The 46,038-nt window shown below is 45.5% G+C and carries 44 protein-coding genes (1 of these 44 only partly in view); 26 read left to right on the top strand and 18 right to left on the bottom strand.

The genetic code is table 11. The annotated features are described in order from the left end of the window. Positions 1–163, top strand: a 163-nt coding sequence (locus QTP81_RS06500; protein WP_289364519.1) for an integrase core domain-containing protein, incomplete at its 5' end; no start/stop codon positions are given. A gap of 264 nt (positions 164–427) precedes the next feature. On the opposite strand, the gene QTP81_RS06495 is transcribed toward QTP81_RS06500, so the two are convergent. From QTP81_RS06495 to wecA, 4 genes are all read right to left on the bottom strand, one after another. Continuing rightward, positions 428–874 (bottom strand): serine O-acetyltransferase, encoded by a 447-nt coding sequence (locus tag QTP81_RS06495; RefSeq protein WP_289364498.1) that lies wholly within the window; start codon positions 872–874, stop codon positions 428–430. A 63-nt stretch (positions 875–937) separates the two neighbouring features. After that, positions 938–2,185 (bottom strand): UDP-N-acetyl-D-mannosamine dehydrogenase, encoded by a 1,248-nt coding sequence (gene wecC / locus QTP81_RS06490; RefSeq protein WP_289364496.1) that lies wholly within the window; start codon positions 2,183–2,185, stop codon positions 938–940. A 6-nt stretch (positions 2,186–2,191) separates the two neighbouring features. Beyond that, a complete protein-coding gene (gene wecB / locus QTP81_RS06485; RefSeq protein WP_289364495.1) occupies positions 2,192–3,313 on the bottom strand; it encodes a non-hydrolyzing UDP-N-acetylglucosamine 2-epimerase in 1,122 nt (373 codons plus the stop codon). Between the two features lie 78 nt (positions 3,314–3,391). Continuing rightward, on the bottom strand, positions 3,392–4,450 hold the full coding sequence (wecA, locus tag QTP81_RS06480) for a UDP-N-acetylglucosamine--undecaprenyl-phosphate N-acetylglucosaminephosphotransferase (RefSeq protein WP_289364494.1): 1,059 nt from the start codon (positions 4,448–4,450) through the stop codon (positions 3,392–3,394). 483 nt (positions 4,451–4,933) lie between these two features. Between wecA and galU the strand changes: the two genes are divergently transcribed. Continuing rightward, positions 4,934–5,827, top strand: coding sequence for a UTP--glucose-1-phosphate uridylyltransferase GalU (gene galU, locus QTP81_RS06475; RefSeq protein WP_289364493.1), 894 nt, complete (start codon positions 4,934–4,936; stop codon positions 5,825–5,827). A gap of 45 nt (positions 5,828–5,872) precedes the next feature. Here the strand turns inward: galU and QTP81_RS06470 are convergent, their stop codons facing one another. The 7 genes from QTP81_RS06470 to queF form a co-directional block, all read right to left on the bottom strand. Then, positions 5,873–6,181, bottom strand: coding sequence for a ComEA family DNA-binding protein (locus QTP81_RS06470; protein ID WP_289364492.1), 309 nt, complete (start codon positions 6,179–6,181; stop codon positions 5,873–5,875). Between the two features lie 189 nt (positions 6,182–6,370). Beyond that, positions 6,371–7,378, bottom strand: coding sequence for an isocitrate dehydrogenase (locus QTP81_RS06465; RefSeq protein ID WP_289364490.1), 1,008 nt, complete (start codon positions 7,376–7,378; stop codon positions 6,371–6,373). Positions 7,379–7,494: 116 nt separating this feature from the next. Next, entirely contained in the window at positions 7,495–9,117 is a 1,623-nt protein-coding gene (locus tag QTP81_RS06460; protein ID WP_289364489.1) for an HDOD domain-containing protein, read from the bottom strand. Between the two features lie 23 nt (positions 9,118–9,140). Beyond that, a complete protein-coding gene (locus QTP81_RS06455; protein ID WP_289364488.1) occupies positions 9,141–9,515 on the bottom strand; it encodes a DUF3192 domain-containing protein in 375 nt (124 codons plus the stop codon). 63 nt (positions 9,516–9,578) lie between these two features. Further along, the gene (gene ppnN / locus QTP81_RS06450; protein ID WP_289364518.1) at positions 9,579–10,961 is read right to left on the bottom strand and encodes a nucleotide 5'-monophosphate nucleosidase PpnN; all 1,383 of its coding nucleotides are present in this window, start codon (positions 10,959–10,961) and stop codon (positions 9,579–9,581) included. 5 nt (positions 10,962–10,966) lie between these two features. Then, entirely contained in the window at positions 10,967–12,514 is a 1,548-nt protein-coding gene (locus QTP81_RS06445; protein WP_289364486.1) for a GGDEF domain-containing protein, read from the bottom strand. 90 nt (positions 12,515–12,604) lie between these two features. Next, positions 12,605–13,450 (bottom strand): NADPH-dependent 7-cyano-7-deazaguanine reductase QueF, encoded by an 846-nt coding sequence (gene queF, locus QTP81_RS06440; RefSeq protein WP_289364484.1) that lies wholly within the window; start codon positions 13,448–13,450, stop codon positions 12,605–12,607. A 72-nt stretch (positions 13,451–13,522) separates the two neighbouring features. Here queF and syd point away from each other — a divergent pair, with 72 nt between their 5' ends. Next, on the top strand, positions 13,523–14,074 hold the full coding sequence (gene syd, locus QTP81_RS06435; protein WP_289364483.1) for a SecY-interacting protein: 552 nt from the start codon (positions 13,523–13,525) through the stop codon (positions 14,072–14,074). A 10-nt stretch (positions 14,075–14,084) separates the two neighbouring features. On the opposite strand, the gene QTP81_RS06430 is transcribed toward syd, so the two are convergent. Next, positions 14,085–14,390 (bottom strand): hypothetical protein, encoded by a 306-nt coding sequence (locus QTP81_RS06430; protein ID WP_289364481.1) that lies wholly within the window; start codon positions 14,388–14,390, stop codon positions 14,085–14,087. A 185-nt stretch (positions 14,391–14,575) separates the two neighbouring features. On the opposite strand from QTP81_RS06430, the gene QTP81_RS06425 reads away from it, so the two are divergent. The 3 genes from QTP81_RS06425 (at position 14,576) to QTP81_RS06415 (ending at position 17,068) form a co-directional block, all read left to right on the top strand. After that, positions 14,576–14,947, top strand: coding sequence for a DUF3192 domain-containing protein (locus tag QTP81_RS06425; RefSeq protein WP_289364480.1), 372 nt, complete (start codon positions 14,576–14,578; stop codon positions 14,945–14,947). A gap of 136 nt (positions 14,948–15,083) precedes the next feature. Beyond that, positions 15,084–15,734: a GNAT family N-acetyltransferase gene (locus QTP81_RS06420; protein ID WP_289364479.1), complete on the top strand. Its 651-nt coding sequence runs from the start codon at positions 15,084–15,086 to the stop codon at positions 15,732–15,734. A 698-nt stretch (positions 15,735–16,432) separates the two neighbouring features. Beyond that, complete coding sequence (locus QTP81_RS06415; protein ID WP_289364478.1) at positions 16,433–17,068, top strand: hypothetical protein; 636 nt, start codon at positions 16,433–16,435, stop codon at positions 17,066–17,068. Positions 17,069–17,099: 31 nt separating this feature from the next. On the opposite strand, the gene QTP81_RS06410 is transcribed toward QTP81_RS06415, so the two are convergent. Both QTP81_RS06410 and QTP81_RS06405 read right to left on the bottom strand, forming a co-directional pair. Next, positions 17,100–17,405 (bottom strand): DUF3301 domain-containing protein, encoded by a 306-nt coding sequence (locus QTP81_RS06410; RefSeq protein WP_289364476.1) that lies wholly within the window; start codon positions 17,403–17,405, stop codon positions 17,100–17,102. A 7-nt stretch (positions 17,406–17,412) separates the two neighbouring features. Beyond that, the gene (locus tag QTP81_RS06405; protein WP_289364475.1) at positions 17,413–18,450 is read right to left on the bottom strand and encodes a DUF3549 family protein; all 1,038 of its coding nucleotides are present in this window, start codon (positions 18,448–18,450) and stop codon (positions 17,413–17,415) included. A gap of 103 nt (positions 18,451–18,553) precedes the next feature. Between QTP81_RS06405 and QTP81_RS06400 the strand changes: the two genes are divergently transcribed. Together QTP81_RS06400 and QTP81_RS06395 are read left to right on the top strand one after the other, a co-directional pair. Beyond that, positions 18,554–19,321 (top strand): pseudouridine synthase, encoded by a 768-nt coding sequence (locus QTP81_RS06400; RefSeq protein WP_289364474.1) that lies wholly within the window; start codon positions 18,554–18,556, stop codon positions 19,319–19,321. Continuing rightward, on the top strand, positions 19,318–19,764 hold the full coding sequence (locus QTP81_RS06395) for a flavodoxin (RefSeq protein WP_289364473.1): 447 nt from the start codon (positions 19,318–19,320) through the stop codon (positions 19,762–19,764). The genes QTP81_RS06400 and QTP81_RS06395 overlap by 4 nt, the downstream gene beginning before the upstream one ends. A gap of 50 nt (positions 19,765–19,814) precedes the next feature. On the opposite strand, the gene dapD is transcribed toward QTP81_RS06395, so the two are convergent. From dapD to map, 3 genes are read right to left on the bottom strand one after another with little or no spacing between them, the layout of a single operon-like run. Next, the gene (dapD, locus tag QTP81_RS06390; RefSeq protein WP_289364472.1) at positions 19,815–20,642 is read right to left on the bottom strand and encodes a 2,3,4,5-tetrahydropyridine-2,6-dicarboxylate N-succinyltransferase; all 828 of its coding nucleotides are present in this window, start codon (positions 20,640–20,642) and stop codon (positions 19,815–19,817) included. Further along, on the bottom strand, positions 20,632–23,301 hold the full coding sequence (gene glnD, locus QTP81_RS06385) for a [protein-PII] uridylyltransferase (protein WP_289364471.1): 2,670 nt from the start codon (positions 23,299–23,301) through the stop codon (positions 20,632–20,634). The genes dapD and glnD overlap by 11 nt, the downstream gene beginning before the upstream one ends. Before the next feature lie 11 nt (positions 23,302–23,312). Beyond that, positions 23,313–24,104 carry a type I methionyl aminopeptidase gene (gene map, locus QTP81_RS06380; protein ID WP_289364470.1) on the bottom strand — a complete coding sequence of 264 codons (792 nt, stop codon included), beginning with the start codon at positions 24,102–24,104 and terminating at the stop codon, positions 23,313–23,315. Positions 24,105–24,401: 297 nt separating this feature from the next. Here map and rpsB point away from each other — a divergent pair, with 297 nt between their 5' ends. The 17 genes from rpsB to tilS all read left to right on the top strand — a co-directional run bounded on the left by rpsB (position 24,402) and on the right by tilS (position 43,862). Next, entirely contained in the window at positions 24,402–25,130 is a 729-nt protein-coding gene (rpsB, locus tag QTP81_RS06375) for a 30S ribosomal protein S2 (protein ID WP_289364469.1), read from the top strand. Between the two features lie 94 nt (positions 25,131–25,224). Further along, complete coding sequence (gene tsf / locus QTP81_RS06370) at positions 25,225–26,097, top strand: translation elongation factor Ts (protein ID WP_289364467.1); 873 nt, start codon at positions 25,225–25,227, stop codon at positions 26,095–26,097. A 160-nt stretch (positions 26,098–26,257) separates the two neighbouring features. Further along, complete coding sequence (gene pyrH / locus QTP81_RS06365) at positions 26,258–26,983, top strand: UMP kinase (protein WP_289364466.1); 726 nt, start codon at positions 26,258–26,260, stop codon at positions 26,981–26,983. Positions 26,984–27,012: 29 nt separating this feature from the next. Next, positions 27,013–27,570 (top strand): ribosome recycling factor, encoded by a 558-nt coding sequence (gene frr, locus QTP81_RS06360; RefSeq protein ID WP_289364464.1) that lies wholly within the window; start codon positions 27,013–27,015, stop codon positions 27,568–27,570. Positions 27,571–27,592: 22 nt separating this feature from the next. Further along, positions 27,593–28,357, top strand: coding sequence for a polyprenyl diphosphate synthase (gene uppS / locus QTP81_RS06355; protein WP_289364463.1), 765 nt, complete (start codon positions 27,593–27,595; stop codon positions 28,355–28,357). Beyond that, positions 28,351–29,214, top strand: a complete 864-nt coding sequence (locus QTP81_RS06350) for a phosphatidate cytidylyltransferase (RefSeq protein WP_289364462.1) — start codon at positions 28,351–28,353, stop codon at positions 29,212–29,214. The genes uppS and QTP81_RS06350 overlap by 7 nt, the downstream gene beginning before the upstream one ends. Then, the gene (ispC, locus tag QTP81_RS06345; protein WP_289364461.1) at positions 29,214–30,401 is read left to right on the top strand and encodes a 1-deoxy-D-xylulose-5-phosphate reductoisomerase; all 1,188 of its coding nucleotides are present in this window, start codon (positions 29,214–29,216) and stop codon (positions 30,399–30,401) included. The genes QTP81_RS06350 and ispC overlap by 1 nt, the downstream gene beginning before the upstream one ends. Continuing rightward, on the top strand, positions 30,394–31,746 hold the full coding sequence (gene rseP / locus QTP81_RS06340; protein WP_289364459.1) for a sigma E protease regulator RseP: 1,353 nt from the start codon (positions 30,394–30,396) through the stop codon (positions 31,744–31,746). Before ispC ends, rseP begins: the two co-directional genes overlap by 8 nt. A gap of 43 nt (positions 31,747–31,789) precedes the next feature. Continuing rightward, entirely contained in the window at positions 31,790–34,270 is a 2,481-nt protein-coding gene (gene bamA, locus QTP81_RS06335) for an outer membrane protein assembly factor BamA (RefSeq protein WP_289364458.1), read from the top strand. Positions 34,271–34,332: 62 nt separating this feature from the next. Continuing rightward, positions 34,333–34,848 carry an OmpH/Skp family outer membrane protein gene (locus QTP81_RS06330; protein ID WP_289364457.1) on the top strand — a complete coding sequence of 172 codons (516 nt, stop codon included), beginning with the start codon at positions 34,333–34,335 and terminating at the stop codon, positions 34,846–34,848. 109 nt (positions 34,849–34,957) lie between these two features. Then, on the top strand, positions 34,958–35,404 hold the full coding sequence (gene fabZ, locus QTP81_RS06325) for a 3-hydroxyacyl-ACP dehydratase FabZ (RefSeq protein WP_289364456.1): 447 nt from the start codon (positions 34,958–34,960) through the stop codon (positions 35,402–35,404). Continuing rightward, positions 35,405–36,178, top strand: a complete 774-nt coding sequence (lpxA, locus tag QTP81_RS06320) for an acyl-ACP--UDP-N-acetylglucosamine O-acyltransferase (RefSeq protein WP_289364455.1) — start codon at positions 35,405–35,407, stop codon at positions 36,176–36,178. It abuts the gene before it with no gap. 3 nt (positions 36,179–36,181) lie between these two features. Then, positions 36,182–37,351: a lipid-A-disaccharide synthase gene (gene lpxB, locus QTP81_RS06315; RefSeq protein WP_289364454.1), complete on the top strand. Its 1,170-nt coding sequence runs from the start codon at positions 36,182–36,184 to the stop codon at positions 37,349–37,351. A gap of 12 nt (positions 37,352–37,363) precedes the next feature. After that, positions 37,364–37,939: a ribonuclease HII gene (gene rnhB / locus QTP81_RS06310; RefSeq protein ID WP_289364453.1), complete on the top strand. Its 576-nt coding sequence runs from the start codon at positions 37,364–37,366 to the stop codon at positions 37,937–37,939. Between the two features lie 107 nt (positions 37,940–38,046). Then, positions 38,047–41,466, top strand: coding sequence for a DNA polymerase III subunit alpha (gene dnaE / locus QTP81_RS06305; protein ID WP_434532969.1), 3,420 nt, complete (start codon positions 38,047–38,049; stop codon positions 41,464–41,466). Positions 41,467–41,500: 34 nt separating this feature from the next. Beyond that, a complete protein-coding gene (gene accA / locus QTP81_RS06300; protein ID WP_289364450.1) occupies positions 41,501–42,457 on the top strand; it encodes an acetyl-CoA carboxylase carboxyl transferase subunit alpha in 957 nt (318 codons plus the stop codon). A gap of 31 nt (positions 42,458–42,488) precedes the next feature. Beyond that, positions 42,489–43,862 carry a tRNA lysidine(34) synthetase TilS gene (gene tilS / locus QTP81_RS06295; RefSeq protein ID WP_289364449.1) on the top strand — a complete coding sequence of 458 codons (1,374 nt, stop codon included), beginning with the start codon at positions 42,489–42,491 and terminating at the stop codon, positions 43,860–43,862. Here tilS and QTP81_RS06290 read toward each other — a convergent pair. Beyond that, the gene (locus QTP81_RS06290) at positions 43,859–44,788 is read right to left on the bottom strand and encodes a diguanylate cyclase domain-containing protein (protein WP_289364448.1); all 930 of its coding nucleotides are present in this window, start codon (positions 44,786–44,788) and stop codon (positions 43,859–43,861) included. The two genes, tilS and QTP81_RS06290, sit on opposite strands and share 4 nt — an antisense overlap. A 168-nt stretch (positions 44,789–44,956) precedes the next feature. On the opposite strand from QTP81_RS06290, the gene QTP81_RS06285 reads away from it, so the two are divergent. Then, positions 44,957–46,038, top strand: the 5' portion of a protein-coding gene (locus tag QTP81_RS06285; protein WP_289364447.1) for a monovalent cation:proton antiporter family protein. 895 nt of this gene lie beyond the right edge of the window; only the first 1,082 of its 1,977 coding nucleotides appear in the window; it begins with the start codon at positions 44,957–44,959; its stop codon lies beyond the right edge, outside the window.

Raw genomic sequence — 46,038 nt, 5'->3', positions numbered from 1 at the left:
GTTTAACCGGACTTACCGTGACGATGTATTGGACTGTTACATATTCAATAATTTAAACGAAGTGAAGCGCCTAACCCGAGATTGGATTGAGCTTTACAACAACGAACGGCCACATGATTCACTCAACGACATGACGCCAATTGAGTATAGAAATGCGGCCTAGATATTCTACGAAGTAACTGTGTTAGATATGGGGTTTTTACACGTTTACCGCTCATAAGCACCTCTCTTTCAATTAGTTTATCTAGCTAAGAGGTGTCTAGGAAATTATTGGCGATTCAGATAGTTACAATACAGAAAGGCTACTTCACAATTTATCGAAGCATCTATGACTTTTGCTAAGTAGCTATGAAATAGGATTGATGTAGATATCATTTCAATTGTCGCCAATAACAAAACAAAGAAGCTTAAACAGATGTTTTGTGCGTTACTTGTACTCGTCAACATTGATGTTTGATTTAATGATTTTGGCAGGAATACCCACAGCAACCGAGTTATCTGGTATGTCGGTAAGAACCACTGCATTTGCTCCTACAACCGAATTGCTTCCGATTGTGACTGGGCCTATGATCTTGGCTCCTGTAGAAATTTGAGTGTTGTTGCCAATCATTGGAACCTGCTCAATTTTATTCGTTCCACCCAATGTTACACCAGTACCAATATTACAATTCTCTCCAATCACAACTCTATGATGAATCACAACGCCTAGACCGCCATATCCTAGTACTGTACCTTTGCCTATTTGAGCACCTAGCCCTATTTTGCAGGAGAATACCACTCGTACGAATGCGCAAATCAGTTGAGGTAAAAAAGGGAGTCCTGATAAATACAACCTGTAAGCAAAATGATATAGGAATAAAACGACCTTACTCATTTGTACTCTCCAAAAATATTCAGGCCACAATACAGTTAGCTAAGAAAAGTGGCCTAGAGCTTTTTACTGGACTGAGAAAATACCTTTCGTATCGACAACTACTTTTGTATTGATGTCTGATGTAGCCATATTTTTAAACTGAGCATGATCTACTAAAACGAGTAAAACGTTTGCTTTAGTAAGAGCTTTCTCAAGCGGTTGAAGAGAAACTCCTTCATCCGACAGGCTATCAGGCAACTCAGATATATTGGGTTCGACTGCTATCACTTCACCAACTTTTTCAACGGCTAATTTTCTAGTAATCTCTAATGCTGGACTTTCTCTTAAGTCGTCTATATCAGCCTTAAATGATAGCCCTAAACAGGCAATGACAGGTTTCTTGAATTGATCAGCCGCCTCTTGTACTTGCCTTACTACGTAATCAGGCTTGCTATCGTTGATCTCTCGCGCTTTTCTTATCATTTTTGCTTCATCAGGTGAAGAATGCACAATAAACCAAGGGTCAACGGCAATACAGTGCCCACCCACACCTGGACCAGGTGATAAAATATTTACTCGAGGGTGTCTGTTTGCTAATTTTATTAGTTCCCAAACATTTATTTTTAATTGGTCACAAATTAATGATAATTCATTAGCGAAAGCAATGTTTACATCTCTAAACGAATTCTCAGTAAGTTTTGCCATCTCTGCAGTTCTGCTATTCGTTGTAATACAATCACCGCGAACAAATGTTTGATATAGTTCAATGGCACGAGCACTGCATCTGGGAGTCATTCCACCAATGATGCGGTCGTTCGACACAAGCTCTTCAAGGACCTTTCCTGGTAAAACACGTTCGGGGCAATGAGCAACTTGAATATCGGCGTTTTCACCGTCTGTATTAGGAAAAGTCAAATCTGGCCTTTCGTGTGCCAGCCAATCTGTCATTTTCTCAGTAGCTCCTACAGGTGACGTTGATTCCAAAATCACTATGTTTCCTCGTTCAAGCACGGGAGCAATAGCCTTAGCGGCACTTTGAATATACGTTAAGTCAGGTTCATAGTTATCTTTGAATGGTGTAGGAACGGCGATAAGAAATGCATCGGCGGGCTCTGGAGTGAGCGTTGCTCGAAGCTTACCGACGTTTACTGCAGCTTGAACAACCATATCCAGATCAGGCTCAACTATATGCACCTTTCCACTATTAATCGTGTTAACGGTGTTTTCGCTAATATCAACGCCTATAACCTCTATGCCTCTCGAGGCGATAACTGCTGCCGTGGGTAAGCCAATGTAACCTAATCCGATAACGGAGACTTTCTCAAATTTCATAAATCGTTAACCTAATATACTTTCAACAATTCTTTTACAAGCATGGCCATCACCGTAAGGGTTATGAGCGTATGACATTCTCTGATACGCTTCATCGATATCCAAAAGTTCTTCGCAATTCTGAACAATAGCATTAATACTTGTACCAACTAGTTTGACAGTTCCCGCGGACACAGCTTCAGGGCGCTCTGTAGTGTCTCTCATGACTAATACCGGTTTACCCAAAGAGGGGGCTTCCTCTTGTATGCCGCCAGAATCTGTCAGAATAATATAAGATTTATTCATTAAATAAACGAAAGGTAGGTAATCTAGTGGCTCAATCAGGTGAACGTTTTTTATCCCGGACAAAATTCGATTAACTGGTTCTTGAACATTCGGATTTAAGTGAACTGGATATACAATTTGAACATTCTCTCGTGATGAGAGTAGTTTGAGTGATTCACAAATATTTTCAAATCCTTCGCCAAAGCTTTCTCGCCTATGGCCAGTCACTAGAATTAACTTTTTTGAATCATCCAAGAAATGGAATTTTTTGGAGAGTTCTGAGGACAAATCTGTATCGTTTTCAATCTTATTGACAACTTGTAAAAGTGCATCGATGACAGTGTTACCAGTCACAATGATACTGGATTCGTCGATACCTTCTTTAATTAAATTTTGACGAGATTTATCTGTAGGAGCGAAATGAATTGAAGCGAGGCGGCCAGTCAGGCTTCGATTACATTCTTCGGGCCAAGGGCTATAAATGTTTCCGGTTCTTAAACCGGCTTCTACGTGACCAATATCAATTTGTTGATAAAAGGATGCCAATGAGGACGCAAAAGTAGTAGTCGTATCACCATGTACTAATACTAAATCGGGTTTTACCTCTTTAAGAATGTCTCTTAATCCAACCAATGCTCTAGCCGTTATGTCATACAAGTCTTGACCAGGCCTCATCAAATTTAAATCGTAATCGGGTTTTAAGTCAAAGAGCTTTAAAACCTGATCTAACATTTCTCGGTGCTGCCCAGTAACACATACTTCAACAGAGATATCAGGCTTTTCTTGCAATGCTTTTGCAAGTGGAGCCATTTTGATAGCTTCTGGTCGCGTGCCAAATATCATAAGGACTTTCTTAGTGGTCACTACTTTTCCTCTATGGTTTGTGTGAAATTAAAACTGAACAATAAAGTTATACAAGCGGGAAGAAAACTAAAAAACAGGTTACTTTCTAAGCAATTTCGAGAATCTCCATATATGAATGAAAAAATAATCGTACACGAGAAATATTCCGACAAACAAAAGTAACATTACGCTGTCTAGTATGTTGAGCCACTCTCCGACTAAACCGACAAAAGCAAACAACGTAGAGATAAAACCGATGACACACAGTGCTTGTCGAGAAGAGAACCCAAAACGCAGAAAGATATGATGGAGGTGGTCACGGTCGGCAGAAAGAGGTGATTTACCCTTTCTTACTCGTCGGTGCATAACTGCAAACATATCCATCAGAGGGACTGCAATAATCCAGAGCGCAGTTACTGGTCTGAAACTGTTTTCCTCGGCTTGTGTACCTAGAACCAATAACCAAATCACTGACAGCCCGATCATCATACTGCCGGCATCACCCATAAAAATCTTACCGAAAATTCTACGAAGGCCACCTAAATTGAACAACAAAAACGCTGATAAAGCGGACACAAAAATTGCCGAAATAATGAATAAATCAGAGTTGTCATTCCAATAGAAAAGTACGCAAAGGCTTGAGAATGTTACGATGCCTAGCACGCCAACTAAACCATCAATGCCATCAGTCATATTAAATGCATTGATCGCAGTCGCTACAGCAAGGAGTGTTACTGGGATAGCAAGAAAGCCTAAGTTGACTTCACCTAATCCAAATAGATTTCCCATACTATAGAGCGCATGACCAGCCCCCATAACTAAAATTGAAGCAATCAGTAATTGCGCAACTAATCGAGCTTTTGCGCTGATATCGTAGAAATCATCTAAAGCGCCAATAAGCACCATAAAAGAGCATGATATTAAATAAAGGTTCAGTAGTTGTGACTCTCGAATAAACAATTGCGATGCAACTAACATCGTAAAATAAATAGCAATGCCACCGATCAGAGGGACATGACCTAAGTGTCGCTTTCTGGCGTCAGGTTTATCGACTAACCCGATGTTCGCCGCAATAGGCCGCAAGCTTGCAATCGCGAGGCAAGCTACACAAAAAGAAATAAAGAAAATGACGTTAAAACTTAGAGAGGTCAGGTCCATTAAATTAACACTCCATTGAATCCGCTCGGAGTATAGCATGTTGTAATATTTGATGCCTAGTCATGCGGCGGGAACGAGTGAAATTTTTAATGGTTTTTACTCCCAAGGGGAAACGGATGCACAAAAAATGTGCAATTAGTTATAGCAGGTTTGCCAAATCTTGCTAAATTTTGCCTTAATTGTATTGCAAAATTATTTCTAAGAGCCACGAACGCAGATAGTGTGTGCCAATCTTTAAAATGCGGTTTACTGGAGTAAATTTTGAATAGAGTTTGTTTGAAGCTTTTATTTGACTGCATTAAATAAGTATACAGCAAGAGTTAAAGGTTTTACTTATTCACCGCCTATCAATAATTTCACCTCATGATATTATTGCTTGGCTGATTCTCAACTTCCATACTCCATGGAACGCGTTATAAACCTAAAAGTTGGAATGAAGCTTGCGTCAAATAAAGAACTAAATTTGTACAAGGAGCCATTAGTTTGAGTCAAGTCAAAAAAGTCGTAATACCGGTAGCGGGTTTGGGGACGCGCATGTTACCGGCGACAAAAGCGATACCAAAAGAGATGCTTCCAGTCGTCGATAAACCGCTCATTCAATATGTTGTGGCTGAGTGTGTGGCTGCAGGTATAAAAGAGATTATCTTGGTCACCCATGCGAGTAAAAATAGCATTGAAAACCATTTCGATACGTCTTTTGAACTTGAGGCAACTTTAGAGAAACGGGTTAAACGTCAATTACTGGCTGACGTGCAAGCGATTTGCCCAACAGATGTAACTATCATGCACGTTCGCCAAGGCGTAGCTAAAGGCTTAGGGCATGCTATTTTGTGTGCGCGACCAATGGTGGGGGATGCTCCCTTTGCCGTGGTGTTACCCGATGTGATCATTGATGATGCGGCCTCGAACCTTAAGAAGGACAACTTAGCTGATATGGTAGCGAAGTTTAATACCAGCCGGGTTAGTCAAATCATGGTCGAAAAGGTACCTCACGAAGAAGTAAATAAATACGGTGTGGTTGATTTGGAAGGCCTTGAGCTCAATGAGGGGGACTCGGGTAAGATTCACGCAATGGTTGAGAAGCCTCCTGTAGAAGACGCTCCTTCTGATTTGGCCGTAGTGGGTCGTTACGTTTTGTCAGAAGCCATTTGGGATTGTTTAGCCTCAACACCTCCGGGCGCCGGCGATGAGATCCAGTTGACTGATGCGATTGCGATGTTAATGGCGAAAGAGCAAGTTGATGCGTATTACATGAAAGGCAAAAGCCATGACTGTGGCAGTAAGCTGGGCTATATGCAAGCGAGTGTAGAATATGCATTACGCCACCCAGAGTTAGCTAAAGAGTTTAAGCAATTCTTAAAGGCTTTAGTGAAGTAACACGCACAATTCCCACCGCAACACATGCTGCGGTGGGAAACCTCGCTACACTGTGACTTGGGATTTAAGTTTCTCAACCATTTTCTTGCCGATACCCTTTACATCTTCCAACTGCTCTACGGTTTGAAACTGACCAATAGTATTGCGGTATTCAACAATTGCCTCGGCCTTTGCTTTGCCGATACCTTTCAATTGGGTTAATTGCTCCACTGAAGCGGTATTTAGGTTGAGTCTTACAGCTTGTTCAGCATATGGCTTATTAGCAGCCGGTTTTGCACCTGCTGCTGTTGCGGGTTGGGCGGCAATAAATAGTGCCAAGCTCATCATCAAGCCATTCATTAGTAGTTTTTTCATCGTCTTTCTCCATTGCATTTATACTCAAACTTGAGCGGTTCCTTTGGCGCGCAGTTTCCATTAAAGGGGAATATTGCGCAAGAGAGAGTTTAGCGCGTTGTTTTGGTCTGACTAGGGCAGGTTTTGGCCAGTTTTCAGGCGTAAAAAAAGCCACAAACGTGGCTTTTTAGAAAGTGTTAGCGGTTTATTTTATAAACGCTCTAATACCGCTTCAGTAAACTCAGTAGTACCGGATTCACCACCTAGGTCACGAGTGGTGCGGTCACCAGACTCAATCACGTCTTTAAGTGCCGTGCGGATCGCGTTGGCTTTATCGGCCATGTTTAAATATTCAAGCATTTGAATAGCCGCAAGGATTACTGATGTTGGGTTGGCTAAGTTTTTACCTGCAATATCAGGTGCTGAGCCGTGCACTGCTTCGAAAATTGCACAGTCTTCACCAATATTGGCACCTGGAGCCATACCAAGCCCGCCCACAAGACCCGCACAAAGATCAGATAAGATGTCACCAAATAAGTTAGTGGTAACAATCACATCGAACTGGTGGGGATTCATAACCAATTGCATACAGCAGTTATCAACAATCATCTCTGCCGATTCGATGTCCGGATAGCGCTCACCGACTTCACGCGCAACTTTTAAGAACAAGCCAGACGTTGATTTTAAGATATTGGCCTTGTGAACAGCCGTTACCTTTTTACGACCTTCACGACGCGCAAGCTCATAGGCAAAAGTGACAATCTTCTCTGCACCTTCACGGGTGATTTTACTCATTGCTTCAGCTTCTGAACCATCTTCAGATACCACTTGACCCAAGCCTGAATACATACCTTGGGTGTTTTCACGTACCGTGATGATATCGATATCTTCGTAACGTGCTTTGGTGCCTTTAAAAGACAATACCGGGCGTAAATTCGCATACAGTTTAAATTGCTTACGCAGACTGACGTTGATTGATGTGAAACCTTCGCCAACAGGCGTAGTTAATGGGCCTTTTAATGCCACTTTGTTTTTTGCGATTAGCTCTAGTGTTTCTTGTGGTAATAGTTCACCGTGGTTTTCTAGGGCCATCAGACCAGCATCGGCATAGTCATACACAAAATCACAGCCCACTTTGTCAAGGATCTTGATCGTTGCATCAATAATATCTGGGCCGATGCCGTCACCACGGATGACCGTGATACGTTGTTGTGTCATGAAATTTCCTCTTTTGGTTGGTAATTTACGTTGAATGGCGCGCATTTTACTCGATCATGGTGACATCGAACAGTGCTTATCACGCAAAACTATAGGCTTGTTAGACTAAAGTTTAACTATATTGGCTGGTATATGGCTTGACAGTGGCGTTCAACAAGAATGTCAACATAGGCCGGTTGAAATTGAATTCGTTTGCATTGCTGTTGAATTTCGGCCGGGATCACTGATTCCGAATAGATGCCCCGTTGTAACCATTGTCGGCACAGATTTAACGAGATGGCGTGTACATCATTAAAAATTCTGGCGGATTTGGCCATGCCAGTACTCGATTCAAATGGCGCTGTCGCCTCTCTTCCTTGGTGCCAGCTCTTCGCCAACGCAAATGCTTGTTGGTTGAAGTCTATAGCGGCTGCCTCTGATGTTAGAGTGTCAACCTTGCCCAGTTCGGTTGTGGCCATTTGCCATTGGTGTGATAGGCGCAATGACGAGGTCGTAAATAAACCCGACAGCTGTAGTAGGGCGGATAGGCTAAACTGCTGCGGGATCCCCAACTTGCACAACTCGGCGATGCTGGCACAAACTTGACGATGCAATAAGCACAGCTGCTCAAATGGTTTGCTCAATGGAAATTGTGAACGCGATAGGCGTTGCCAAAGAATGTGTTCTGTTAACACAGCCGCAATGCGTTCGGTACCGTGTGTCATAATTGATTGTTTGATATTACTGACATTGATATTCAATCTATTCAGTTCGGTGGCTGAGCGCTGCAAAACAGTCGTAAAAAGTGTGTTTTTGCCAATCAGTTGCGCCAGGGTTGCTGGCTCAATAGTCGGCTTATTCAGCGCATCCAAAATCATCAATAAGTCATTGGGTGGGTATTGCACGCTAAATTGACTTGGCTTGCCAAGCGCGTTGCAATGCTCGCGCTGTTTCGGGGTGGCGAGCGCCATCACCTGCAGTAATACCTTCGGCGGCATACGGCGTTGCAGGGTCAATCGCGGCCACAATTCAACTGCTTTCATGTGTTCAACGGTTAGCAGGCGCTCGCTATTGTCACCTTTACTCAAACTCGCAAGGGCGATACTGTCTGGCGTATGTCCTACGATAAATGCTGTGCCGTTTGCGCTTTTCACCACCAGTCCGGTTAAAAAATCACTGCCGAGTTCAAATAGCGGATTGATCAGGGGCTGGTATTGCGGGTACTGCAGGATAGTTTGATTGATTGCTTTGGCGAGCGCTGGTAGTGACACGTGCTTCATCAGCGCCAAAGACTGGGTCACAACGCCGGTGAGTCTAACGCAATCAAATGCGACGCACTGTTGAGCTGATGTACTCACATCTTTGCGCAGCGAGTGGATAAGACTCCATCGCAATGTATCGAAGTGTTGGCCATTGATACGCCGGTTTACGGCCTTAAAACTTGAGTGTCGCTCTGACTCGCTAGAACAGCCTTTTATACTGTTGCCGATAAGTATCCCAGCAACCGCGTGCTGTACGAACGTATCGCTGACTTGGTTGATGCGGCAAATTAACAGTAACAGCCCAATATTGAATAATGGCTGGGTGGATGGCTTTTGTTGCCATAGTGTTTCTAATTGAATGTAGGTTAGAGCCGGGGATTTGTTGAATGTTTTTATCAGCAGTTGGCTACACTGCAATGATGCCGTTATGAAGGCCTTGGGGTCGGTGTGCGTATCATACTGGCTTTGGAAACGGAGGTAATGTTTGACGCTCGTCATCACCTCCGCTAAGTCTTGTGGGGTCATCCCTCGAGGAAATTCAGATATACACCATCACCCCAAGCCACTAACACATCATCTTCAAATAGCAACGGCGTACATTCGTTTTGCGTTGTAATGCCATCAGATTTCATGTGTTGAGTGCGATAAAACATCACTTGCAGCATGCCTTCGCGAGTCTTTTTAGCCTCAGTGATATCCGGCGAACCCAACAGCGCAAGGATTTCGGCTTTAGATGTACCTAGGTTGAGTTTTGCGATCTGCACTTTATTGAATTGTTCACGGTCTTCCCAATCCATATCTTCTGGACGATCAGGGAAGAAAGACACTACCGAATAAACGAAAATAGCGTACAGAGCGAACCCTGCTATCACCATTTTAACGACTTTATTACCCATTTTTACCGCGCTCTCCTCGCCACTTGCTGCTATGTGTAAAGCTTAATCCTATCGTCAAAAAAATTAAACATTAATAATGTAACAAGGTTCGTATTTACTGCCGGGCAGCTTCATGCGCTGTTGCGCGACAAAGGACCGCAGCAAGTCGTCAATGAGTGTCATTAATTCAGGATCGCCTGACAACTCAAATCGGCCATGCTGCTTAATTTGTGCGACCGTCGACGATTTAATGTTACCCGCGACTATACCCGAAAAAGCTTGTCGCAAAGTGGCAGCTAGGCTGGCGATCGGTTGGTCGCGGTGAATCGGGAGTGCCGCCATAGCTTCATGGGTGGGTTCAAATCGGTGTTGAAAGATTGGGTCAACCTTTAGCGACCAATTAAAACTAAACGCATCCCCCACTGCACGACGGTATTGCTCTACTTTCTGGCGGCCAAGGCTCATACTGCGCGCAACTTCACGCGGGTCGTCAATAATAATTTGATACTTTTGCTGAGCTTTGGGCCCTAAGGTCGCCGCAACGAACCGGTCGATTGCCGCGAAGTAGTCTGCACTGGCTGCAGGCCCCGTCAGGATCAGTGGAAACGGATGCTGGGCATTATTCTCATGCATGAGAATGCCGAGAATGTAGAGCAACTCTTCCGCGGTACCTACACCACCTGGAAACACGACGATGCCATGCGCGGCTCGAACAAAGGCTTCTAAGCGCTTTTCGATATCGGGCATGATGATCAGTTCATTGACAATCGCATTGGGCGGTTCAGCGGCAATAATACTTGGCTCTGAAATACCGATATAACGCCCTTTGCGGAAGCGCTGTTTGGCGTGTCCGATGGCAGCGCCTTTCATTGGCCCTTTCATTGCGCCAGGTCCACAGCCAGTACAGATATTCATTTCTCGCAGGCCTAATTGATAGCCAACTTCCTTGGTGTATCTGTACTCTTCTGTGCCTATCGAATGTCCGCCCCAGCAAACGACAGTGTTTAGATCGTCATTGCCTACTAGGGCATCGGCATGGCGCAGCATATCAAATACCATGTCGGTAATGCAGGTTGCCGTGACATCAGATAGTCGCCGAACCTCGCTGGGTTCGCATTCAGCGATACCGTTGTATTTGACGTGCATGTAGAGCAAATCGCGTAATACCGAGAACAGATGCTCATGCACACCTGCGATCAACTTGCCATCGACAAAGGCGACTTCCGGCGGATTGATCAGTTCCATTTTTACGCCGCGTTCGCGCCGCACCAATTTCACTTCAAAGGATTCGTACGGCGCGAATAATGCTTCGGCATCATCTTCGTCTACGCCGCTATTGAGAACGGCTAGACAGCAATTGCGAAAGGTTTGATAGAGTTCGCTGTTAGCAGTATCGGTTAGTAAGGTAACTTCACCTTGCGAGAGCTGGCTAATCCAGCCAACAGGGTTTAGCTGTACGCGTGTCATGGTATTCAAGATTGATCACTTACAATTTGATTGCGGCCATTGTTCTTGGCTGAATAAAGGTGCTTGTCGGCGCGGTCAAACACACTCTCAACGGTGTCTTCGTTGGCAAACTTAGCGAGTCCGAATGACGCAGTGATAGTTACTGGCTCTTGTTTAAACTTAAAGGGTAGGGATTCCATTTTTTTGCGGATCTCTTCAAGCGGCGCTAAGAGGTCTTTTAGCTCGCTATCGGGGAATAATATCACAAATTCTTCGCCGCCCCAGCGGGCCAGAAAGTCGGTCTTGCGCAGCTTACCTTTTAGCTGCTTGGCGATGACTTGTAATGTTTTATCGCCCGCCGCATGACCGTATTTGTCGTTGATTGACTTGAAGTGGTCAATATCTACAACGGCCATACACAGTGGCGCTTTGGTACGCAGCCAGCGTTGATACTCTTGCTCAATACGCTCGTTGTACGCAATTCGGTTGGGGATCTTGGTAAGTGGATCCATATGCGTCTGCGAGCGCTGCTCGAGTAACTTCTTGCGGTATTGTTGCGTTTTCTTTTCCATTGACGTCAATTCGCGCTGCATGTTTTGCAACAACAGAATTAACTTCTCTTCTTCCTCTTTATCGGCTTCTTGGTGCTGGCTAATACTGTCTTGCATCTTCTCCAAATATTGCTGCGCTTCAGATTTGAGCTTGTCTAGATCATCGGACTGATTGACCACTTCGCCCATGTCGGAAATTTGAGTTTGCAAGTTTTGGTGATGTTTGGCTTTATTCTCAAACTGTGACTGCGTTATTTCGATGGTTTGCGAAACATCTTGATTGATACTAATGATCGATCGGTGTAACCCATCGATCACTTGCCCATTAACGCCCGCTTCTCTAACAACGTCTTTGACGATCAATCGAATCAATACCAGACAACATTCAAGCAATTCATGCTGGGTTAGACCGTCGAGTAGCTTCTTGCGTACTTCACTGAGCTGTTTATCTGACTTGTTCTTTTGATAGTAAGGTTCAATCAGTCCTTGTAGTTCAGCCGTAATATTCGCATGTAAGCGCTCGTCGATTGGCTGCGAGAGTGCATCCTGTGTTTGTGCTTCTGCGACAGTTTGGCCGTTAGTTGATTGACCATTTGTATTTTTAGGCTCGTTATCTAACGCTTGCTGATACAGAATCAGCGCGCGCTCAAACTGCGGCAACGAGCTAAATAACGACCCTGATTGCATGCTCAAGGACGACAAAAAACGCGCGGTTTCACTTTTGAGCTCTGAGGTAATTGAGTCAGAGCGTTGCAGGCGCTTAATGGCTGATTCTAAGCGGCTTATGGTATCGGTGGTTTGCTTTTTCAGTGACTGCGCATTTTGCATTAACAAATTGTTGAGCTTGCCAATACTGACGGCCGCCAAGGTTATGTTCGGCTTGCCTGACAAGTGGCTGCGCAATGTTTTGAGCTCTTTATCCACTTCCGTGCTGGCACCTTCATAAAAATTCGACAAGCGAATGATGACTTGTGCCAACTGCTCATTGTGTTGTTTGAGTGACTCTAGTTGTTTCTTATCCAAGGGTCGTGCTCGATCTATGTAACGTCCTAGCGTAAAGCATTGCCTGAAATGACTAGTAGGTCAATGTTCGATGTTGATTTTCATTACTTTTTATTGGCGCGCTAAGCGCAAATTAGCATAGGGCTGTTCAAAGTTAGAACGGAACGGGTTGATGTCCAAACCACCGCGGCGTGTATAACGCGCATAGACGGTTAATTTTTGCGCGCCACAGAGCGTCATAAGATCACAGAAAATGCGTTCTACACACTGTTCGTGAAACTCATTATGGGTACGGAACGAAATCAGATATTTGAGCAGTGATTGATGGTCGATTTTAGGTCCGTGATAGTGGATCAGTACACTTCCCCAATCGGGTTGATTGGTGATCAAGCAATTGGATTTTAGTAGGTGACTCACCAATGTCTCGGTGACAATTTCGCTACCGCGTTGTAACAGCGACGGTGAGTAATCGTAGTGACTGATTTCAACGTCTAGATCATCAATACAGTTGCCCACTAAAGAGCGGATGTTAAGTTGTTCAAAACCCGCGGGCGTAACCAAAGTCACATCCACAGGTGCGCCGGCACATTCACTTAAGTCTTGAGTTATGGTTTGTTGTACCTCATCAATCGAATTGAAAACCGATTGATTAAAACTGTTTAGATACAACTTAAAAGATTTGCTTTCGATCAAGTTATTCGAGTCAGCCGGCACACTGCATTGCAGTATTGCAATCTGGGGTTTACCTTTGCTATTGAGCCACGACAGTTCATAACCATTCCATATATCAACGCCGCTAAAGGGAAGGTTATCGCCTGTGATCGCAATCTCATCGCGATTAATTTGCCGTGGCACCGGTTGCAATATGGAGGCATCGTAATGCTCAACATAATCAACGGTTTGGCCCAACGTTAGACTGTCCATGGGATTGTTATTTGTTTGCTTTGACTTGTTCATATTCGCGCTTTTCTATGCACATTTGTTGGTCGTTTTCGGTATGATACCAAGACTTTGATGTGGAGCGTTTACGTGACAGAAAAAAATATAGCTCAATGTTTGGATAATTTTATCGACCAATACATGCAATTGCCTGCAAAACATAAGGTTGAGTTTGACAGTGACTGGTTATCTCCGTGCACTGCACCTGACCATACAGACGGAGAGTACGTTAACTGGCGGCCGGTTGAGCAGGCGGGTGAAAACAGCTTTGCGGGCATGGAAGAAGCGCTTGAGTTAGGGATGAACGAGCAACTCAAATCCTATTATTGCCGCTATTACGCCGATCACTTTGAGGCTATGGCTGCGCGCGGGCCGTTGTCTTTACTACAAGTCTGGAACAAAGATGACTTTGAGCGCTTGCAACAAAACCTGGTTGGTCATGTGTTGATGAAGCGCAAGCTCAAACAGGCGGAAACCCTGTTTTTCGCGCTCACCGATGAAGAGGATTTTATCATTAGCGTGCTAAATAGCACCGGCGAAGTGGTATTGGAGCGCGTAGGCAAAGAGCCACAAGAAGTGTTGGCCACTGATCTCGCTAGTTTTATCGCACAGCTCAAACCGCACATCATTGACGCTGAGTAATCTGTCGGATTTACTGGCCGGCTTTGAGAGCAGCTAACGCTGCTTTTAACTCAGCGACCTCCGCTTCAGCTTTTTCAAGTCTTTGCTCTAATTCTGCTAAATTGTTGATTGCACGAGTTTCGGGCTCCTCCTTAATGGGCAGGGGCAAACTTGTGCGCAACAAGTGCTCTTTGTCTTGTTGTTGCCACCACTGAATGGCTTTAACTGCCTGAGGCAGAGTCAATTTGGGCGACGATTTCGCGCGCAGCAGGCTAGTGGTTGGCTCTAAACCTTGTTGGTATAAGCTAAGACAGAGTTGTTGAATGGCCGGTGTCACAGTAGGCTCTTACGTAGTGAATAATGCCAAATAATAGCTAATTTAACGAACTCAAACGAGCCCTATTTATTGCTGAATGAATATTATTTATTAAAAACAATGAGTTAATAAGTTGGCAAAGTTCTTGATTAAAACAATTAGACCTATTCATTAGGCGTTTCAATTTTTTAAAGGAATCACAAAAAATGCTCAAAAAATCATTCATCGCGTGCGCACTTTGCGCGCCACTATTGCTTTCTGGTTGTGTCGTCTCAGTCGGTGGTGACGGTGATGGGTACTCGTACAGCAGTGACTGGGAAAAGCGAGAAACGAATAACCGCCGTCATATCAGTAAATTAGATGTGGATATGACATTGGAGTCAGTGTCGAGTCGCATGGGCATGGCTGATTTTGATGAGTTTTATCAGCGCGATGGTTCAGATTATCGCGTACTTTATTACCGCACTCAGCGCTCATCAGGTGACGGCGTCACTACCAAGGATGAATGTACGCCGTTGGTATTTAAAAATGGTCGTCTCGTCGGTTGGGGTGAAGCGGCTCTCAACGAATACCTATAAGAACATAGGCACGCGCCAGGCAGTTTTATTGCGCTGGCGCAATTATCCTTAAAAAAATTAAGGTTAAGGCTTTACAAATCTTTAACAAAACCTCAGTGTATTCCTCGAAGTTATTTTGTCTTTTAGGAGTCCGCATATGGGGCAGCAAGCAGTTACTGTTTTACCTGAACAAATTAAGGCCATATTCCTCACCGCCGAAGATTTGAAGGTGGCTGCATCAATCCTCTATAACGCTTACTTTGACGATCCGTTATTTGTCGATATCTTCGACGCGGAAAAGGAAGGCTACGAGAACCGTTTGCGATCTGCTATCCGTGAAGAATTACACGCGTTTTGGATTGCCAAACAACCGATTGTTGGATTGTTTGATGACGGTCGGTTATTAGCTGTTGCTTGTTTAATCAGTCCTGATGCGGCATTCGGTGCCGGCCGTTACTGGCATTGGCGTTTAAAGATGCTGTTAACCGCTGGGTTCTTTGGTACCAAGCAAATGATTGATAAAGAAGAGCGTGTCAGAGAGTGCATGCCTGCTGAAAACTATCACATGTTATCGTTTATCGGCGTACATCCAGATTATCAAGATCAGGGGTTAGGCCATGTATTAATGAATGCGATTGACAGCGTGTTACTTGACGATGAAAAAAGTCAGGGGGTTGGCGTTTACGTAACCTTGCCTAAATGCTTATCGTTTTTCAAAGGCGGCCATTACGATTACATTCAAGAATTAGAGTTTGGCCATATCACCGGTCATATTATGTTCCGACCAAGACCCTCAGATAGCGTGTAAGCGATCTCGTACAAAGGTGTAGGCTTTTCAACGAAATTACTGTTGGTCTACACCTACTGATGATTTTTATGTTGCTGAAATATATGGCTTTTTAATATTTCCCCTGTGTGTGTCATTGATTTCATATCTATTTACTTGTATTCGGTAATGCAACCGTCATAAAACTCAGTAATATTAGCGCTGTCACAAGGAAACACGACAAGTCAGGATGACATCAAGGATTAGCTCAGGACACCTCTAAGGACAGAGGAAGTTGAAGACAAGAAGTCTTCTCGTCATGGAAGCCGTCAGGATGACTTCATGGATGAGCTTGGACCATTTCAGGAAGAAACTACCTTATCGCACGGATGGATAAGTGAAAGGGATAAATGGAAAGGACCTACTTAGGATGAGTAGCTCACTTAGGAAGAGTGAGAAAAGATGGAAAGGGGTGTATAGGGATTTTTATCTGGAAGATTTAAGTTGCAATGGATCGCGGAGATGGAAGCTCGAAATTCCCAAGGCGAAACCGCAAGGTTTCGCCTTTTTTAATTCCCACCTAAGTAGAATATTTGCACTAATATTTTTAGGTACTGCGCAATTGCTAAAACCTGAAGTCTTTTCAACACAGCAACTTAGTTTAATAAATTGGATACACTTTGAACGTTAGTGCTAATTACAGACGTACTTGGTAGGAAAAATAAAAAGGAGTTATCAGCATGCGTGTTTTACTTTTCAGTTTCTTAATTTCAATAAGCGTAAACGTAAAAGCCATCATCGTTGAAGCAGATTCATACGTAGACGGCAAATCTATTGATTTTTCACTTATGTATGAATCATCTGCATACTTCAGCGCCGATCTGACGCCCTTTTTTCCAGGTTATGATCCGGCTCAAGCTGGATACAGCTCAGCTGTACCCTATATGACTTTTCCTATTTATTTAAGAATGGATTTAGTTATTGACCGAGAAAATAGCGACTTAATGGGTGATGTGTTTTTATGGTCAACAGCTAACGGGTTTAATATCATCAATGGTGCCGTTATTAAGATAAATCAGAATAGTCCGAAAACAGTATCATTGTGGGGATTATTAAACGGCGATAGCATTGTAAATTTAGCCGAGTATGGCCAGCTTGATAATTTTATATTTGGTATTTACCCTTTCGTTCACTTAGAGGCATTAGGTTTGAGTACCAATTATTCTATGGAGGGAGCAAGCTTGACCTTTGGGCAGGGTAGCAGACTACGTTTTAGTGACACTTTTGTCGGAGTTGGCGTGGATGAACCACCATTATTTGCTCTTCTCGGTTTAGGATTTCTTATGTTACTTCGTCGTCGCTTGCGAATTATTTGAATGGTCAGAAATATATACGGCTAGCTTCAATTTAGTTAATAGGATATGCCGGTACATCAATATTGGTGACGGTTTTGCCTTGCATTAAAAAGAAGCCTCGATTTAGTGATTCGCGGTTAGCGGAAAACTCAAACATAAACTCTAATTTCCACACCAAGTGTTTGCGATAAAAACCCAATCGCGTGTTGCTGCGGGCGACGCTGACTAATTGCAGATTGTGCTGCTTACAATAGTTGGCTGCAAAACGGTTTGCCATTTCGGTCAATGCGCGAATTTGCCAGAATTGAAAGACAATCAGGCCCAGCAGTAGCAAAACGATTAAGTCATCTAGCTGCACAGCGCACCTATGGGTTATTAAATAATGCGCCAATCGCCTGTGCTAAGGCCACGCTGCGTTCTGGGTTTCGCAGTGCCGCCAAGGCAATATCACGCGTATCAGGAACTTGTGCGAGATCTGCGAAGAAACTGGCGAAAAAGTCAGTGTAGTTGTCGGCGTCAACTTTGGCTGCATGTTCAAGTAGCAGCATCATGTTTTTATCGTCAAGGACCTGCCAATGACGACCAGAAATGATGGTTAGCAAATCAACATCGAGCTTCTTTCGCTTCAACATTTTAGTTAAGACGCGCTGTTTTTCTTTGCTATCGGAGGTTTGAGCAAATGCGCGCAAAGCCCACTTGCTCAATGGCGCGAAACAGTCATGCCAGTTGATATACTTGACTACCTGCGCGGTAACCGCATCACTGATGGAGCGATTTTCCAGCGAACACAAAATGTGCTGTTGAACTGTGGCGGGATACTTCTCGGTCATATCCTTGGTGTAGACCAACAGTTCTTCTTCTTGCGCAAAATGTATGCAGTCCGCTAACCCCTGCATCGAAACTTGCTGCCAATCGAGTAATTTGGGCGCTTCAAGATAACGTTTTGCAGACTCAAAATCGTCAGTCACATCTTGTTTAGTGGTAACGCGCACAAGCGCATTAAAATCAGCCAACTGTTGTTGATTCGGCGTGAAAATATACGGGTTTTGCTGGATTTGACTGGCCTGCTCTAAGTCATTTTCACCCTGATCTTTAGCTTCACTTAATGCGGTGACCACTAATTCTAAAAAATGCTGACGCGCGGCATCAACGAGCAGCCCTTGCTCATCTAACGGTAGTTTTATAAACCAAATATAATGCTGCGTAGAAAGTTGTTTATTCCAATATACAATCCCCAACCACATATGTTGCTGGCGCGGATATGGTGCAGCAATTTGACCATTTTCAATATCGAGAAACTGTTGTTCAGTAAGTGGGCGAATGGCTCGGCCAAAGTCAAATACACGATACTCTGTACCCGCATGTAACAGAAACTCACTAATCGATGCTATTGGCTGCGACAAAATGACTACTCACTCCAGTTAAATTTGATGCATTATACACACTGGTGATGTCGACAGCGACCGATGTCTATTATCAAACCAATACATAGGTATGCGTAGAACTATGCAATTGGACATCTTATATCAAGATGAATTCCTTGTGGCAATTGACAAGCCTGCTGGCTTGTTAGTACATCGCAGTATGATAGCTAAAGATGCACAGCTATTTGCTGTGCAAATGCTCCGCGACCAACTTGGTCAGTACGTTTATCCACTACACCGACTTGACCGCCCAACATCGGGAGTACTGTTGTTCGCGCTAGATAAGGCTGTGGCGACAGCGGTTACTGATTTATTGGTGAACCAGCGGGTCGACAAGCGTTATCAAGCCATTGTACGAGGCCATGTACCAAATAGTTGGTACATTGATTATGGGCTCATTGAAATCCAAGATCGCATGACCGACCGACGCGCACGCAAAGATAAGCCAGCACAGCGGGCCATCACTGAACTGAACTGCGTGCAACGCTTTACCATACCATTGCCGGCCGGCAGGTATCAGAGCGCCCGTTTTTCTCTCGTTAACCTACATCCCGAGACGGGGCGAAAACACCAATTGCGGCGTCACATGGCACATATTCGCCATCCGATTATCGGCGATACGACGCATGGTGACGGCAAACAAAATAAATTTTTGCGTCATCACTTTAATTTTCAGCAACTTGCCCTTACCTGTACATCTATGGCGCTGGTTCACCCAGTGACGAATCAGCCATTAACAATTAGTGCACCACTGAGTTCAGCCATGGCTGCACTTGTGGCAAACTGGCAAGTATTTAATGACGCGGGAGCAGCCGCGTTGAATATTCACAAACAGACGATAGACGAATGAAGAAAATTACAATTTTCGCCGGCTCAGTATACGGCAATGCTCAGCATGTTGCTGAACAGGCACAAGAGGCACTTGCCGCAAAAGGGGTTGAATCAGAAGTGTTGACTGATCCAGCCGTCAGTGACTTCAGCGATGCTGAAGCTATAGTGGTGATTACGTCAACCACAGGGCAGGGCGACATACCACCCAACTTGGAGTTTTTCCATGCGGAGTTGCGTGACCAGTTTCCACTAATGAATGGCAAGCCATTTGCTGTCGCTGCACTGGGTGATAGTAGTTACGGCGAAACCTTCTGCGGCGGTGGACGACAATTCCAAGAATTATTGGAAGAGCTTCAGGGTAAAGCTGTGGTTGACATGCTAGAGGTGGATGCGATTGAAACCCTTGAGCCAGAATCAGAGGTTGTGCCTTGGATAGAAGGCATTGCGGAAAAGTTGCAATAAATAAACTGCAGCAAGACGCGGGACGCCCGCGTCTCAGTATCGCATGGTCGTTATTCAGCAGCGCGAAGTAGGGCGTTGATGCCTACTTTTGCACGTGTTTTAGCATCAACCTTTTTGACGATAATAGCGGCATAAAGGCTGTAAGTACCGTCTTTACTCGGCAGGCTACCCGATACGACTACCGAGCCAGCGGGTACTCGACCATAGTGTGTTTGTCCGGTTTCACGGTCGTAAATCCGAGTGCTTTGACCGATGTATACTCCCATCGAAATCACGCTACCTTCTTCTACCACAACGCCTTCTACGATTTCCGAGCGAGCACCAATAAAGCAGTTGTCTTCAATGATCGTAGGGTTGGCTTGTAATGGTTCTAACACGCCACCAATTCCCACGCCGCCAGACAAATGGACGTTTTTACCGATTTGCGCGCATGAACCAACGGTTGCCCAAGTATCTACCATACTACCTTCGTCAACGTATGCGCCAATATTGACGTATGACGGCATTAACACCACGTTTTTGCCGACGAAACTCCCTGTGCGAACCGTTGCGGGAGGGACTACTCGTGTACCGTCTTGTTGAAACCGAGCGCTGTCGTAATCGCTGTATTTAAGCGGTACTTTATCGAAATATTGACTCACTCCGTCGTTCATTGGCGCATTATCATGCAAGCGAAAATACAACAACACGGCTTTTTTTAGCCACTGGTGAACAACCCATTCTCCCGCTATTTTTTCTGCTACTCGGGCTTGCCCTGAATTCAGCATATCGATTGCTTGTTGAACGGCCTGTTTCACATCATCGTGGCCTGACGTCGGGCTAATGGTGTCGCGCTGTTCAAATGCGTTTTCTATAATCGATTGCAAATCATGCGTCATGTTGTATATCTTCCAGTTGGTCTAGTTTATTTAAAATTGCTTGTTTAAGTTGTACTTGCTGTGCAGGGGATAAAGCAGTGCCTGCTTCGTTTGTGACAATAAAAATGTCTTCAGCGCGTTCACCGATAGTGGAGATCTTCGCCAGTTTCAAGGTGACATTTGTATCGACAAACGCATGCCCGATTTTGGCTAAAATACCCGGTGCATCTAAGGCCTCTAATTCAACTAAAGTGGCATCGTCTTGACGATTGTAAAACCGAATTTTAGTCGGTACGTTAAGCTGCTTGAGCTGACGTGAAATCTTGCGTGCGTTAGTATGCGAACGACCCGGCGCCGATATTTGCGAACGGATGTCGTCAGCGAGTTTGTCGAGTCGCTGAGCTGAATCAATGCGATTGCCGTCATTATCGAGGATGATAATACTGTCGCAAACGTACTCATCATGGGTAATGGTGATGTTGGCATCATGAATAGACAAGTTGCGACTGTCTAACACTGAAGCGACTTGCGCGAACAAAGCGGGGCGGTCTTTACCGTATATGAAGAGCTCTGTTCCAGCTTTCGTTGTTGTGTTGTTGGCTTTCACTAGCAGGGCGTCGGCACTGTCGCATTTGAAATTGAGAATTTCTTGCGTATGCCAAGCAATTTGTGCGGGTTTGTAGCGCGCAAAGTAATCGTGATCTAAACGCGACCACAAACTTTCTATGGCTATTTCTGCATAGCCTGAATCAGCCAATAACATGCGGGCCGCGTGCTTGTTTTCATTGACGCGCTCAAAGATAGTCAACTGGCACTGCAAGCCATTGTCTAATGCTTTTTGGGTGAGCAAATACAGCTCGCGCAACAGTGATGCTTTCCAGTCATTCCAAAGGTTGTCATTGGTAGCGCGAATATCGGCAAGCGTCAGTGCATAGAGCAAATTCAAGTGCACATGGCTCTTCACTTTGTTGGCAAATTCATTGACGACGTCTGGATCGTAGATATCTCGACGCTGAGCAACCACCGACATTAACAGGTGATTTTCAACCAACCAGACGATGATATCGGTATCGGCTTTACTTAAATCGTGGTGTGCGGCAAATTTTTCCACATCGGCCGCGCCGAGCACCGAGTGATCGCCGTTGCGACCTTTCCCAATGTCGTGGAATACCGCCGCTAAGTAGAGCAGTTCGGGCTTATCTAAGTTCCTAACAATGCGTCCACAGCGCGGGAAGCGTTTGTTCTCGGGCGAGAAATAATGATTAACGTGTTTCACCAAACGGTGCGTGTGTTCATCAACGGTATACGCGTGAAACAAGTCGAATTGCATCATTCCGACAATGTGATTCCACTCGGGTAAATAAGCCTGCAAAATGCCGTATTGGTGCATAATGTCCCAGGCAAAATCAAAGAAGTGTGGATGTCGCATTAACTGCATAAATTTTTCACGGCACTGCGCACTCTCGTGCCAGTAGAAATCTTGAAACTGACGTCTGGCATTGCGCACTTGGCGAATACAATCAGTATCAAGCCCAGTAACTGCTGGCGTGTCTGCAATCAAATGAAGAAAATCGAACAGGTCCTCTGGCGCTCTAAAAATGTCGGCTCGCGTCGGAGAAATTAAGCCGTCATGTAACTCAAAGTTTGGCGTAAGCGCATTGCTGCCGTAATCCTTCTCGCCGAGGATGTCGTGCCGAAAGCGTTGCATCAGCATTTGATTCAACTCATTCACGCGGCGCACAGTGCGGAAAAAAGCCTTCATCATGCTTTCTACCGAGGCTTTTCCTTCTGTACCATAGCCTAATCGCTCAGCTACATCGGTTTGATAATCAAATAGCAAGCGATTTTCACTGCGACCCGCAGTAATATGCAGAGCAAAGCGGATACGCCACAAGTGTGAGCGACACTCAATCAGTTCAGCGTGCTCTTGTTTGGTAAAATAACCGTGGCCGACTAAGCTCCAGCCGTCATACTCACCAAAGTGCTTTTTTGCAACCCAGCCGATAGTTTGAATGTCGCGCAAACAGCCCGGGTTTTCTTTTACATTGGGCTCTAGGTTGTAGGCAGTACCGTGAAACTTGGCATGGCGCGCTTGTTGCTCTTCTTGTTTGGCAACAAAAAAGCGGTCACTAGTCCATATTTTATTTTTAGAAATATCTTTCGTCAGTTTGTCAAAAACCGCCTGAGAGCCAGCTAAACGGCGGCTTTCTACAAGATTGGTTGCGACGGTGACGTCTGTTTTGGCAAGCCCAATCGTTTCTTTTACTGTGCGTACAGACTGACCGATATCGAGTTTTATATCCCACAGCAGGGTAATAAATTCGCCAACTAACTCGCGTGATGCACGATCCAGTGACCGTTTACTTAAAATCAGTAAGTCTATATCTGAGTGAGGCTGTAATTGTGCGCGGCCATAACCGCCGACAGCAGCCAGACACAAATTATCGATTTGGTCTAGCTCGAACAATTGCCAGAGGTGTTGTAGCAAGGTGTCAACAAACACCGCGCGGCCAGAGACTAACTCATCAACCGCACAGTGGTTAAACGCTGACTCTAGCCATTCATAGCTCTTTGCAACGCATCGTTTAAACCCTGCAATATCATAGCGATCATCGATGGCGTGAACATCATCGATGAGGTTGTTAAGTGTTAGTACAACTTGCTTCTCAACTACAGGCATTGGCCCGACCCTTAGTGTTGTATGATAGGTTCGATAGATTCTTCTTCTCGCCAGGTCAGAATTTCAACACCGTTTTCAGTCACCAACAATGTGTGTTCCCACTGGGCTGATAAGCTGCGATCTTTGGTCACTACTGTCCACTTATCTGGCAGGATTTTAGAGTAGCGTTTACCCGCATTTACCATCGGCTCAATGGTAAAACACATGCCTGCTTCTAACACGTCGCCAGTATTGGGCTTGCCGTAGTGAACCACTTGCGGATCTTCATGGAAGGTAGCGCCAATGCCATGCCCGCAATATTCTCTGACAATCGAATAATCATGCGCTTCTGCATGTTGCTGAATAATGTGACCAATATCACCTAAGCGAACGCCGGGCTTAACCAATTTGATGGCTTTGTACAAGCTCTCTTGTGTTACGCGAATTAAACGCTCCGCGAGAATAGAAGGTTTGCCAATAACGAACATCTTTGAGGTATCACCGTGATAACCGTCTTTCTTTACCGTTACATCGATGTTGATGATATCGCCGTCTTTTAACTTTTTGTCAGACGGAATGCCGTGGCATATGACATGGTTAACCGATGTACATATAGATTTTGGAAACGGCGGGTGGCCATAATGGAGTGGCGCTGGAATGCCTCGCTGTACATCTACAATATAATTGTGACAAAGCGTGTTTAGCTCGTCAGTAGTAACACCCTTTTTCACATGTGGGGTAATCATATTTAATACGTCAGCAGCCAATTTACCCGCTACACGCATTTTCTCGATTTCTTCGGGGGTTTTGATTATTGCGCCCAAAATGAACCTCTATTTAACCAGTTAAACCTTGCGTTTAGTTCGCGCATGGTATCCTTATGTGACTTTGCTGTACAGGCGAAGCCAGAATAATAAATGGCTTTTGCTTATAAAAGACCGGAAAAACTTGAGTCTCAGAGGCTGGCGTGATATAAAGCGCGCGCTTTTCTCGATGGAGAGAAAAAGCATAACAATTAATACACACATACATCGACACTGTTACCGGGGTGTCTGCCGTGTTTTCACTGCGGATCGGGAATAGGGATGTATGGAGGCCTAACCCAAATTGAGGACAATTTAATGGCAAACGTATCTATGCGCGATATGCTCCAAGCGGGCGTTCACTTTGGTCACCAAACGCGTTACTGGAACCCTAAAATGAAGCCTTTCATTTTCGGCGCTCGTAACCGCGTTCACATCATCAACCTTGAAAAAACTGTGCCTTTGTTCAACGAAGCACTTAACTACTTGTCAGGCGTTTCGGCCAAGAAAGGTAAGATCCTTTTCGTTGGCACTAAGCGTGCAGCTGGTGAAGCAGTTAAAGAAGCGGCTTTGAGCTGTGGTCAATTCTACGTAAACAAGCGTTGGTTAGGTGGCATGTTGACTAACTGGAAAACAGTTCGTCAATCAATCAAGCGTTTGAAAGATCTTGAGCAACAGAGCCAAGACGGTACTTTTGAAAAGCTAACTAAGAAAGAAGCTCTAATGCTTCAGCGCGAAATGGCCAAGCTAGAAAGCAGCCTTGGTGGTATCAAAGATATGGGTGGTTTACCTGACTGTATTTTTGTAATCGACGCTGATCACGAGCACATCGCTGTAAACGAAGCACGCAACCTTGGTATTCCTGTTGTTGGCGTTGTTGATACTAACTCAGACCCAGACGGTGTTGATTACATCATCCCTGGTAATGACGACGCGATCCGTGCGATTCAGTTGTACACATCTGCTGCTGCAGGTGCGGTCAACGCTGGACGTGACAACACTGTTGAAGTAGCTGAAAAAGACGACTTCGTAGAAGCGGCTGAGTAAGTTAATCGCACGTAAGTGTGATAATTCAGAATCTTATTGAAGGGGCGTATACGCCCCTTTAACACAAACTTTTATAAATTTTGAGGATTTTAACATGGCAGTGACTGCAGCCTTGGTAAAAGAGCTTCGCGAGCGCACGGGCGCTGGTATGCTTGATTGTAAAAAAGCGTTAGTTGAAACTGACGGTGACATCGAGCTGGCGATTGAAAACATGCGTAAATCTGGCCAAGCAAAAGCGGCTAAAAAAGCAGGCCGCATTGCGGCTGAAGGCGTTATCTTGACTACGATTAATGGTAACCGCGCAACCATGATGGAACTGAACTGTGAAACTGACTTTGTTGCTCGCGACGAAGGTTTCCTTGCGTTCGGTAAAAAAGTATTGGCAGTAGCTGCTGATAACAACATCAACAGTATTGACGACTTGAACGCTGCTGAGCTTGACGGTGCAACAGTTGCTGAGACTCGTGACACTTTGGTTGCAAAAATCGGTGAAAACATCAGCCCTCGTCGCGTTATCAACGTTGACGGTGATGTACTTGGCGCATACGTTCACGGCGGCCGTATCGGTGTAGTCGCTATCCTTAACGGTGGTGACGAAGAGTTGGCGAAAGACATTGCTATGCACGTAGCAGCTGCAAGCCCACAGTACGTTAAGCCAAGCGATGTACCTGCTGACGTAGTTGAAAAAGAAAAGCAAATTCAAGTAGAAATCGCGGTTCAATCAGGCAAGCCTGCTGACATCGCTGAGAAAATGGTTGCTGGCCGTATGAAGAAATTCACTGGCGAGATCAGCCTAACAGGTCAACCTTTTGTTAAAGACCCTTCTGTTTCAGTTGGCGATTTGCTTAAGTCTAAAGGTGCTGACGTAATCAACTTCGTGCGTTTCGAAGTGGGTGAAGGTATCGAGAAGAAGACTGAAGACTTTGCTGCGGAAGTAGCTGCGCAGATGGAAGCTGCGAAGAAATAATTCGCCTTCCTGACTTTTGCATAAAGTGAATGTCATATACACTACGGGCACCTACTATAAGGTGCCCTTTTTGTGAGTGGTGAAAAACTTGCGGCGCAGCACAAGCCGCGGCCGTCAGGCAACACAAACATAAACTGATTTCAAACAGGACCCAATTCTCATGAGCGTATCTTCAAAATCTGCCTATCGACGCATTCTTTTAAAACTCAGTGGTGAAGCCCTAATGGGGGACGAAGAGTTTGGTATCGACGCCAAGTTTCTTGACCGTATGGCTGCTGAGATTAAAGAATTAGTGGAAATGGGCGTTCAGGTTGGCTTAGTGATTGGTGGCGGCAACTTGTTTCGTGGTGAGGGCCTTGCACGTGCGGGCATGAATCGCGTGGTTGGCGATCACATGGGCATGTTAGCTACAGTTATGAATGGTTTGGCAATGCGAGATGCGTTGCATAGAGCGTTCGTCAATGCGCGCTTGATGTCGGCAATCCCGCTAAACGGCGTTTGTGATGCCTACAATTGGGCCGAAGCGATTAGCCTGCTCAAGTCTGGTCGTGTAGTGATTTTCGCCGCTGGCACAGGCAATCCGTTCTTTACCACCGATTCAGCCGCGTGTTTACGCGGTATCGAAATCGAAGCGGATGCAGTACTAAAAGCGACTAAGGTTGATGGTGTTTACGACTCAGACCCGGTCAAAAATCCCGATGCGGTATTGTATGACCAAATCAGTTACAATGACGTATTGGAAAAGGAATTAAAGGTAATGGATTTAGCGGCATTCACATTGGCGCGCGATCACAACCTACCGATCAGAGTGTTTAACATGAACAAACCTGGATGTCTGAAACGCGTTGTGATGGGCGAGTCAGACGGTACTTTGATCGCGAACTAAAAATAAAATAGATAAAACAGGACATACACGTGTTAGATGAAATTGAATTAGATGCAGAGCAGCGCATGGAAAAGAGTATTACTGCGCTGAAGTCACAGTTTAGTAAAATTCGAACCGGCCGTGCACACCCGAGTTTGTTGGACTCTATCAATGTTTCATATTATGGCGCGGATACGCCTTTGCGCCAATTGGCCAATGTTGTAGCCGAAGACAATCGTACTTTAGCGCTTACTGTGTTTGACAAAAGTGCAATCCAAGCGGTTGAAAAAGCCATTATGCAATCCGATTTGGGCTTAAACCCGATGAGTGCTGGCGCAATCATTCGCATCCCAATGCCGCCTCTAACTGAAGAGCGCCGTAAAGACTTAATTAAAGTCGTCCGCGCTGAAGCCGAGCAGGGCAGGGTTGCCATCCGTAATGTGCGTCGTGATGCTAACAGTGATATAAAAGAGCTGTTAAAAGAAAAAGAGATTAGCGAAGACGAAAGTCGCGCTGGCGAGGAAAATATCCAGACATTAACAAATAGCTTTGTCAAAAAAGTCGATGGATTACTGGCCGACAAAGAAAAAGAGTTAATGGAAGTATAATCGGTTGTATAAAGCCATGGATATGAGTGCCTCTTCTACAACCGAATCCATACCATCTAGCAATTCTAGTATGCCACAGCATGTGGCAATCATTATGGATGGTAATGGTCGGTGGGCGAAGCAAAAGGGCAAGATACGCACCTTTGGCCACAAAGCCGGCGTTGACGCTGTGCGAGCTTCGGTCAAATATGCGCGTACTAATGGAATAAAATCGCTGACACTGTTCGCCTTCAGTAGTGAAAACTGGAAGCGTCCTGAGGAAGAGGTCAGTGTTTTAATGGACCTGTTTAACCTGGTTTTAAACAGTGAAGTAAAAAAGCTCAATAAAAATCAGGTACGCTTGCGAGTCATTGGCGACCTGACACGGTTTGACCAAAAGCTGGTTGATAAGATTGAAAAAGCAGAAGCATTGACTGCCGATAATCAAGCATTAACGTTAAATATCGCGGCTAATTACGGTGGGCGCTGGGATATTGTTAATGCCGCGAAGCACGTTGCTCAACAAGTTGCCGCAGGTGTAATGTCATTGGATGATATTACCGAAGAGCGCTTTGACCAGCATATTTGTATGGCCGATCTGCCGCCGCTCGATTTACTCATTCGCACTGGTGGCGAGCATCGCATCAGTAACTTTTTATTGTGGCAATGTGCGTACGCAGAATTTTACTTTACCAGCACACTTTGGCCTGATTTTGATGAACAGGCCTTTGCCGACGCGGTAGCCGATTTTAGTGATCGTCAGCGCCGTTTTGGTTTGACCGGCGAGCAAGTGACCTCATCATGTTAAAGCAACGTATTATCACCGCTCTGGTATTAGCGCCTTTGGCGTTGATTGCTATTCTGTTTCTACCCATTTTCCAATTCCAAATTGTAATCGCTGGTGTGGTTGCAATTGGCGCATATGAATGGGCGAAAATGTCAGGATTGGACAGCCGCATGTACAAGGCGGTCTATACGTTGGTGGCGTTAACGCTATGCGTATTTTTTGCCCAGGTAGTTGACCAAGATTTGATTTGGTATCAAGGTCAGCTAAACGCCGTGTATCGCTATATCTTGGGTGTTTCAGTCATCTGGTGGGTGTTTTCCTTTTGTATGATTTTGGCGTATCCACGCTTCAGTGCATTTTGGAAACACAGTATTGTTATTCGCGCGTTGTTTGGACTATTTACACTCATTCCCACTTGGGTCGCGGTAGTGTCTTTGCGCACCAGCCTTTACGGCATCGATCCCTTTTACGGTGCTTCATTGATTTTTTATGTCCTTGGTATCGTTTGGGCGGCAGACATCGGGGCATTCTTTGTAGGCGTTAAATTTGGCAAGCACAAACTACGTCCGAACGTGTCACCAGGTAAAACCCTCGAAGGGTTACTGGGTGGCGTTTTCGCCTCATTTGCTATCATAGCTTTTGCGGCTCTGCACTACCAAGTAGAGCCCTCGCGCATATGGCTACACATCGTTATTGGTGGGATCACTGTCGGTGTTTCTGCATTAGGCGATTTAAATGAAAGTATGTTTAAACGCTGCGCAGGGATTAAAGACAGTGGCAAGATTCTGCCCGGTCATGGCGGTGTGATGGATCGCATAGATAGTCTAACCGCGGCATTCCCAATATTTGCCTTTTGCTATGTGACTTGGATGGCGTAGTGCAGACAATAACGATTTTGGGTGCAACGGGTTCTATCGGTTGCAATACACTGGATGTTATCGCCCGTCATCCCGACCGTTATCGCGTATTTGCGATAACAGCAAATACTCAAGCGCAAGCGCTCATCCAACAGGCGCAAAAATTCGCCCCTCGTTATGCGGTTTTAACCGATGCTAACGCCTACGAAGAAGCGAAGACTTTAGCTGTGCAAGCGAACCTTGATACCGAAATTCTCTATGGTACTGAAGCACTCAATGCAGTGGCCTCAGATCAAGCTGTTGATGCGGTAATGGCCGCTATTGTAGGCGCTGCTGGACTATTGCCAACTATGGCGGCAGTAAGGGCTGGCAAACGCGTGTTACTCGCCAATAAAGAAGCGCTAGTAATGACCGGTGAGTTATTTATCAATGCCGCGAAACATCACAATGCACAAATTATCCCTATTGATAGTGAGCACAATGCAATCTTTCAAGCGTTGCCGCACGATTATGTCTACGGCGAAACTCATCAGAAAGGTATCGCCAAGCTCCTGTTAACGGGTTCAGGCGGGCCGTTTTTGCGTACGCCTCTGGAAGACTTTGCCAACTTGACGCCGGATCAAGCGTGTGCCCACCCAAACTGGGATATGGGTCGCAAGATCTCGGTCGATTCAGCGACCATGATGAACAAGGGCTTGGAGTTTATCGAAGCGCGTTGGTTGTTTGGTGTGGAGGCTGACGATATTGAGGTCGTTCTGCACCCGCAAAGCACTATTCACTCGATGGTTCAATATATTGATGGTTCGGTAATTGCGCAGTTAGGTCAGCCTGACATGCGCACGCCAATTGCATACGGGCTGGCTTACCCCGAGCGGATAGATGCTGGGGTTAGCCATCTTGATTTCTCGCAACTTGCGGACTTTACCTTCACTAAGCCATGCATGAAACGTTATCCCAACCTGGCGCTGGCGATTGCCGCATGTAAAGCTGGGCAAGCAGCTACAACGCAGCTAAATGCAGCAAATGAAATCGCCGTTGAGGCATTTTTAGCCGAGCAAATTCGCTTTACTGATATAGCCAAGGTCAACGAACAGGCGCTAAATCAATTGGAACCAATAACCGTTTCTTCCATCCAACAAGTGCTAGAAATTGATAAATCAGCGAGAGTTGTGGCAAAACAGATAATACAGGCGCAGATGAATGGTTGATTTTCTTTGGAACCTTTCTGCATTTATTGTTGCATTAGGCATTTTGGTTGCTGTTCACGAATGGGGGCATTTCATTGTTGCGCGCAAATGTGGCGTGCAAGTGTTGCGCTTTTCTATTGGTTTTGGCAAACCTCTATGGCGTACGACGGATAAACACGGCACCGAATTTGTTATTGCAGCTATTCCTTTAGGGGGCTACGTGCGCATGCTCGACGAACGTGTCGACAATGTACCTGCTAATAAGTCTCACCTCGCGTTTAATCAACAATCGGTTGGCAAGCGCATGGCGATTATAGCCGCGGGGCCGGGAGTGAATTTTATCTTTGCTGTTGCTGCGTTTATGCTGATGTTTTTAATTGGCGTGCAAACCTTAAAACCGATTGTCGGTGAAGTACCGAAAGATAGCATAGCCGCACAAAGCAACATCGTTGAAAACGACCAAATAGTCGCAGTTGGCGAGCACGATACTGTCGATTGGAGCTCAGTCAATCTAGAAATTCTCAGCTACATCGGTGAAAGCGAAATCCCTCTCATGGTGTTGCAGGGTAACGGCGTTACCAAACAAACGGCCCTGGCAACCGATGGTTGGCGCTTTGACCCTGATAAAGAGTCTGCACTGACCAGTTTAGGTCTAGTACCCTTTCGCCCTGCAATAACCTTAGAAGTTGCTGCGCTTGGTGAAAACAGTCCAGCTCAATTAGCCGGTTTACAAGTCGGCGATACGCTATTGCAGCTTGGTACAGAACGCATTGAATCATGGCAACAAGCAGTTGATATTATCACCGCTAATCCGGGCCAATCTTTGTCGTTGACATTCGCCAGAGATGGCTCTGAACAAATCATCGTTGTGACATTGGATAGCGTTGAAACAGAAACGGGATTGCGCGGATATTTAGGAATGGCGCCAAGAGTTGAACCTTGGCCAGAAGATGTTGTCTTTATACACCAATATGGTGTTTTTAGCGCTTTTGGCAAAGCTCTGCAGCAAACTTGGCGTTATACAACGATAAGTCTCGAAATGTTTGGCAAACTTTTCACTGGAGATGTGTCGGTTAAAAACTTGAGTGGCCCAATTTCTATAGCACAAGGTGCAGGTATCAGTGCTGAATACGGAATTGTCCAGTTTTTAAAGTTTTTAGCGATTATTAGTATAAGTTTAGGCATAATAAACCTTTTGCCGATTCCGTTATTAGACGGTGGCCATTTGCTCTACTTCACGATTGAGTGGATAACAGGTAAACCCGTTTCAGAACGAGTTCAAGATATTGGGTTTAGAGTGGGAAGTTTAATCATTCTCACATTTATGGGCATTGCGATTTTTAACGATATCGCCCGCTTGGCATAAGTACAATAAAACTAGCAAACGCGCGCAGGAAGAATAGTAATAAATGAAGTTTAGACAGTTAGTTGCAGCCGGATTACTTTTGTCCGTTGCAAACCTCGCCACTGCCAATCAAAGTCAATTTGTAGTCGAAGACATTCGCGTCGAAGGTCTTCAACGAGTCGCTTTAGGTGCAGCTCTGACTTATTTGCCAGTGCAAGTAGGGGATGAATTGAATGATTTTCGGGTCGCTCAGCTGATTCGCTCTTTGTACTCTTCAACGCACTTTGAAAATGTTGAAATCTGGCGTGATGGCTCAACCCTGGTGGTTCGCGTTGCCGAGCGCCCAACCATCAGTAATATCATCTTTGAAGGCAACGATGACATCAAAGATGAGCAGTTACAAGATAGCCTCGACGGCAGTAATATTCGCGTCGGTGAGCCATTGGATAAAACCGTTCTAACGTCAATTGAAAACGGTTTAAAAGACTTCTTTTACAGTATCGGTAAATACAATGCGGATGTGACTGCGATTATTACGCCACTGCCGCGTAATCGTGTCGATTTGAAACTACTGTTTGAAGAAGGTGATGCTGCCAAGATCCAACAAATTAATATCGTCGGTAACGATATTTTCTCTGATGCTGAGTTGTTCGAGCAAATGGAGCTCCAGTTCAATACTCCGTGGTGGGACTTTATGTCCGAAACTCGCTACCAGCAACAAACGCTGTCTGGCGACATGGAAACCATCGAAAATCATTATAAAAACCGCGGTTATTTGCGCTTTGCAATTGACTCTACTCAAGTTTCAATGACTCCTGAAAAATCCGGTATCTATATCACTATGAATGTATCGGAAGGTGAGCAATATACGATTTCTGATGTTGAGTTAGTGGGTGATATTCTCGGTCACGAAGAGTACATCGCTTCGGTGTTACCACTGACATCTGGTGAAATGTACAATCAAGCCGAAGTTACTTATACCGAAGAGTTCATCAGTAAGTATCTTGGCCGGTTTGGCTATGCTTACCCAACAGTAACGACGGTGCCAGATATTAACGACGAGGATAAAACCGTTAAGTTAACCTTGTCAGTTGACCCAGGTAAGCGCATCTACGTTCGTCGCTTGAATTTTGAAGGGAACAATATTACTGCAGATAGCGTGCTACGTCAGAATGTCAGTCAAATGGAAGGGACGTGGTTATCCAACCCACTGCTTGAGTCATCTAAGAACGCGCTGTCGCGCTTAACCTACATGGAAGAAGTTGAGTTTGATACGGTACGGATCCCAGGTGAAGACGACAAGGTAGATGTTAACTTTCGCGTAAAAGAGCAACCGTCTGGCTCATTTAACGCCGGCATTGGTTACGGTGATCGCACTCGCTTGAGCTTACAAGCAGGTATCCAACAAGATAATTTCTTGGGTACAGGTAAACGCGTAGGTATTAGTTTAAACACGGTATCATACCAACAATCTGCGCAGATCACTTATCAAGACCCGTTCTTCACTATTGACGGTATTAGCCTAGGTGGTTCAATTGGCTACAGTGAGTTTGATGGTGAAGACTTCAACGTTATCCGGTTTAACAGTAAGCAGTGGTCTATCGGCGCGAATATTGGTTACCCAATCGACGAATTTAACCGTATCAACTTCGGTTTAACGTTTGCCGACGTAGAATTGTTTAACCGTTCGCAATACGAACAAACCGATCGCTTTTACGAGCAGTTCGTCGACTTGAACAACCCAGATGCATCGATCAATTATCAAAGTTTGCTGGCGACCGTCACGTGGAGCCGTTCAACTCTGAACCGTGGTGTATTCCCAACGGCAGGTTCATCCCAACGTGCTTCATTTAGTGTGACTACGCCGAACTCAGATGTTAACTATTTTAAGTCGGTGTTTGATACTAAGTTCTATTTCCCGCTGTCGCGTAACCAGCGTTGGTCTTTTCTAGCGCGCTTGCGTTTGGGTTATGGTAATGGCTACGGTGATATCAATGGCAACGAACAAATCTTGCCATTCACTGAAAACTTCACCGCGGGTGGTGCAGATACATTACGTGGTTTCGAGAACAATACGGTAGGTCCTCGAGGTATACAGCGCTTCTCAGAAGGTCAAATTGTCGGCCCAGACGGCAACATTATTCCGGGCAGCCCTGAAACCGATTCTTACATTCTTTCACGCCGTAGTTTAGGTGGTAACGCAATGGCGCTAGGTGGCTTGGAATTAATTGTTCCGACCCCATTTGTTGAAGAAGATTTCGATAACTCTGTGCGTACGAGTATTTTCATGGATATTGGTAACGTATGGGATACCGAGTTTGACTTTGACGAGTATGCTGGCCTGAATAATGCTGGCGCAGGGCGCAATGATTTCGACGACTTGCTAGATTACAGTGATTGGAAGCTATATCGCGCTTCCGCGGGACTTTCGGTACAATGGTTATCACCTATGGGGCCAATGGTCTTTAGTTTCTCTCGAGCGATTCGTGAGCGTGAAGGAGACGATGCCCGTTTCTTCACATTTAATATCGGGCAAACATTCTAATTAATAACCTACTGGCGACGTACCAGTAACGTATACAATATTTGTGAATAAAGGAGTTCCAATTGAAAACACTTGCTAAACACTTAATGGCGACAGCACTGCTAGGCAGCGCTATGATAAGCGCACCGGCTATGGCTGAAATGAAGATAGCTGTTGTGGACGCGCAATCTGTGTTCCAGGCTCTGCCACAATCAGCGGCCATTGCTGAAACGATTCAAACTGAATTCAAAGACGAAATTGGTGAAGTTGAGCAATTGCAACGCGATATGCAGTATTACGCTGAGACGTTACAACGCAATGCAGCGACAATGAGCGATGACGAACAGGCTGAAATGCAGGAAAAGATTCTTAATGCGCGCGCTCAATACGCTGAAAAAGCACAGCCTTTACAGCAGAAGATTCAACGCCGTCAACAAGAAGAGCGCGGTAAAATTGTTGCCTTAATTCGTCAGTCTATTGATAAAGTTGCCGCTGAAGGTAATTACGATTTGATCCTTGATGCCGGCGCGATTACTTTTGTTAAGCCAGAGTTTGATATCTCAGCACAAGTATTAGAAAACGTTAATAAAGTAAACTAATATTGAGTCACTGATAGCAGACCAAGCAGTTTTTCTGCTTGGTCTGATTTGTTTTTAGCGCAATTGCGCGTATGGTTGGCGCGTTTTTTAATATTGTTGCGGAGGCACTTTGAGCAATTCTCTAAATCCTATCGACATTCAAGAGATCCTTGATTTATTACCCCACAGGTATCCATTTTTGTTGATAGATCGCGTCACCGAATTCAATTCTGGCAAATCCATCAAAGCGTATAAAAACATTACTATCAATGAGCCCTGTTTTACTGGGCATTTTCCAGGACATCCGATTTTCCCGGGCGTATTGATTCTTGAAGCGATGGCACAGGCTGCTGGCGTTTTAGGCTTTAAAACAGTCGGTAAGAATGATGAATTGTACCTCTATGCAGGCATCGATAAGGCGCGTTTCAAGCGCCCTGTAGTTCCTGGTGATCGGTTAGATTTCGTAGTTGAGCTAGTTAAGGAACGCCGTGGTATATGGAAATTTAAAGGTGTAGGAAGCGTTGATGGCGAAGAAGCCTGCTCAGCTGAATTTATGTGTGCAATGCGAGCAATTTAAATGACTATACATGCGACAGCAATCATCGAACCCACAGCGGTAATCGGAAACAACGTTTCTATCGGGCCCTACAGTTATGTGGGGCACGACGTTGTGATTGGCGACGATTGCATCTTAGAGTCGCATGTTGTAATCAAGGGGCCGTCAACGATCGGCAAAGGCAATCATTTCTTCCAGTTTTGCAGTATTGGCGAAGCCTGTCAGGATAAAAAATACGCCGGCGAACCAACGCGTTTGGAAATCGGTGATAACAATATTTTCCGAGAATCAGTCACCGTCCACCGCGGAACGGTGCAAGATGAAGAGCTCACCAAAATTGGCAATAACAATTTGTTGATGGTTAACGTCCACATTGCTCACGATTGTATGATTGGCGATGACAATATCTTTGCCAACAATGTCACCATTGCAGGCCATGTACATATTGGTAACACGGTCATCCTTGGTGGTATGACGGCGATCCATCAGTTTTGTAAGATTGGTTCACACAGTTTTACCGGTGGTGGCGCGATTGTGTTGCGCGATATCCCTCCATACATCATGGTTAGTGGTACCAAACATATACCGCAAGGAATAAACTCGGAAGGTCTCAAACGCCGTGGTTTCGATAAAGAAACCATTATGCAAATCAAACGTGCTTACAAGGCCATCTATCGCGACGGCAATACTGCCGACCAAGCCGTAGAAATTCTCAAAGAGATGGCAAAAACCACACCCGAAATAAGTATTCTTGCTGACTTTATTGAGCATTCTGCTCGTGGGATTGTGCGCTAGCTAATGGCAAAAGCTCTACACGTTGGCATTATTGCCGGTGAACCGTCTGGCGATATGCTGGCCGGCGGTTTAATGCGCGAGCTCAATCGACAAAATCCGAATATTCGTTTTTCCGGTATCGGCGGGAAACACATGCTCGCCCAGGGTCTTACGTCATTGGTCGATATGGATGAGTTATCGGTAATGGGTTTGGTGGAGGTTCTAGGGCGATTGCCCAGGTTGCTAAGGGTCAAGCACCAGGTTCTCGATCATTTTGAGACTGACGTGCCAGATGTATTTATTGGCGTCGATGCACCAGATTTTAATTTGCGAATTGAAACTGTTCTAAAGCAGCGTGGTATTAAAACGGTCCATTATGTCAGCCCAACAGTTTGGGCTTGGCGCGAAAAACGGATCCACAAAATTGCCAAAGCCACCAATCTAGTTCTCGGCTTGTTTCCGTTTGAAGCCGCTATTTATCAACACTACAACGTGCCGTATAAATTTGTCGGGCATACGCTGGCAGATTCTATCCCGCTGCATGACGACGGTCTCAATATTCGTAAAGCACTAGAGATTCACGCTGAGCAACCGGTGTTGGCACTATTGCCAGGATCTCGCAAAGGTGAAGTCAATGCGTTATTGCTTGAATTTCTGCGCGCAGCACAAATAACGGGACAACATTTTACCGTTCAGCAGCAGCGACTAATGGTACTAATTCCAGCTGCCAACGACGCAAGAAAACAACAGATCGTTGAAATTCTTCAAGATTACGCAATGACTAATCCGCTATTGTTCGACTATAAAATCACAGATGGTCAATCGCGAGAGTGTTTGTTGGCGGCTAATGCGGTACTGATAGCCTCAGGAACTGCGACGCTCGAGGCAATGCTGTGCAAGCGGCCAATGGTTGTGGCATATAAAATGGCGCGTTTAACGCGTTTTATGATGGGCTATTTGTACAAGCCAAAATATTTTTCATTGCCTAATTTATTGGGCGATCGAGCCTTGGTGACAGAGCTTTTACAAGCCGAGGTGAATGCTGACAATCTTGCCAAGCACCTGATTCCACTATTCGGGTCAGAAGGAAAAGAACTGCAGCAAATATTTACCGATATTCACCAAGATTTAAAACGAGATGCTGATAAACAAGCCGCTGAAGCGGTGTTATCCTTGATCTCTGTATCTAAATAGACGAACTCATGTATGGATAAGCAATACATCGCAGGTGTCGATGAAGTGGGCCGCGGCCCTTTAGTCGGTGCAGTGGTTACCGCAGCCGTTATACTCGATCCAAAGCGGCCGATAGCTGGATTGGCAGACTCAAAAAAGTTGTCAGCGAAAAAACGCGAACAGCTTGCTGATCAAATTAAAGCAGAGTCATTGTGTTGGGCCATGGGACGTGCTGAACCTGCCGAAATTGACGAGCTGAACATTCTACATGCTTCGCTGTTGGCCATGCACCGCGCAGTAGCAGCTTTGACTATTCAGCCTGACTTTGTGCGGGTAGATGGCAACCGCTTACCAAAGTGGAACTATGCGTCAGAGGCCGTCGTAAAAGGTGATGCTCTACACGCTGAAATCGCAGCAGCTTCCATTCTCGCAAAAGTGGCACGCGATCAGGAAATGTTGGATCTGCATCAGCAGTACCCAGAGTTTGGGTTTGATAAGCATAAAGGCTATCCAACCAAAGCACATTTTGCTGCGATTGAGCGCTTGGGTGTGTTAGATTGTTACCGCAAAAGTTTTAAGCCAGTACAACAGCGATTAAATCGCATATAACGAGTCTGAAGTCTATGACTGAACCTGCACTAATCCCAGAAGAAACAGATCAAAATTCAACGCCTCTCAGGCCATTTGTACATTTGCGGGTGCACAGTGATTTCTCCATGATGGATGGCCTCAACAAAGTTAAACCCATTTTGGACGCGGCCAAACAACAGGATATGCCGGCCATTGCAATTACCGACCAAATGAACATGTGCGGTTTGGTGAAATTTTATTCTGAGTCCCACAGTCGGGGCATAAAGCCGATCATCGGCGTGGATGTTTGGGTAACTAGCCAGTTTATTGCCAATGATATTTTCCGTCTGACGTTATTGGCGATGAATGAAGAGGGTTATAAGAATATTACACTGCTAATATCGGAAGCCTATAAACGCGGTTATGTGAGCAATCGAGCGGTTATCGATCAGGCGTGGTTAGCTCAGCATAATACTGGGATTATTGTACTGTCGGGTGCGACACAAGGTGATCTAGGTACAGCGCTAAGTAACGGTAATCAAGGGTTAGCGACGCAAATTAGTGGCTTTTATCAAAGCCACTTTCACGATCGCTTTTATCTCGAGTTAGTGCGCACAGGGCGTGCCGGAGAAGAAGACTACGTACATGCAGCAGTCGCTTTTGCCGCGGCTAATGATCTTCCTGTTGTAGCGACCAATGAAGTGTGTTTTATTGATTCTAGTGGGTTTGAAGCACATGAAATTCGCGTTGCAATCCACGATGGATATACGCTCGAAGATACCCGCCGACCCAAGCGTTACAGCAATCAGCAATACTTGCGGTCGGTGGCGGAAATGAATGCATTATTTGCCGATATTCCCGAAGCGCTCGATAATTCTGTTGAAATCGCTAAGCGGTGCAGTGTGGTAGTTAAACTGGGCGAGTATTTTCTTCCCAAATTTCCAACCGGTGGCATGTCAGATGCTGATTACCTGGTCAAAGTTTCGCGCGAAGGCCTTGAACAACGCTTAGCATTTTTGTTTCCAGATGAAAAAGTGCGTGCAGAAAAGCGCCCTGAATACGATGAACGCTTGCAAATCGAGCTCGACGTAATCAATCAGATGGGGTTCCCTGGTTACTTCTTGATCGTCATGGAGTTTATTCAGTGGAGCAAGGACCACGACATTCCTGTAGGACCTGGTCGCGGTTCGGGAGCGGGTTCACTCGTCGCCTATGCACTCGCGATTACTGACCTTGATCCATTGGAATTTGACTTACTATTCGAACGTTTCCTAAACCCAGAACGGGTTTCCATGCCAGATTTCGATGTCGATTTTTGTATGGATCGACGCGACGAAGTTATTGATCACGTGGCACAAATGTATGGTCGTGAAGCGGTGTCGCAAATCATTACCTTCGGCACCATGGCTGCGAAAGCCGTGGTGCGTGATGTAGGACGTGTGTTGGGACATCCGTATGGCTTCGTTGACCGGATAAGTAAGTTAATCCCATCAGATCCGGGAATGACCTTGGCCAAAGCATTTGATGTCGAACCACGCCTCGGTGAATTAGAGCAAAGTGATGAAGAAGTTGCCGATTTAATGGCAATGGCTCGGGTGTTAGAAGGGGTAACGCGGAATGCCGGAAAACACGCGGGTGGTGTGGTAATCGCGCCTACGAAGATTATCGACTTCGCCCCATTATATTGCGATGACGAAGGCAACAACCCGGTTACGCAATTTGATAAAAATGACGTTGAAACGGCCGGTCTAGTCAAATTCGACTTCCTCGGATTACGGACGTTGACCATTATTCAATGGGCAATTGAAATGATTAAAGAGGGGGGCGGTGAAACGATTGATATCAGTGCCATCCCACTAGTCGATAAAACCAGTTTTGATATGTTACAACGCGCTGAGACTACTGCCGTGTTCCAGTTGGAATCGCGCGGAATGAAAGACCTTATCAAACGTTTAAAGCCAGACTGTTTTGAGGACATAATCGCCCTTGTGGCGTTGTTCCGCCCAGGTCCGCTGCAGTCAGGCATGGTTGATAACTTTATCGATCGAAAACACGGTCGAGAAGAAATTTCATACCCAGATGCAGACTATCAGCACGAGTGTTTACAGCCGATTTTGGAACCGACGTACGGCATCATTCTGTATCAAGAGCAGGTGATGCAGATTGCCCAGGAGATGGCTGGTTATAGTTTGGGCGGTGCGGATTTATTGCGTCGAGCTATGGGTAAGAAAAAGCCAGAGGAAATGGCAAAGCAACGCGCAGTTTTTGCTGAAGGGGCTGAAAACAATAATATTGATCCTGATTTGGCGATGAAGATCTTCGATCTGGTAGAGAAGTTTGCCGGTTATGGTTTTAATAAATCTCACTCGGCTGCCTATGCGCTGGTCTCCTATCAAACCCTGTGGTTGAAAGCTCACTATCCAGCTCAATTTATGGCTGCTGTAATGTCTGCAGATATGGACAATACCGATAAAATCGTCACCTTGGTCGATGAGTGTAACCGTATGGGTATCGACTTGTTACCGCCTGATTTGAACAGCGGCCGTTACAAGTTTACCGTCGATGAAAAAGGTCGAATCGTTTATGGTATTGGTGCCATTAAGGGCGTTGGCGAAGGTCCGATTGACGCAATAATTGCAGCACGTGAAACGCATGGTAAGTTTTCAGATCTATTTGATTTTTGCGCCAAAGTTGACATAAAGCGCGTCAATCGACGCGTCCTAGAAAAGCTGGTTCTTGCTGGCGCAATGGACAATCTTGGTCCTCACCGCGCTGCGATTATGGCATCGCTACCAGAAGCGCTCGCTGCTGCTGACCAGCACGCAAAAGCAGAATCCTACGGTCAATCGGATATGTTTGGTCTGTTAACTACCGAGCCGGACGATGTTAAGCAAGCCTTTGCCGACGTGCCAGAGTGGTCTGAGCGGATTTGGTTGGAAGGTGAGAAAGAAACGCTCGGTTTATATCTAACCGGCCATCCCATTAATCAGTATATTGAGGAATTAAGCAACTATACGGCGGGTAGACTGGTCGACCTAAAACCCACGGGGCGCGATGCAATGAGCTCAGCGGTTGGTCTAGTGTTAGGCGTTCGAGTGATGACCAACAAAAAAGGCAAGCGCTGGGCAATTGTGACGTTAGATGATAAAAGTGCGCGGATGGATGTGCGTTTCTTCCCCGACATGTATGAACAGTACGAATCGATGTTGGTTGCAGATAAAATCTTGCTGATAAAGGGACAGGTCAGCTTTGATGAATTCTCTGGTGGCAATACAATTACGGCCCGAGAAGTCATGGACATTGTTGCAGCAAGAGAAACCAACTTAAGTGCTATATCGCTGCAAGTCGACGCCAATTGGTGTAATCTCGACACAGTGTCTAAACTACAAAACATAATAAACGAATATCGTGGTGGTAGTTGTCCACTGCATTTTAACGTCGCGCACCCTGATGTTGCGGTTACTGTGGCATCGGGCGCAGACTGGTACGTAACGCCTGACGATCAGCTATTGCACGACTTAAAACAATGTTTGGGTGCCTCTAGAGTTTCGTTAGAGTTTCGCTAGGCGCACTTGCTATCACGATTAAATGGGATATTGAATGAATTCACACTTTCTGGATTTTGAGCAACCGATTGCTGAGTTAGAAGCGAAAATAAAAGAGTTGCGTCTAGTCAATCAGGACGGCGAATTCGATGTGAGCATCGAAGAAGAAATTACGCGCCTACAGGAAAAAAATGTCGAGCAAACAAAAAAGATCTTTGCAAATTTAGGGGCGTGGCAAATCTCACAACTCGCGCGTCATCCTAATCGACCATACACCTTTGACTACGTAGAGCGTATGTTGACGGAGTTTGATGAGTTAGCAGGTGATCGCGCCTATGCAGACGACAAAGCCATTGTTGGTGGCTTAGCATTGCTTGATGATGAGCCTGTCATGGTTATTGGTCATCAAAAAGGGCGAGATACGAAAGAAAAAATCAAACGTAACTTTGGGATGCCAAAACCCGAAGGCTACCGCAAAGCGTTGCGTTTGATGAAAATGGCTGAGCGTTTCAAACTGCCTATTATTACATTTATAGACACTCCTGGCGCTTATCCTGGTGTCGGCGCTGAAGAGCGCGGTCAGAGTGAAGCCATTGCTCGCAATCTAAAGGAAATGGCTGAATTGCAAGTGCCAGTCGTCTGTACCGTAATTGGTGAAGGTGGTTCTGGCGGTGCACTGGCTATTGGTGTTGGTGATAGGGTAAATATGATGCAGTACAGCACCTACTCGGTAATTTCACCCGAGGGTTGTGCATCCATTCTATGGAAAAGCGCCGAAAAAGCGCCGACAGCAGCAGAAGCGATGGGGGTTAGTGCCGCACAAATCCATGAGCTTGGTTTGATTAATACCATTGTCGATGAACCTCTAGGTGGTGCTCATCGCGACTTTGATAGTGCTGCAGCCAATCTGAAAGCTACGATTAAACAACAGCTCGCGCAGCTGAAGAGCTTGTCAACAGAAGAGCTACTTGAGCAGCGTTACGAGCGACTGATGTCGTTTGGTTACTGCTAGTTCCACAATTTACTCTTTGGCTTCACAGGCGTTGAATGACGCCTGTGAAGCAGTTAATGCTAACTCAAAGCCAAGTCACTCAGCTAACCGTATCATTTGGGTAGGTTGCTCCGGAGGCCTTGATTCGGTGGTTCTATTGCAGCTAGCGAATCGCTGGGCTACCGATAACGACTATCGTATCGGTGTTATTCACGTCAATCACCAACTCAGCAGCAATGCTCAAGCGTGGCAGTACCACGTAGAAAATCTCGCGCGTCAGTTTGGCGCTGAGTGTAAAACCATTACTGTAGATATTCAAAAAGCGCCGCGCAAAAGTCTTGAAGCCTTAGCGCGCGAGGCCCGCTACAATGCATTTGAACAGCAGCTTCCGCCCAACGCCCTATTGTTATTAGGCCATCACCTCGACGATCAAGTTGAAACCGCTATGCTGCGCTTGTTTCGCGGCAGTGGGCCGAAGGGGCTAGGCGCAATGGAGTCGGTTAGTTTTCGTCACATTGGTGAGCGCAGCTTGATCATTGCTCGGCCTTTGCTGAGTATTTCGCGCGCAAGCATTCAAGACTATGCCGTTAAGCAAAACCTTACATGGGTTGACGATGAGTCTAATCGGGATCTGAGTTTCGATCGCAATAAAATGCGTCACACATTGCTTCCGGCGATTGAACAACAGTGGCCGGAAAAGTATGCAGGCATAAAATCGGCAATCGCACGTAGCAGTGAACTGTGCCGTGAACAACAGCAAGCACTAGAATTGTTGCTGGATGAAAAATTGCAGAATCTATTAATAGCACCTGCAATATTGGACAGTCATGGATTATTGCAAACCTCGAAAGAGTTGCATGCTTCGTTATTACGGCATTGGTTGGCGAAACAAGGCGCACAAATGCCGAGTCACGCAGTTTTGCAGCAACTAATACTGGCTGTGCAGGCGGATCGCCAAGCCCACCCTGTCGTAACGTGGCATAATCATCAAGTGCGCGGCTTTCAACAGCAACTCTACTTCTTCATGCAGCCATATGTCGCACCCTCAGACGCTAGTTATTGCAGCGGAGAGGTTAGTTTGGATTGGATTGATGCGGGTGGCAATGCGGTAACTTATACCCTTAAAGGCACTACTAGTCTGAAACAAAAGGTACAGTTACAAAAAGAGTGTTCGGTTTTGCAATACGAGTTACCGGTGCACGCACACAAGTACCACCTGGCACGCGCCGATGGTGAACAGTACTTTGCCGCCCGACCGCAGCAAAAAGCCCGGCAACTTAAACATTGGCTGAAAGAGTGGCGGATCCCAGTATGGCACCGACAAGCAATGATTGGGGTATTTGCAGGCGACGAATTGCTTTGGGTTACTGATGGGCAACAAGGCTGGGCGAACTATGCTCACTCAGAAAACAGAGAAACGCCCTAGTCACGGATAATAAAAACCGCGTTTTTGGCCTCTGCTTTAACGCGATAGACCGCCTTATCGGCTCTCGCAAATATCGATTCCGCGTTGTCATTGTGTACTACCAGAGTACCTCCAATACTCATGGTGATACGATGCTGTCGCAGCAGGGGAGAACGTTCTGCTGCAACTCTGATGCGCTCAGCAATTTGGTCAATTTCCGACTCACCAACATCGTGAATTAAACAGCAAAATTCGTCACCGCCAAAACGGAACGCACTATCTTCGATGCGCATTAAGTGCGCCAACAAGTCGCCGACCGCTTGCAGGGCTTGGTCACCCTGTTGATGGCCGTGGCTATCGTTAACCTGTTTGAAATTATCTAAATCAATAACAAGCAAACCAAATCGAGTTCCTCGGCGTAAATATTGCCCTAAAAAGCGCTCGATCTGTTCATCAAAACCGGCGCGGTTGCCCAACCCTGTCAAAGGGTCCCGTGTTGTTTGTTGCAGAATATGGCGATATTGAGTCGCGTGACCGAGTGGAATACAAAAATGTGTGTGTAGTTCATGTAATAGGGTTTGCTGTTGCACACTCAACCGACGACTGAAGCTATAAGTCACGGTTTTAACCATCGCATTTAACGAGCGGTTATGAGTGGTGCTGGGCAGCGTTATGCTGATATCAGCCGAATTGTTATCACCGAATGCGAATGCTTGTTGATCAATGGCAAAGTTCAGCCGTTTGAGCGGCAAGCGGCTAGCCAGATATTGAAAGTAGTTTTGACAAAGTTCATCTAAATCTATGGTCGCCAGCATTAAATTTAAAAAAGCCGTGTATTCAATTGCATGAGTCAGTGGTTGAGTATAACTATCAACATTTATACGAGTAGCGTCGGCGCTGCCTGCGCTATTGCTCTGCAAAGTCGAGGAGATAGATAAATAGTCCAAAAGCATACTCCAAATGATCGTTGTTGATTGAGTTAAGGCCTACATTGCAATAGTCTGTCACTGGCGGTTTTTTGACGAAAATTGCAAAATTGGGCGATTAACTGGCGAATATTCGTTAGTTGATTAATGTTCAGCAAGATGCGAGCCAAACTTAGGGAGTTAGGTAGAATGCACAATGAGTTTGTTCAAGTCATTGTTCTGATGGTAATCGCTGTAGGGCTCATATGGCTATTAAAGCGCATGGGTCTACCGCCAATACTCTCGTATATTGTGACCGGCATTATTGCAGGCCCCGATGTGATGGCGCTGTTTGAGCAGCCAGAACAGATGCACCTTTTAGCAGAAGTCGGTATCGTCTTTCTATTGTTTTCCCTTGGTCTAGAATTCTCGCTACCTAAACTTGTGGCGATGCGTCATATGGTGTTTGGGGTTGGGGCAGGTCAAGTTATATTGACTACACTGGTGTTTTGGGGGGGCGCACTACTCATCGGTTTACCCGGCAATGCAGCCTTAGTAATTGGCGGTATGATAGCACTGTCGTCTACTGCGATTGTTATCAAGCAAGTCGCTGAAATGGGAATTTTACACAATCAGCGCACCCAGCTCGCAATCAGTGTTTTATTGTTTCAAGATCTCGCTGTTGTACCTTTTCTAATTGCTATTCCTTTAATGTCACCACTGACCGAAGGGTCTTTTGCTGTAGCGATATCCTTGGCGTTATTAAAAGGTGTGACGGTTGTGACGATTTTGCTCGCCGCGGGAAAGTGGGGCTTACCCCTGTTATTTCGCGAAGTTGCCAGTACCCGAACAGACGAGTTATTTGTACTCACAACTATTGTTGTAGCTTTATTGGCCGCGGGTCTCACCTATTGGTTTGGCCTTTCTATGGCGTTAGGTGCATTTCTAGCCGGTATGATGTTAAGCGAAAGTCAGTATCGCTATCAGCTAGAGGCTGATATACGCCCGTTCCGAGACATGCTGATGGGGCTTTTTTTCGTTACCGTTGGCATGCAGCTGAATCTTAATTATCTGCAAGAGAGTTGGTACTGGGTGATTATCGCAACCGTTGCAGTGTTAGCGTTGAAAGTCGTGCTTATGCAACTAGTATCGTGGTTATTTAAAGTAGCCTCTCGCGATAGTTGGGCGGCGGCATTTAAACTGTGTCAAATTGGTGAGTTTAGTTTTGTATTAGCAGCCTTGGCCGTTACGCATCAGGTACTCACTACGCAAGTAGCGTCTTTTATTATCAG

The sequence above is a fragment of the Neoalteromonas arenosi genome (assembly GCF_030362855.1).
Classification (GTDB): Bacteria; Pseudomonadota; Gammaproteobacteria; order Enterobacterales; family Alteromonadaceae; genus Alteromonas_E; species Alteromonas_E arenosi.
The sequence above is the reverse complement of the archived record's forward strand: the minus strand, read 5'-3'. Positions and strand labels throughout refer to the sequence as shown.

Excerpts from the sequence above, each read along its gene's own strand:
- bamA (WP_289364458.1), top strand. The coding sequence starts at position 31,790 with ATGAAGTTTAGACAGTTAGTTGCAGCCGGATTACTTTTGTCCGTTGCA.
- QTP81_RS06350 (WP_289364462.1), top strand. The coding sequence starts at position 28,351 with ATGTTAAAGCAACGTATTATCACCGCTCTGGTATTAGCGCCTTTGGCG.
- QTP81_RS06415 (WP_289364478.1), top strand. The coding sequence starts at position 16,433 with ATGCGTGTTTTACTTTTCAGTTTCTTAATTTCAATAAGCGTAAACGTA.
- lpxA (WP_289364455.1), top strand. The coding sequence starts at position 35,405 with ATGACTATACATGCGACAGCAATCATCGAACCCACAGCGGTAATCGGA.
- QTP81_RS06465 (WP_289364490.1), bottom strand. The coding sequence starts at position 7,378 with ATGACACAACAACGTATCACGGTCATCCGTGGTGACGGCATCGGCCCA.
- glnD (WP_289364471.1), bottom strand. The coding sequence starts at position 23,301 with ATGCCTGTAGTTGAGAAGCAAGTTGTACTAACACTTAACAACCTCATC.
- dapD (WP_289364472.1), bottom strand. The coding sequence starts at position 20,642 with ATGACGCATGATTTGCAATCGATTATAGAAAACGCATTTGAACAGCGC.
- tsf (WP_289364467.1), top strand. The coding sequence starts at position 25,225 with ATGGCAGTGACTGCAGCCTTGGTAAAAGAGCTTCGCGAGCGCACGGGC.
- lpxB (WP_289364454.1), top strand. The coding sequence starts at position 36,182 with ATGGCAAAAGCTCTACACGTTGGCATTATTGCCGGTGAACCGTCTGGC.
- QTP81_RS06400 (WP_289364474.1), top strand. The coding sequence starts at position 18,554 with ATGCAATTGGACATCTTATATCAAGATGAATTCCTTGTGGCAATTGAC.
- QTP81_RS06455 (WP_289364488.1), bottom strand. The coding sequence starts at position 9,515 with ATGGGTAATAAAGTCGTTAAAATGGTGATAGCAGGGTTCGCTCTGTAC.
- queF (WP_289364484.1), bottom strand. The coding sequence starts at position 13,450 with ATGAACAAGTCAAAGCAAACAAATAACAATCCCATGGACAGTCTAACG.
- QTP81_RS06425 (WP_289364480.1), top strand. The coding sequence starts at position 14,576 with ATGCTCAAAAAATCATTCATCGCGTGCGCACTTTGCGCGCCACTATTG.
- QTP81_RS06420 (WP_289364479.1), top strand. The coding sequence starts at position 15,084 with ATGGGGCAGCAAGCAGTTACTGTTTTACCTGAACAAATTAAGGCCATA.
- wecC (WP_289364496.1), bottom strand. The coding sequence starts at position 2,185 with ATGAAATTTGAGAAAGTCTCCGTTATCGGATTAGGTTACATTGGCTTA.
- rnhB (WP_289364453.1), top strand. The coding sequence starts at position 37,364 with ATGGATAAGCAATACATCGCAGGTGTCGATGAAGTGGGCCGCGGCCCT.
- QTP81_RS06470 (WP_289364492.1), bottom strand. The coding sequence starts at position 6,181 with ATGAAAAAACTACTAATGAATGGCTTGATGATGAGCTTGGCACTATTT.
- uppS (WP_289364463.1), top strand. The coding sequence starts at position 27,593 with ATGAGTGCCTCTTCTACAACCGAATCCATACCATCTAGCAATTCTAGT.
- pyrH (WP_289364466.1), top strand. The coding sequence starts at position 26,258 with ATGAGCGTATCTTCAAAATCTGCCTATCGACGCATTCTTTTAAAACTC.
- QTP81_RS06460 (WP_289364489.1), bottom strand. The coding sequence starts at position 9,117 with ATGACGAGCGTCAAACATTACCTCCGTTTCCAAAGCCAGTATGATACG.
- ppnN (WP_289364518.1), bottom strand. The coding sequence starts at position 10,961 with ATGACACGCGTACAGCTAAACCCTGTTGGCTGGATTAGCCAGCTCTCG.
- rpsB (WP_289364469.1), top strand. The coding sequence starts at position 24,402 with ATGGCAAACGTATCTATGCGCGATATGCTCCAAGCGGGCGTTCACTTT.
- QTP81_RS06395 (WP_289364473.1), top strand. The coding sequence starts at position 19,318 with ATGAAGAAAATTACAATTTTCGCCGGCTCAGTATACGGCAATGCTCAG.
- accA (WP_289364450.1), top strand. The coding sequence starts at position 41,501 with ATGAATTCACACTTTCTGGATTTTGAGCAACCGATTGCTGAGTTAGAA.
- dnaE (WP_434532969.1), top strand. The coding sequence starts at position 38,047 with ATGATGGATGGCCTCAACAAAGTTAAACCCATTTTGGACGCGGCCAAA.
- rseP (WP_289364459.1), top strand. The coding sequence starts at position 30,394 with ATGGTTGATTTTCTTTGGAACCTTTCTGCATTTATTGTTGCATTAGGC.
- QTP81_RS06495 (WP_289364498.1), bottom strand. The coding sequence starts at position 874 with ATGAGTAAGGTCGTTTTATTCCTATATCATTTTGCTTACAGGTTGTAT.
- wecA (WP_289364494.1), bottom strand. The coding sequence starts at position 4,450 with ATGGACCTGACCTCTCTAAGTTTTAACGTCATTTTCTTTATTTCTTTT.